General features: G+C 42.8%; 55 protein-coding genes (2 of these 55 only partly in view). 25 read left to right on the plus strand and 30 right to left on the minus strand.

Annotation, left to right across the window (positions count from 1 at the left end):
- The 5 genes from ACROAE_RS02720 to ACROAE_RS02740 form a co-directional block, all read left to right on the plus strand.
- Nucleotides 1–582: the 3' portion of an aspartate aminotransferase family protein gene (locus ACROAE_RS02720; protein ID WP_432399387.1), read on the plus strand. Its footprint begins 771 nt before the window's first position; the window shows 582 of its 1,353 coding nt (coding positions 772–1,353); the start codon falls outside the window, past its left edge; its stop codon occupies nt 580–582.
- A gap of 26 nt (nt 583–608) precedes the next feature.
- Nucleotides 609–2,108: a CoA-acylating methylmalonate-semialdehyde dehydrogenase gene (locus ACROAE_RS02725; RefSeq protein WP_432399388.1), complete on the plus strand. Its 1,500-nt coding sequence runs from the start codon at nt 609–611 to the stop codon at nt 2,106–2,108.
- Nucleotides 2,109–2,117: 9 nt separating this feature from the next.
- Complete coding sequence (locus ACROAE_RS02730; RefSeq protein WP_432399389.1) at nt 2,118–2,486, plus strand: cupin domain-containing protein; 369 nt, start codon at nt 2,118–2,120, stop codon at nt 2,484–2,486.
- A gap of 128 nt (nt 2,487–2,614) precedes the next feature.
- Complete coding sequence (locus ACROAE_RS02735) at nt 2,615–3,337, plus strand: TorF family putative porin (protein ID WP_432399390.1); 723 nt, start codon at nt 2,615–2,617, stop codon at nt 3,335–3,337.
- A 279-nt stretch (nt 3,338–3,616) separates the two neighbouring features.
- The gene (locus ACROAE_RS02740) at nt 3,617–3,961 is read left to right on the plus strand and encodes a DUF3634 family protein (RefSeq protein WP_432399391.1); all 345 of its coding nucleotides are present in this window, start codon (nt 3,617–3,619) and stop codon (nt 3,959–3,961) included.
- Between the two features lie 77 nt (nt 3,962–4,038).
- On the opposite strand, the gene ACROAE_RS02745 is transcribed toward ACROAE_RS02740, so the two are convergent.
- The 13 genes from ACROAE_RS02745 to ACROAE_RS02805 all read right to left on the minus strand — a co-directional run bounded on the left by ACROAE_RS02745 (nt 4,039) and on the right by ACROAE_RS02805 (nt 17,267).
- The gene (locus ACROAE_RS02745; protein WP_432399506.1) at nt 4,039–4,539 is read right to left on the minus strand and encodes a DUF3833 domain-containing protein; all 501 of its coding nucleotides are present in this window, start codon (nt 4,537–4,539) and stop codon (nt 4,039–4,041) included.
- 112 nt (nt 4,540–4,651) lie between these two features.
- Nucleotides 4,652–5,317 (minus strand): chalcone isomerase family protein, encoded by a 666-nt coding sequence (locus ACROAE_RS02750; RefSeq protein ID WP_432399392.1) that lies wholly within the window; start codon nt 5,315–5,317, stop codon nt 4,652–4,654.
- Nucleotides 5,314–5,832, minus strand: coding sequence for a DUF2878 domain-containing protein (locus ACROAE_RS02755; RefSeq protein WP_432399393.1), 519 nt, complete (start codon nt 5,830–5,832; stop codon nt 5,314–5,316). Before ACROAE_RS02755 ends, ACROAE_RS02750 begins: the two co-directional genes overlap by 4 nt.
- 61 nt (nt 5,833–5,893) lie before the next feature.
- Nucleotides 5,894–7,129 carry a class I SAM-dependent methyltransferase gene (locus ACROAE_RS02760; protein ID WP_432399394.1) on the minus strand — a complete coding sequence of 412 codons (1,236 nt, stop codon included), beginning with the start codon at nt 7,127–7,129 and terminating at the stop codon, nt 5,894–5,896.
- A gap of 98 nt (nt 7,130–7,227) precedes the next feature.
- Complete coding sequence (locus tag ACROAE_RS02765; RefSeq protein WP_432399395.1) at nt 7,228–8,052, minus strand: DUF1365 domain-containing protein; 825 nt, start codon at nt 8,050–8,052, stop codon at nt 7,228–7,230.
- Nucleotides 8,049–9,317: an NAD(P)/FAD-dependent oxidoreductase gene (locus tag ACROAE_RS02770; RefSeq protein WP_432399396.1), complete on the minus strand. Its 1,269-nt coding sequence runs from the start codon at nt 9,315–9,317 to the stop codon at nt 8,049–8,051. The genes ACROAE_RS02765 and ACROAE_RS02770 overlap by 4 nt, the downstream gene beginning before the upstream one ends.
- Before the next feature lie 55 nt (nt 9,318–9,372).
- Nucleotides 9,373–10,128, minus strand: a complete 756-nt coding sequence (locus tag ACROAE_RS02775) for an SDR family NAD(P)-dependent oxidoreductase (RefSeq protein WP_432399397.1) — start codon at nt 10,126–10,128, stop codon at nt 9,373–9,375.
- Nucleotides 10,128–10,526 carry a nuclear transport factor 2 family protein gene (locus ACROAE_RS02780; protein WP_432399507.1) on the minus strand — a complete coding sequence of 133 codons (399 nt, stop codon included), beginning with the start codon at nt 10,524–10,526 and terminating at the stop codon, nt 10,128–10,130. The genes ACROAE_RS02775 and ACROAE_RS02780 overlap by 1 nt, the downstream gene beginning before the upstream one ends.
- A 326-nt stretch (nt 10,527–10,852) precedes the next feature.
- Nucleotides 10,853–12,262 carry an ammonia-forming cytochrome c nitrite reductase subunit c552 gene (locus tag ACROAE_RS02785; protein ID WP_432399398.1) on the minus strand — a complete coding sequence of 470 codons (1,410 nt, stop codon included), beginning with the start codon at nt 12,260–12,262 and terminating at the stop codon, nt 10,853–10,855.
- A gap of 42 nt (nt 12,263–12,304) precedes the next feature.
- Nucleotides 12,305–13,516: an NnrS family protein gene (locus tag ACROAE_RS02790; RefSeq protein WP_432399399.1), complete on the minus strand. Its 1,212-nt coding sequence runs from the start codon at nt 13,514–13,516 to the stop codon at nt 12,305–12,307.
- A gap of 241 nt (nt 13,517–13,757) precedes the next feature.
- Entirely contained in the window at nt 13,758–15,191 is a 1,434-nt protein-coding gene (phrB, locus tag ACROAE_RS02795; protein WP_432399400.1) for a deoxyribodipyrimidine photo-lyase, read from the minus strand.
- An 11-nt stretch (nt 15,192–15,202) separates the two neighbouring features.
- On the minus strand, nt 15,203–16,165 hold the full coding sequence (locus tag ACROAE_RS02800) for a YbgA family protein (RefSeq protein WP_432399401.1): 963 nt from the start codon (nt 16,163–16,165) through the stop codon (nt 15,203–15,205).
- A gap of 202 nt (nt 16,166–16,367) precedes the next feature.
- Nucleotides 16,368–17,267: a DUF368 domain-containing protein gene (locus ACROAE_RS02805; RefSeq protein ID WP_432399508.1), complete on the minus strand. Its 900-nt coding sequence runs from the start codon at nt 17,265–17,267 to the stop codon at nt 16,368–16,370.
- Nucleotides 17,268–17,460: 193 nt separating this feature from the next.
- Between ACROAE_RS02805 and ACROAE_RS02810 the strand changes: the two genes are divergently transcribed.
- The 5 genes from ACROAE_RS02810 (at nt 17,461) to ACROAE_RS02830 (ending at nt 21,209) form a co-directional block, all read left to right on the plus strand.
- Nucleotides 17,461–17,937, plus strand: coding sequence for a hotdog fold domain-containing protein (locus tag ACROAE_RS02810; RefSeq protein ID WP_188954569.1), 477 nt, complete (start codon nt 17,461–17,463; stop codon nt 17,935–17,937).
- A gap of 63 nt (nt 17,938–18,000) precedes the next feature.
- Nucleotides 18,001–18,885, plus strand: a complete 885-nt coding sequence (locus tag ACROAE_RS02815) for an SPFH domain-containing protein (RefSeq protein ID WP_432399402.1) — start codon at nt 18,001–18,003, stop codon at nt 18,883–18,885.
- 160 nt (nt 18,886–19,045) lie between these two features.
- Complete coding sequence (locus ACROAE_RS02820) at nt 19,046–20,194, plus strand: DUF418 domain-containing protein (RefSeq protein ID WP_432399403.1); 1,149 nt, start codon at nt 19,046–19,048, stop codon at nt 20,192–20,194.
- A gap of 72 nt (nt 20,195–20,266) precedes the next feature.
- Nucleotides 20,267–20,617 carry a DUF1294 domain-containing protein gene (locus ACROAE_RS02825; protein ID WP_432399404.1) on the plus strand — a complete coding sequence of 117 codons (351 nt, stop codon included), beginning with the start codon at nt 20,267–20,269 and terminating at the stop codon, nt 20,615–20,617.
- A gap of 121 nt (nt 20,618–20,738) precedes the next feature.
- On the plus strand, nt 20,739–21,209 hold the full coding sequence (locus ACROAE_RS02830) for an FKBP-type peptidyl-prolyl cis-trans isomerase (RefSeq protein WP_432399405.1): 471 nt from the start codon (nt 20,739–20,741) through the stop codon (nt 21,207–21,209).
- 98 nt (nt 21,210–21,307) lie between these two features.
- Here ACROAE_RS02830 and ACROAE_RS02835 read toward each other — a convergent pair whose 3' ends face one another.
- On the minus strand, nt 21,308–22,522 hold the full coding sequence (locus ACROAE_RS02835; RefSeq protein WP_432399406.1) for a M24 family metallopeptidase: 1,215 nt from the start codon (nt 22,520–22,522) through the stop codon (nt 21,308–21,310).
- Between the two features lie 231 nt (nt 22,523–22,753).
- On the opposite strand from ACROAE_RS02835, the gene ACROAE_RS02840 reads away from it, so the two are divergent.
- Nucleotides 22,754–24,541 (plus strand): aminopeptidase P family protein, encoded by a 1,788-nt coding sequence (locus ACROAE_RS02840; RefSeq protein ID WP_432399407.1) that lies wholly within the window; start codon nt 22,754–22,756, stop codon nt 24,539–24,541.
- A 139-nt stretch (nt 24,542–24,680) separates the two neighbouring features.
- On the opposite strand, the gene ACROAE_RS02845 is transcribed toward ACROAE_RS02840, so the two are convergent.
- On the minus strand, nt 24,681–25,511 hold the full coding sequence (locus ACROAE_RS02845; RefSeq protein WP_432399408.1) for a hypothetical protein: 831 nt from the start codon (nt 25,509–25,511) through the stop codon (nt 24,681–24,683).
- Between the two features lie 407 nt (nt 25,512–25,918).
- The gene (focA, locus tag ACROAE_RS02850; protein WP_432399409.1) at nt 25,919–27,544 is read right to left on the minus strand and encodes a formate transporter FocA; all 1,626 of its coding nucleotides are present in this window, start codon (nt 27,542–27,544) and stop codon (nt 25,919–25,921) included.
- 863 nt (nt 27,545–28,407) lie between these two features.
- On the opposite strand from focA, the gene ACROAE_RS02855 reads away from it, so the two are divergent.
- The 3 genes from ACROAE_RS02855 to purT all read left to right on the plus strand — a co-directional run bounded on the left by ACROAE_RS02855 (nt 28,408) and on the right by purT (nt 31,967).
- Nucleotides 28,408–29,709 carry a DEAD/DEAH box helicase gene (locus ACROAE_RS02855; protein ID WP_432399410.1) on the plus strand — a complete coding sequence of 434 codons (1,302 nt, stop codon included), beginning with the start codon at nt 28,408–28,410 and terminating at the stop codon, nt 29,707–29,709.
- 177 nt (nt 29,710–29,886) lie between these two features.
- Nucleotides 29,887–30,519, plus strand: a complete 633-nt coding sequence (locus ACROAE_RS02860; protein ID WP_432399411.1) for a peroxiredoxin-like family protein — start codon at nt 29,887–29,889, stop codon at nt 30,517–30,519.
- A gap of 257 nt (nt 30,520–30,776) precedes the next feature.
- Entirely contained in the window at nt 30,777–31,967 is a 1,191-nt protein-coding gene (purT, locus tag ACROAE_RS02865) for a formate-dependent phosphoribosylglycinamide formyltransferase (RefSeq protein WP_432399412.1), read from the plus strand.
- A 178-nt stretch (nt 31,968–32,145) separates the two neighbouring features.
- Here purT and ACROAE_RS02870 read toward each other — a convergent pair whose 3' ends face one another.
- From ACROAE_RS02870 to ACROAE_RS02885, 4 genes are all read right to left on the minus strand, one after another.
- The gene (locus ACROAE_RS02870; protein ID WP_432399413.1) at nt 32,146–33,099 is read right to left on the minus strand and encodes a D-2-hydroxyacid dehydrogenase; all 954 of its coding nucleotides are present in this window, start codon (nt 33,097–33,099) and stop codon (nt 32,146–32,148) included.
- Between the two features lie 28 nt (nt 33,100–33,127).
- Nucleotides 33,128–33,901 carry a co-chaperone DjlA gene (djlA, locus tag ACROAE_RS02875; protein ID WP_432399414.1) on the minus strand — a complete coding sequence of 258 codons (774 nt, stop codon included), beginning with the start codon at nt 33,899–33,901 and terminating at the stop codon, nt 33,128–33,130.
- Between the two features lie 67 nt (nt 33,902–33,968).
- Nucleotides 33,969–34,649 carry an N-acetylmuramate alpha-1-phosphate uridylyltransferase MurU gene (murU, locus tag ACROAE_RS02880; RefSeq protein WP_432399415.1) on the minus strand — a complete coding sequence of 227 codons (681 nt, stop codon included), beginning with the start codon at nt 34,647–34,649 and terminating at the stop codon, nt 33,969–33,971.
- Nucleotides 34,646–35,686, minus strand: coding sequence for an aminoglycoside phosphotransferase family protein (locus ACROAE_RS02885; RefSeq protein ID WP_432399416.1), 1,041 nt, complete (start codon nt 35,684–35,686; stop codon nt 34,646–34,648). The genes murU and ACROAE_RS02885 overlap by 4 nt, the downstream gene beginning before the upstream one ends.
- Before the next feature lie 143 nt (nt 35,687–35,829).
- On the opposite strand from ACROAE_RS02885, the gene lptD reads away from it, so the two are divergent.
- The 7 genes from lptD (at nt 35,830) to ACROAE_RS02920 (ending at nt 44,952) form a co-directional block, all read left to right on the plus strand.
- On the plus strand, nt 35,830–38,130 hold the full coding sequence (gene lptD, locus ACROAE_RS02890) for an LPS assembly protein LptD (protein WP_432399417.1): 2,301 nt from the start codon (nt 35,830–35,832) through the stop codon (nt 38,128–38,130).
- A 143-nt stretch (nt 38,131–38,273) separates the two neighbouring features.
- Nucleotides 38,274–39,578 carry a peptidylprolyl isomerase SurA gene (surA, locus tag ACROAE_RS02895; RefSeq protein WP_432399419.1) on the plus strand — a complete coding sequence of 435 codons (1,305 nt, stop codon included), beginning with the start codon at nt 38,274–38,276 and terminating at the stop codon, nt 39,576–39,578.
- A gap of 9 nt (nt 39,579–39,587) precedes the next feature.
- Nucleotides 39,588–40,571 carry a 4-hydroxythreonine-4-phosphate dehydrogenase PdxA gene (gene pdxA / locus ACROAE_RS02900; protein ID WP_432399420.1) on the plus strand — a complete coding sequence of 328 codons (984 nt, stop codon included), beginning with the start codon at nt 39,588–39,590 and terminating at the stop codon, nt 40,569–40,571.
- A gap of 9 nt (nt 40,572–40,580) precedes the next feature.
- Nucleotides 40,581–41,387 carry a 16S rRNA (adenine(1518)-N(6)/adenine(1519)-N(6))-dimethyltransferase RsmA gene (gene rsmA / locus ACROAE_RS02905; protein ID WP_432399421.1) on the plus strand — a complete coding sequence of 269 codons (807 nt, stop codon included), beginning with the start codon at nt 40,581–40,583 and terminating at the stop codon, nt 41,385–41,387.
- A 55-nt stretch (nt 41,388–41,442) separates the two neighbouring features.
- Nucleotides 41,443–41,823 (plus strand): Co2+/Mg2+ efflux protein ApaG, encoded by a 381-nt coding sequence (gene apaG / locus ACROAE_RS02910; protein WP_432399422.1) that lies wholly within the window; start codon nt 41,443–41,445, stop codon nt 41,821–41,823.
- Nucleotides 41,824–41,826: 3 nt separating this feature from the next.
- On the plus strand, nt 41,827–42,645 hold the full coding sequence (locus ACROAE_RS02915; protein WP_432399423.1) for a symmetrical bis(5'-nucleosyl)-tetraphosphatase: 819 nt from the start codon (nt 41,827–41,829) through the stop codon (nt 42,643–42,645).
- Nucleotides 42,646–42,930: 285 nt separating this feature from the next.
- Nucleotides 42,931–44,952: a methyl-accepting chemotaxis protein gene (locus tag ACROAE_RS02920; RefSeq protein WP_432399424.1), complete on the plus strand. Its 2,022-nt coding sequence runs from the start codon at nt 42,931–42,933 to the stop codon at nt 44,950–44,952.
- A 367-nt stretch (nt 44,953–45,319) separates the two neighbouring features.
- Here the strand turns inward: ACROAE_RS02920 and ACROAE_RS02925 are convergent, their stop codons facing one another.
- The 7 genes from ACROAE_RS02925 to rplU all read right to left on the minus strand — a co-directional run bounded on the left by ACROAE_RS02925 (nt 45,320) and on the right by rplU (nt 49,683).
- Nucleotides 45,320–45,724, minus strand: a complete 405-nt coding sequence (locus tag ACROAE_RS02925; protein ID WP_432399425.1) for a DUF3718 domain-containing protein — start codon at nt 45,722–45,724, stop codon at nt 45,320–45,322.
- Nucleotides 45,725–45,821: 97 nt separating this feature from the next.
- Nucleotides 45,822–46,304: a type 3 dihydrofolate reductase gene (folA, locus tag ACROAE_RS02930; RefSeq protein ID WP_432399426.1), complete on the minus strand. Its 483-nt coding sequence runs from the start codon at nt 46,302–46,304 to the stop codon at nt 45,822–45,824.
- Between the two features lie 179 nt (nt 46,305–46,483).
- Nucleotides 46,484–46,954: a threonine/serine exporter family protein gene (locus ACROAE_RS02935; RefSeq protein ID WP_432399427.1), complete on the minus strand. Its 471-nt coding sequence runs from the start codon at nt 46,952–46,954 to the stop codon at nt 46,484–46,486.
- Nucleotides 46,954–47,712: a threonine/serine exporter family protein gene (locus ACROAE_RS02940; RefSeq protein WP_432399428.1), complete on the minus strand. Its 759-nt coding sequence runs from the start codon at nt 47,710–47,712 to the stop codon at nt 46,954–46,956. The genes ACROAE_RS02935 and ACROAE_RS02940 overlap by 1 nt, the downstream gene beginning before the upstream one ends.
- Nucleotides 47,713–47,732: 20 nt before the next feature.
- Nucleotides 47,733–48,899, minus strand: coding sequence for an Obg family GTPase CgtA (gene cgtA, locus ACROAE_RS02945; protein WP_432399429.1), 1,167 nt, complete (start codon nt 48,897–48,899; stop codon nt 47,733–47,735).
- Between the two features lie 201 nt (nt 48,900–49,100).
- Nucleotides 49,101–49,355 carry a 50S ribosomal protein L27 gene (rpmA, locus tag ACROAE_RS02950; RefSeq protein ID WP_160054094.1) on the minus strand — a complete coding sequence of 85 codons (255 nt, stop codon included), beginning with the start codon at nt 49,353–49,355 and terminating at the stop codon, nt 49,101–49,103.
- A gap of 16 nt (nt 49,356–49,371) precedes the next feature.
- The gene (gene rplU, locus ACROAE_RS02955) at nt 49,372–49,683 is read right to left on the minus strand and encodes a 50S ribosomal protein L21 (RefSeq protein WP_432399430.1); all 312 of its coding nucleotides are present in this window, start codon (nt 49,681–49,683) and stop codon (nt 49,372–49,374) included.
- Between the two features lie 450 nt (nt 49,684–50,133).
- On the opposite strand from rplU, the gene ispB reads away from it, so the two are divergent.
- Nucleotides 50,134–51,105 carry an octaprenyl diphosphate synthase gene (gene ispB, locus ACROAE_RS02960; protein ID WP_432399431.1) on the plus strand — a complete coding sequence of 324 codons (972 nt, stop codon included), beginning with the start codon at nt 50,134–50,136 and terminating at the stop codon, nt 51,103–51,105.
- A 101-nt stretch (nt 51,106–51,206) separates the two neighbouring features.
- Here ispB and ung read toward each other — a convergent pair whose 3' ends face one another.
- Nucleotides 51,207–51,866, minus strand: a complete 660-nt coding sequence (ung, locus tag ACROAE_RS02965; protein WP_432399509.1) for a uracil-DNA glycosylase — start codon at nt 51,864–51,866, stop codon at nt 51,207–51,209.
- 255 nt (nt 51,867–52,121) lie between these two features.
- Here ung and ACROAE_RS02970 point away from each other — a divergent pair, with 255 nt between their 5' ends.
- The gene (locus ACROAE_RS02970) at nt 52,122–52,439 is read left to right on the plus strand and encodes a DUF3144 domain-containing protein (RefSeq protein ID WP_432399432.1); all 318 of its coding nucleotides are present in this window, start codon (nt 52,122–52,124) and stop codon (nt 52,437–52,439) included.
- Nucleotides 52,440–52,481: 42 nt separating this feature from the next.
- Here the strand turns inward: ACROAE_RS02970 and ACROAE_RS02975 are convergent, their stop codons facing one another.
- Nucleotides 52,482–53,099: a LysE family translocator gene (locus ACROAE_RS02975; RefSeq protein WP_432399433.1), complete on the minus strand. Its 618-nt coding sequence runs from the start codon at nt 53,097–53,099 to the stop codon at nt 52,482–52,484.
- 109 nt (nt 53,100–53,208) lie between these two features.
- Here ACROAE_RS02975 and ACROAE_RS02980 point away from each other — a divergent pair, with 109 nt between their 5' ends.
- A complete protein-coding gene (locus ACROAE_RS02980) occupies nt 53,209–53,730 on the plus strand; it encodes a thioredoxin family protein (protein WP_432399434.1) in 522 nt (173 codons plus the stop codon).
- A 96-nt stretch (nt 53,731–53,826) separates the two neighbouring features.
- Here ACROAE_RS02980 and ACROAE_RS02985 read toward each other — a convergent pair whose 3' ends face one another.
- Nucleotides 53,827–56,394, minus strand: a complete 2,568-nt coding sequence (locus ACROAE_RS02985) for a TonB-dependent receptor plug domain-containing protein (RefSeq protein ID WP_432399435.1) — start codon at nt 56,392–56,394, stop codon at nt 53,827–53,829.
- A gap of 463 nt (nt 56,395–56,857) precedes the next feature.
- Between ACROAE_RS02985 and ACROAE_RS02990 the strand changes: the two genes are divergently transcribed.
- A protein-coding gene (locus ACROAE_RS02990; RefSeq protein WP_432399436.1) for an AMP-binding protein crosses the window boundary here: on the plus strand, nt 56,858–57,671 show its 5' portion. The gene runs 785 nt beyond the window's last position; only the first 814 of its 1,599 coding nucleotides appear in the window; the start codon lies at nt 56,858–56,860; its stop codon lies off the right edge, out of view.

The following is a 57,671-nucleotide window of genomic DNA, read 5'->3' on the forward strand; positions in this document are numbered from 1 at the left end:
ATTTTACTGATATTTGATGAAGTGATCACCGGTTTTGGCCGCCTAGGTGCCGCCTTTGCCAGTGAACGCTGGCAAGTCACCCCAGACATGATTACCACAGCGAAAGCCATTAACAATGGCGCGATCCCAATGGGCGCGGTATTTGTGAGTAATACCATTCACGACACCTGCATGGACGGCCCTGACGAATTAATAGAATTTTTCCATGGCTACACTTATTCGGGCCACCCTGTGGCTGCAGCGTCAGCGTTAGCAACCTTGTCGATTTATGAAAACGAACAGCTGTTTGAGCGCGCAAAAAATCTTGAAACTTACTTTGAGCAAGCTGTACACAGCCTCAAAGGTTTACCCAACGTGATTGATATTCGTAACACCGGACTCGTGGCAGGCATTCAATTTGCTCCGAGCGACAAAGGCGTGGGTAAACGCGGCTATGGCATATTTGACCATTGTTTTAGAAACGGCGCATTAGTTCGCGCAACGGCCGACATCATTGCGCTGTCGCCGCCATTGATTATCGAGAAATCGCAAATAGATGACATGGTAAATCACCTTGCCGATGCCATTCACGCCGTGGGATAACCAATTTAATAACAAGGACAGAGTTCATGCTTAATATCAGCCATTTTGTGAATGGGCAACACACCCAAGCAAGCCAACGTACACAAACAATTTACGACCCCGCCACAGGTGAAGCTCGTGGTCTCGTGTCATTAGCCAGTCAAGATGACGTAGCCAATGCCATCAGTGCTGCTAAAACCGCATTTGAAACCTGGTCACAAGTCACGCCACTGAATCGTGCTCGCGTGTTATTTAAATTTAAAGCGTTGGTGGAACAGCATGTCGATAAATTAGCCGAATTGATTACCCTAGAGCATGGCAAAGTGCTCGATGATGCCAAAGGCGAAATTACCAGAGGCTTAGAAGTGGTTGAATTTGCCTGCGGTATTCCGCACTTATTAAAAGGTGAGCACACTCAGCAAGTGGGTGGTGGTGTTGATGCATGGTCGGTCAATCAAGCATTAGGAGTCGTGGCGGGGATTGCGCCGTTTAACTTCCCAGTGATGGTGCCCATGTGGATGTTCCCGATTGCCATTGCCTGTGGTAACACCTTTATTATGAAACCCTCAGAAAAAGACCCCAGCTCAGTGATGTTTATGGCCGAATTGCTTAAACAAGCAGGCTTGCCTGATGGAGTCTTTAATGTGGTTAATGGTGATAAAGAAGCAGTAGACGCTTTGCTCACCCACCCTGATATTAAAGCGGTTAGCTTTGTTGGCTCAACCCCTATTGCAGAGTATATCTATGCCACGGCATCAGCCCACGGCAAGCGAGTGCAGGCGTTGGGCGGTGCTAAAAATCACATGTTATTAATGCCTGATGCTGATTTAGATCAAGCTGTTAATGCATTAATGGGTGCAGCATATGGTAGTGCCGGTGAACGTTGTATGGCCATTTCGGTGGTATTGGCGGTGGGTGATATCGGCGACAAACTGGTCGATAAAATATTACCGCAGATTAGTGCATTAAAGGTCGGCAGCGGTATCACCCCTGAGATGGACATGGGACCGCTGATCTCGGCGCAGCATTTAGCCAAAGTACGTGACTATGTTGAAGCAGGCATTAATGAGGGCGCTAAATTGGTTGTCGATGGCCGCAACATCAGCATCAGCGACCACCAGCAAGGTTACTTTTTAGGTGCATGTTTGTTTGACCATGTCACCCCACAAATGAGCATTTACCAACAAGAGATATTTGGCCCAGTGTTGGCCATTGTACGAGTAGACACCTATGGCGAAGCACTAGCACTCATTAACCAACATGAGTTTGGTAATGGCACTGCAATATTTACTCAAAGCGGCCAGGCGGCGCGGCATTTTTGCCACCATGTTGAAGTGGGCATGGTTGGGGTGAATGTGCCAATCCCGGTGCCAATGGCTTTTCATAGCTTTGGCGGTTGGAAACGATCACTATTTGGTCCACTGCATATGCATGGCCCAGATGGCGTGCGTTTTTATACTAAACGCAAAGCCATTACTGCTCGTTGGCCGCAAGCAAAAGCCGACTCCAACGAGCCTTCGGCGTTCATTATGCCCACCATGAAATAAGGTCACATTATGAGTAAACACATTGGCGACATTACCTTATTTAGCAGCCAAACTACCGAGGTTGAGTCGTATCACTTAGCAGATGAAAAAAGAATAACGGCTAACCCGCTGCAGTCGGTACAAAATCATTTTGAAAGCCCGTGCAAGCAATTCAACGTTGGCGTGTGGCAAAGTGAAGCTGGCCGCTGGAATGTGAGCTACAGCGAATATGAGTATTGCGATATTCTCGAAGGTTGCAGCATCATTACCGACAGTCAGGGCAACAGTTTAACGGTCCAGGTAGGCGATAAATTTGTTATTCCCGCAGGCTTTATCGGCACGTGGGAAGTGATTGAGCATTGTAAAAAAATCTACGTTATGTTTGAGCAACAGCTTTAATAACCATAACGTTTAACCGCCATGCGGTACAGACAGAACCTAACGGTTTTGCTTCTGATAAGTGGCATTAGTGGTCGCAGAGTGCCTAAACACCAGCGACTGCATTTTATGTAAATGGAGATAATATCGTGTCGAAAACATTTAAAAGAACGCGAATTGCACTGTTAAGCGGATTAACATTATCAGCTACCCTACTAGCTCCGCTAGCAACGGCAGAAGTCTCTGGCGCAGTGAGCGTAACCAATGATTACCGCTTCCGTGGTGTATCACAAACCGCTGGCGACCCTGCGCTACAAGGCAATATCGATTGGAGCCATGACAGTGGCTTCTTTGTTGGCGCTTGGGGCAGTAACGTCGATTTTGACGAACCTGGCTACAACGGCCCTGACGTCGAAATAGATTTGTATGCCGGTTACTATGGTGAGATTAACGATGACACCAGCTATGACTTAACCTTGTACCGTTATAATTACCCAGGAGACAGCGAACTCGACTATTTAGAAGTGAGCGCAGGCATCGACTTTAATGGTTTTAGAGCCGCTTACTGGTTTACCAATGACTATGGTGGAAGTGATCAAGATCTACATTACACCGAAATAAACTATGGCTGGGAGTTTGCCGAAAACTGGAGCCTAGATTTGCATTATGGCTACAACTTTGGCGACGCCATTGATGACGGCGAAGGCTTTGACAGCTACTCTGATTACTCTATTGGTGTATCAACTGAAGTACAGGGTTTCGGGCTGTCGGTTGCTTATTTAGACACTGACATTGACGGTGATAACGAAGTCAGTTCTGATCTGTATAAAAACACCGGCACATTATTAGCAAGCATTAGTTACTCGTTCTAATCGCAACGGTGAACCAGTCGAGTTTGTACTTATAAAAATAGACTCTGGTGAATACAAAAAAACCGCTTAAGTGCGGTTTTTTTATTTCCTAACCTTCTTAAACTGCCTATGTTCATAATCGATAATAATAGAAGCGTTAAAACAGTCCATTTTATAAATCGTTTTTGTAAGACTTAGACATCGCGCATAAATTTAAAAAAAATTGCATTGCATACCGCGCTTACGGGAGTATCTTACAATAATATAACACCTTAAATATGCGCTACAAAGGAGCGAACTATGGCTGATACCATCATTAAAATTTTGGTGATTGTTGGATTGATTTTTCTCGCGTATAAACTCATTTTTAGCAGCAGTAGTGGCTTAACCATTTTTGAAATGCATTTTAAAGACGGCAAGCTCAGCAACCATAAAGGCAAAATTCCAGAACGTTTTGAACGAGAAACCCGTGCCATTGCTAAATCAAACAAACTGACCTGCACCATTAGAGCGGAAAAATCAGGCCATGTGCGCCTGCACGTATCTGCCAACGTGGGTGATAATTTAACTCAGCAAATTCGTAATCAATTCCCGTTTGAGTATTACGATAAAAAACAGCAAGACTCATCAAAATTGAAAGGCTAGTCATGTTCAGCAGAAACTGCCGGCCGTTAACAAAAAATGGACTCAATTGAGTCCATTTTTTATTAACGCTGCGAAGATTAATCGGCTTGCTTTGAAATCACTAAGGTCACCTGTGCAACGGTAACACCAAACTTAATAATGTCGCTTTTGTTAATAATGGTATTTGGGTCAACTAAAAACATCCAATCGTCAAAATGGACTTCATATTCACTGCCATCGACGGGCAATAGCATGTCGTAGCGCCAACGCAATGCGCTGCCACGAGATTCACCTTGCGCAGTGCCTAAAATATCATTGGCGGTACCTTGATATGTGCCATCTCCTTTATCGATAATGGTCCACACTCTGGTTTGTTTTTCACCATCATCATAGACAAACCACTCATTGATAACGCCTTGCTTACCTTGTGGTGTATCTTTCCATTGGGCATCCATAATAATGGTAAACTTACGGGTCACTTTGCCAGAAAAATCTTGTACAACACCAGCAGCCGTTAATTTGCCATCAAAAAACTGAGCTAAATCCAGCTTAGGATTGGTGTCGGCATAGTCGTCAATTGATGCAGATGAACACGACATTGCACCCAAGGCAAAAAGTACAAATATGGCGCTATGACGCAATGACTTTTTCCAGGTTGTGACGTTCAATAAATGGGTCAATTTAGATAACATAATTCAGCCTTAATCGTATTTAATTCATGCCAATGAGTTGCTGGCGCAGTTTAGGGCGGCTGGTGTTTTCGGATAACCAAATCGCCAAAAAGTCAGCAGGGAACTGCACATTACTCACTTGAAAATAGGGTTTATCATTAAATAAAAACTCAGCTTGAGTGGCGGTATTGACCATAAAGGTTAATCGGTCACCCTCTTTCACATCGGGCCATGCTTTAGCTAATTGTTCGCGATACTCATTAATTTGTTGTTCAGGTATCCCTAAGTGTTGCCATTGGTCGACGGTGGCATCAATTAAATCTTCTGCTTCAATATTACGGTGATATTCAATCTCAAGTTTTAACGGCAATTGATTAGCCTGATATTTACCGTCTCTTGAGTACAGCTTGGCACTGTAGATGTCGAACCACATCATGCTCATACTCGCCGACCCGACCTGACGCATGGTTAAATTGGATGATGATTGCTCAGGTGTTGATAGCTCTGATGTTGATAGCTCTGATGTTGATAAAAGAAACGCTTGAGTATTATTGCTCGCTGTCGCATCTTGATTTGCCATCGCATCACCCATGCTCAGGGTCAAAATAACCATGACGACAGTGGCACCGACTACGCCAAACAGTAACTCCACCAGCCATTGATAAGCACTGCGGGTAACATTAACCGCCTCATTTACCGTTTTCATTGCCGACTCTCCTGAGTAAGATCCGCAGTGTATTCACCGCGACTTATTAACAACAATACGGGAAACAACACACTCCAGATCACTAGCAGCACAATGCCACTGACCCATTGCCCATGTGGTAATAACACTGCACCAAATTCTGCACCTGCGACATAACTTAAGGTACCGAAAACACCGCCAAACAAGGCTTGCCAAAACACAGGAACCTTTTGAAAAAACACTAGGCTGTATCTGAGGCTTAATGCAAATGCGAGCCAAAGCAGTGCTAACCAATACGGTGTCTGGGCAAACACAAATACGCCAAACAAGGTTAAGGCGGTGTCGACACTCATGCCAATCACTGCGCACAGACACATAAGCTGCAGATCTTGTCGTGGCGCTTGAGATAAAAGAAAATGGCCCAGTATGAGTAAAATAGACAACAAAACAAGCTGGTTACCGGCAAGCACTCCGGCCCACCACACCAATTGAAAAGATAACGCATTTAGGAAGATAAATAGCTTTGGATTAGGCATAACTACCTCGTCGCACAAGCAAGGTTGCTCGCAGGATGCGAGCAACGCATAAGGGACATTATTACAGGCGGTATTGTGGTCTTACTGCAACTAAATGCACCGTACTGGTTGTGCGCTCTAAAAAGCCACCTTCACAGTAACTTAAGTAGAACTTCCACATGCGAATAAAATCATCACCGTAGTTTAAGGCTTTAATCTTGTCGTAAGCCGCATCAAAATTTTCATGCCAGTGCTTTAATGTACGAGCATAGTCTTTGCCCATATCACTCACAGACCAGGTGACCATGTCGGTTTTTTTGGCAATGTGTTTGGTCATTTCGCTAACCGAAGGCAGACAACCACCGGGAAAAATATAACGCTGAATAAAATCGACACTTTTACGGTAGCTATTGTAGCGCTGGTCGGCAATGGTAATGGCCTGAATGAGCATACGCCCATTAGGTTTTAATAAGTGTTGTAGCTTTTCAAAAAAGCCACCCAAGTATTCATGCCCCACCGCTTCAATCATTTCAATCGATACTACACGGTCATATTCTCCGGTGAGCAGACGGTAATCTTGTTTAAGCAAAGTGATCTTGTCTTCTAGGCCTTCTTGCTTAACGCGTGCTACGGCATAGTCATATTGCGCATCTGAAATCGTTGTGGTTGTGACATTCACGCCAAAATGCTTGGCTGCATATATCGCGAGTGCGCCCCAACCTGTGCCAACTTCTAATAGTGTTTGCCCAGGCGTTAAATCCAAACGTTCGCAAATGGTGTGCAACTTATGGATTTGCGCCTCATCCAAAGTGCTGTCGTCAGCCGGGTATAACGCACTTGAGTACATCATTTCTGGGTCTAAAAACTGCTGATACATGTCATTACCTAAATCGTAATGCGCCAAAATATTGCGTTTAGAACCCGCTTCAGAATTTCGATTTAATACATGCTTTAAGCGGCTAACACCATTACTCAACCACGAAAAATAACGCTCAATGTTGTCGAGTAATGCTAGGTTACGCGCAAATACTTGCACGACTTTGGTTAAATCGGGGCTGCACCAGTGTCCTTGAATATAGGCTTCACCGGCACCAATTGAGCCACCAAACACCACCTGACGGTAAAAATTAGGGTGCATGACTTGCATCGTTGCATGGATATCACTTTTAATATCGCCAAACTCTGCCGTCTGGTTGCCGTCAACAATCGTTAAATGACCTTCTGCAAGATGTGCGAGTGCACGTAATAAAATTTTTCTTGCCAGACTGTCTGATAAACCAGCTTGAGCCATGCTACTTTCTGTGGCTGTATTTTCCATTTTTTGTCTCCAGTTCATCACTGCGTAGGCTATATCACCTTATTCACAGTCAATACGTTGCGTCAGTCCATTTGGTTTACAATTGTTTTGCTGACTTGTTAACCATGTTGATTAGATGGCTTTGTCGGCTGCTTACTCACAAAGGGAATACGTTTAACAAATAGCTTGAGTGCTTGCCAGTAAATACCCAACATAATGCTGGCTGTCATGAGCGGAAAATGCAGCATAAACTGCCGGACACTTTTCGCGCTTATGTCTTGGCGTTTAAGTACCACCCCTGCATCAAATAATTTATCGTTGTTGGCGTTGCGATTTTCAATAGTCACCTTTAAAAACTTAGCAGGCGCGGTAATTCGCCATAAATAGTGCATGTCTAAATTCATAAATGGTGACACATGGAACACCTTGTCGGTATGAGTGGTATTGGCGATGTCGACAAGATAACAATGGCGTTCATTCCAGGGTGTGTTGCTCACTTCTGCCAACATATAAACCATTTCGTCATGGTGATAACAAAAGTAAAAATTAACGGGACTAAAATAAAGACCACAATGGCGAATTTGTCCCGAAAAAATCACTCTGTCACATTGCTGGCTCGCGCCTAAATGCTTAATTGTGGCTAATACCCGTTGCTTTAACGCCCGAGCGTCATTGCCATGACAAGCAGTAGGTAAAACTAACGCGTCGGAAAATTGCTTATCCAATTCATTTAAATAATCGCTAGGCTTAAATTTTAATGGCGTAAATCGATCAGTCGAAAACAGTTTACTGGTCGCGCATATGGCATCCACTTCGTCTAAATCAATCGCCATCATCGCCAACTTGTAGCCAAAACTGTGTACTTTAGGCACATGGCGACGATGGCTGACAGTGCCAGTATAAATACCGCTATGTAAGCTCTGTGGCGATGAAGTTAATGTCATAAGGTGATCCCAAAAAGATTACATACGTCTACCGCGCTGCGCACGCCATCTTCATGAAAGCCATTGTGCCAATAGGCACCCGCATAATAAGTATGACGTTTACCATTAATTAGCGATTTTTTAGCTTGTGATTTCATGCTGGCATCATTAAACACCGGGTGCGCATAATTAAATTTACGCAAAATTTTTGATTCGTCAATCAAATCAGTTTGATTGAGTGTCACACAAAATGTAGGCGCGTCTTTGGGTAGGCATTGCAAGATATTCATGTTGTAGGTCACGCTTGCTGGACGCTGAGCGATATCTAACTCATTTTCACCATCGAGGCGATAGTTCCAACTGGCCCAGGCCGCTTTGCGTTTAGGCAATACATTAATGTCGGTGTGTAACACCACTTCATTATTTTGATAGGCCATCGGCGCTAATATTTCTGTTTCATCCTGGCTTGGGTCGGTCAGCATGGCGAGTGCTTGATCGCTATGGCACGTCAACACCACATCATCAAACTGTTGCCACTCACCATTTAAGACTTGAATTTGCACGCCATCGTCATTGCGCTTAATCCCTGTCACCGGCGAATTAAGGTGTATACGCTCTTTAAACGGCGCGGTTAATGCCGGAATATAACTGCGTGAGCCGCCTTCAAGCACATACCATTGTGGGCGGTCATTAATGTTGAGCAAACCGTGGTGTTGAAAAAATCGAATAAAAAATCGTAGTGAAAAGCCACGCATATCGTCAATGCTGGCCGACCAAATTGCAGCGCCCATTGGCAAGATGTAATGCTCACAAAAAAAGGCAGAAAAATCATTTTGATCAAGGTATTCACCCAGCGTGGTGCTTGGGTATTTGTCTGCTTCGTAAATCGCTTTACAACCATTGTTAAAACGCACTATTTCGCCAAGGAATTTGTAAAAACTGGGGCGGAATAAATTGCGACGCTGGGCAAACAAACTCCATAAATTATGGCCGTTATATTCAAGTCCAGTAATGGCATTATTTACGCTAAAGCTCATCTCGGTCGGCATAGACTTAACATTGATCTGCGCCATGAGTTTTTCAAAACGAGGGTAAGTGCGGTCATTAAACACAATAAAACCGGTATCAATCGCATATTGCTTACCAGCAACTTCAACATCTACAGTGGCGGTATGGCCACCAATATAATCGTTAGCCTCAAAAACAGTCACCTTATGTTGACGGCTCAATAAGTGTGCGCAAGTTAAGCCTGAAATGCCTGTACCAATCACGGCGATGTTTTTCATTTAATAATCCTTGGAGTACGCTATCAAATCATTTTCAGAGTAATTTATTAACTGATTAATTAGACTTTTTTGCCAGTAAAGACACTAATAATGACTCGGGTAATAGTGACGCTAATTTAAGTAACCAGGTAAATTTACCTGGAAAGTGAATTTCTTTTCGCTGATTGTTCATGCCATTAAAAATCGCCACTGCGGCTTGCTGGGCTGTAATTTGCATTGGCATCGCAAAATCGTTTTTATCGGTGAGTGGTGTTTTAACAAATCCTGGGCAAATCACGCTAACGCCAATATCGTGCTCGGCTAAGTCAACCCGTAAACTGCGGCCTAAATAACTAATTGCGGCTTTTGATGCGCCATACGCTTCAGCGCGAGGAAACGGTAAATAGGTTGCGCTTGAACTCATTAATCCAAGCTGTGCGCCACTGCTGAGTAACGGTAAAAAATGCTCCAGACAATAGCCCATCGCAACCACGTTGGTGTTTATTACCCGCGCAAACAATGCTGAGTCAAAATGCAATGCATCGTCGATGTACTCACAACTGCCGGCATTGAGTATCACGTGCTGTAGCTGCCAGTGATTATCAAGCAGCAACTGCTTAAGCTCAGTCGCTGCAGCTTGTACTTGGGCGCTGTCGGTAATATCAAACTCAAGCGCGGTAGCACCGTTGATTTTTTGCAGTGCATCGCGGTTACGACCACAGGCAATAACCGCCATGCCTTTGCTGATATAGTGTTCAGCTAACGCCAAACCAATGCCGGAGCTGGCGCCAGTAATTAATACAGCAGGTGATTTTGCGATTGTCATGACCATTATTTTGCTGCTCTGTTTTTTAGCAAGCCGATTAAACCGCCTAAAAAAGGCACTTGCTCATAAAGCATTTGACCTAAATCAAAGTAGTCTCGGTGAGCGTAAATTTTGTCATCAAATTTAAGCTGCGACATGCCTTCAACGTGGATTGTTTGACCTTTATTAAGCTTGGGATGCGAATAAGCCATAGTCCAATACAATGCTGCCTGGCTGTTGTTATGGCTCACAACTACCTCGTTAATGTCGAACTCAATGTGAGTGACATTAAGGTACATATTGGCAAAATATTGAGTGAGATCGTTAATACCACTGACTTGATGCATGGGGTCGCGAAACATAATGTCGTCTCGATACACTTGGCGCAGTAAAAACAAATTATCTTTATTAAGCTGCTGATACATATCAATAAAGGCATCAACAATAGCAGGATGACCATTACTAGGGTTGGTATTTTCGCCCTTTAACGGTTTTGATGAAATATCAACTATCGACTGTGCGCTTTGCATTAACAGACTCCTATTACGCCATTACGGTACCTTAAGCAAACACATATACAACAATGCCTTATATCACAATAAGATAAAAGTGTTTCATGCAGCTAAAGCAATACTAATTCAATTACATGTTGATACGAAATAAGGCAAAATGCAGATCACTATGGTAGGTAAAAAGCAAAACGCCCAAGCTAAGCTTGGGCGTTTGTCATTCAATGGCTCAACAAAACAAATTAATAGCCGGTTTTGGCTACCGGTTGCCAATGTTTATCGACCTCTTCTTTAATAAAGGCTTGTTTCGCTTTAATGGCGTCAGCTTCAATAAATCCGATGGCAGCGTGGGCTTTTTCTTTGGTGCTGTAATCTGGATACTCCACTTTTTCAACCGAAAGTTGATTCAACACTCTTGCTAATGCTTCACGGCCATACGTAATCTGCTCGGTTGCCATGTCAAGTAATGCAACACCTTCTTTAGGGTTATGAGCATATAAACCGTGCGATGCCATAGCAAAGTCCCAGCGCCACTGTGCATGACGAATCGCCATGATCGAATCGTTCATTTGTGGCCATGTTGCCCCGGCATCCCATGCCGCTTTCGCTTCATAATGTGCCTGAACTAATAAAGACTCTACGTTACGTGCTTTGGCTTCAATATTGGCTTTGGTTTTATCGAGCTTTTTCACCATGGCTGCTTTACTGCTGTGGCAACTGGCACAGGTTTGCTCAAAGTTATCCATGGCACCAGCAACTTTATGATCGGTAAACGTATTACCCTGGGCATCTTTTGTTGCTGGCATATGGCAAGTAATACACGTTACGCCTTTTTTAGCATGAGTAGAACGGCTCCAATGCTCAAATTCAGGATGACGAGCTTTTAAAATTGGTGTTTTTGAAATCGGGTGGATCCATTCATAAAAACGACGAGTGTCGTAATATTTTTCAATGTCATCAGCGGTGCTGCCGAAAATCCAAGGGATATTAACCTTGTTACTTTTCTCGGGTTGGAAGTAATACGTCACATGACATTGACCGCATACCTGTGCACCTTGCATGGTGGTGTCTTGTTTATCAAATGGCAGTTTAATTTTTGCCATCGCATCTTGTGCATGTGGGCGCGGTAATGCCAGTTTTTCACTGCCGTCAACATGACAGTCACTGCAATACACCACAGATTTTATCTCGCGGCCTAAATCAACAAAGTTAGCCCCTGAATACCCTTCGATACCCATTTCTTTCATTAATCTGGGTGCATCTGGGGTTTTACAGGTCCAGCAACTGGCCGATAAGCCTTTATCACCTTCAGCAATTGCCACACCAGTTCGTAAAGTATGAGTGACGTCGGCAACCGCAAACTGGTGGCCACGCGGGCTATGATACTCTTTAGCAAAAGATGAACCGGCCCATAGAATAATGCTGGCAGGGTATTGCGCCAACATGTCTTCACGCTCTTCTTGCTCAACCGTTGCCTGCCAAGAGTCAAACTGATTAGGAAACTTAATTTGGTTTGGATCGACCTCTGCGCTTTGCAAAGACCAAGATGTCAGGGTTAATAATGCCAACCCAGCAGCAAGCACTATCAGCCCAAGCTTACTGCGTAGTGGACGAGAAGCTTTCATCATTACTTCTACTAGTAAATTAATCATACAGTTTGCCTTTCACCAGAAATCATCGATATAAATTGAACATTACCCAGGACGACCATCGAGTCGAGGACGCATTAAAATAGGCGCATAAAACCACACAAACATCCCAAAGCCGATAAACCAAAACATCCCAGCAATCCATAACCACATTTGGGTGTGCTCTGGCATGAATAACGGCATTATTGCCCTAAACACGGCGGCTAACGCGATGCTCAAAAAGGCTAATGTCATATTAGGGCCTTGATAAATATTACGGCTAGTGTGGCCCAGTGATACGCGCGAGATCATCGATAAACACAATGCTGCAATACCGCCCACTGCAAAAAGATGTAATAGCGTGCGATAGGCATATTCGTTATTAATATTGATTGCCATCAAAATAAGCGTGATAGGCAAAGATAAATACGCTAAATGCAAAGACCAGAGCATGGGTTCTTTTAGCGTTTTATGCGCTTGCCAACGAGCAAAACGAATAAGGTGTAATCCACCAGCAACTGCCAGTAATATCTGCTCAATCCCCTTCGGAAGCCAGTGACTTACAGCTTGTATAAACAATATTCCCATCGTCAATAATAACGTGTTTTCTAATATACTAATGGGATCTGGCTTCGGTTGTTGAATACGCATTGCAGTAAAAAATGGAATGACTCGACCACCCACAATGGTGATGATCATGGCGACCCACCAAATCATTCCCTGCCATAGTTGAGTTGAAAGTGAAAAATCGCGTTGATACAGCGCATAATAACTGACGAGATTAACCACGAGAGCCACCACTAGCAGCAATGGAAAACCGATATTACGCCATTGTTTTACCGGGTAAATACATCGCCACAATGCCAACGCACTCAAGCCTAAAAATAAGCTGTCGAATAAGGCTGGAAGCACTAATGGAATATTCATTGGCAGAAGCAGCATTAATCGAGCAATGAGCCAGCATGCAAATGTCAGCATCAAACTGCGGCCTTTAATCGTCGGTTGATTAGTCCATGCCTGCACTGCGGTCAGTAAAAAACCACACACAATGGCCATGGCAAAACCAAACAGCATTTCATGCGGGTGCCACCATAACGGCACCACATTGGCCCAAAACTCACGGTTAAATAAACTGTATTGCGGCGTAAACCAGCCCATTAACCATAGCGGAATGTACAACGCAGCCAAAACAGCACCGCCAAGAAAAAATGGCCTAAAGCCTAAACGCCAGATCGCAGGGGTGTTATCAATTTCAGCAGGGTCATCAATATTTAGCATAAGCAGCACACTCGTTTTATGAGTTAAAAGCATAAGATTTAAACATGCATAAGATTTAAACATGTATAACATATAAATCTTTAATTAAGGCCATTGTATGCTGCCCAATACATTACTTCAATCATTCCCCTTAGCTAATGCAAACTAAGCTGGCCATACTGTGATCTAACGCAAAAAAGCCAACACCGATTTCGGTGTTGGCTTTTATTTATCGTGCTAAAAAAATTAAAGAAAACGCTAGTTAACCTCGCTTGAGTGCACTCAATACTTCAATGGCTCTTAAGCGTGCCATTTTGTGTTCAACAATTGGCTTGGGATAACCCTGGTTGTCCGTTTGAGCAAATAAATCATTCACGTTAACCGATTTAGGCTCATGGATATCTTTAATAGACCACCGGGCAATTTCAGGAATATAACGCTTAATAAAGCTGGTGTCTGGGTCAAACTTACTACTTTGCATCATAGGGTTAAACACCCTAAAGTAGGGCTGAGCATCGCAACCTGTTCCGGCAGACCATTGCCAACCACCATTATTAGACGCTAAATCACCGTCAATCAGTTGTTGTCTAAAGTAGCGTTCGCCCCAACGCCAATCGACCAATAAATGCTTGGTTAAAAAGCTCGCTACCACCATGCGTAAACGATTGTGCATCCAACCCGTTTGATTTAATTGACGCATCGCGGCGTCCACTATCGGGTAACCTGTTTGGCCATCACACCAGGCCTTAAACTCTTGTGGATCATTGCGCCACACAATGCCATCACCCAACTCGTTAAAGTTATGCTCCATCGACAACCGTGGAAAAGCCACCAGCAAATGACGATAAAACTCACGCCATATCAATTCGTTTAGCCAGGTTTTAGCAGGGCTGGTATCGTCAACTAACGCCTCTGGATAACGCGCTAGAATTGCCGCGACACACTGGCGTGAGCTAATAATACCAAGCGCTAAAAAAGGCGACAAACGACTGGTGCCGTCAAGTGCAGGGAAGTCTCTTTCTGCCTGATAGTCAGCCACTTGGCTTACTAAAAACTGATCTAATATTCGTTTGGCTGCGCCCTCGCCTGCAGTCCATTGTTCGCTGCTACGTTTAGCACAATCAAATTCAATATTGGCAGGCAATGCTAATGACGCTGCGACGGGAGCAGGTGCTGCAACAGGTAATATGGCTTTTTGGCTGGCGATACTTTTCCACTTTTTGGCAAATGGCGTAAACACCTTGTACATGTCGCCAGACAAGTTAAGCACCTCTCCGGCAGCAAATACACAATCTTGATTGATTAATGTCAGCGGCACACCATGTTCAATTAATTGCGCATCACGGCGACGCTCATTAATTTCAGGTTCGCTGCCAGCAAACACAGCATCAATTTTGTGCTGTTGTAAATAGTCATTTAACGCGGCGTGAATATCACTAAACAATTGCAAATGAATGACATCTAAAGCAATACCTAAAGCGGCAAGCGACTGTGCTAACAAATTAACATGACGCTCTATAAAATCAATTTGTATTGGCGCAACATCATGCTGCGCCCATTGCGACGGCGTCACAATGTATAACGCTCTCACCTGACCTTGATGTTGTTTGGCAAACTCACAAGCAGCCACTAACGCAGGGTTATCTACAACTCGCAAATCTTGCCTAAACCACATCAGGCTATTCATATTACTCATTAATACTCGACCTAGTAGGCATAACGAAGCTTAAGCGCTTCAGGATGCGGATTTAAATACACTTGCTCTTGAATATACGGTGTATGAAATTCACGTACATAGTGGTTAATTAAGGTAATAGGTACTAATAAAGGTAATAATCCCTGGCGGTATTTTAAAATCGATTCGCTCAATTCTTCTTTTTGATCTGCACTTAATTGCTTCTTAAAATAACCTTGAATATGTTGCAATGTGCTGGTGTGATTTTTACGCGTCGCAATAATTTTTAACGCCGTCATAAAGCCTTCGAAATACTGCTGCGCCGTTTGTTCTAGATCTTGGATGTCGGCTAATATTGGACCTAACTCGCGATACCATTTAGGGCTATGAGCCATGAGTAAGTATTTATAACGCGAATGAAACTGCATTAGTTTGTGTTTAGTTAGCCCAGACTGGTTCATTTTCTTCCAATCGTTGTAAGCAAATACGCGAGTGAAAAAGTTTTCTCGGATTGGTAGATCGTGTAAACGCCCTTCTTCTTCTACTGGCAAAAACGGGTAACGTTCCATTAATATTTTTGCAAAAACACCAACGCCTGTCTTACTGCCGTTATTAGTGCCAATTTTATATTCGGTTACGCGCTCCATTCCGCAGGTTGGCGACTTTGCACATAAAATATACCCGCCTAGATAGTCGAGCTCTTCTACTTTGCTTCGAGAATATTCATTAAGCTTATCAGTCACGTCTAACGAGCCATCAGCACTTCTAATGTGCACAATGTCGCCGTCGCGAATTTGACGAATACTTTTGCGTGGTGCACCCATGCCAATCGCCATTTCAGGGCAAACAGTGGTGTATTCAAAAAACGGTTCAATTTCTTGTTTACAGTAATAAGAGTTTTTATGGCCGCCATCAAAACGAACTTGATTGCCCAATAAGCAGCTGCTGATCCCAATTTGGATTTTTTCTGGCACAAATGTGGCTGTATCTGGCATTTATAATACTCCTGAGACCGAATTGATTTTGCCTGTTTTCAAGCAAATCATACCCACTTATTGTGGGTTTAATGTTTCATAATACGAAATGAAAATGAATTAAGTTCATTATTTATAGAACGTTTTCAGCTAAATTTGAAGCATAAAAAAGCAGAACCGAGATTCTGCTTGTCTATTTAGTTAAATAGTGAGGTCGTTGTACTTAACCAACCTGCGCCTTCGCTTTATGACCTACGTATTCAAGGCCCCACACCAAGGCAATACCGACCAGCGCACACACTATGGCCATGACAATTTGTGATGACTCACCAGTAACTTGTTCAAACTGAAACGGCGATAAGTTTTGCTCCAGTAAAGGCACTTGTTCACCTTTACTGTTTTCGCGCCAGCTAATCACTTCTTTCCACGGCCAAATTTTACCTAATGTACCAAGCATCAACCCGGTTAAAAACAGCACAGTGGCATCGTGAAACTTACGCAGCAAGGCCGATAGCACATGGCTAAAACTGAGTAAACCAATGGCAGCGCCTGCAGCAAAACACGCTAGATAAATAATATCAAACCCTTTAGCTGCGGCGAGTACCGCAGGATACATGCCTAATAACAGCAAAATAAAGCTGCCAGAAATCCCCGGTAAAATCATCGCGCATATTGCAATGGCGCCGCAAAAGAAAAAGTTAAGATAAGTAATCTGCAATTCAATGGGGTGCAATACCGTAATGGCCCACGCAAAGGCCACCCCAAGGGCAAACATGACAATACGCAGCGCCGTGTACCTTTCTACCTGCTTTACCATGTGCACAACAGAGTAAATAATTAACCCAAAAAAGAACGACCATACTGGAATGGGATGGGTGGCCAATAGCCACGAAATCAACTTAGCTAAGGTAAAAATACTGGTTAAGATACCGCCAAACACACACAGCAAAAATGGCCCGTTAATGTGCATAAAGGCCGCTTTAATCCCCTGCTGCTTAATAATGCCAAACAAAGATAAATTGATTTTGCGTATACCGTCTAACAATGGATCTAATATCCCGGTAATAAATGCAATGGTTCCACCAGAAACGCCCGGCACCACATCGGCAGCCCCCATGGCCATACCTTTGATATAATTCAACAACAAGTTCGATTTCAAAATTTATCCTTAACTATTCAGCACTGGCAAAATTATACCTGTCGCCAAGCAAATGAGCGATGAAAAAGAGTGCCTAACGCTTCACCCAAGGTTACAACAATGTTAATCTCATCCGACCAGACAACGTATTTATTCAATAATCCGAGTTTTTATTAATATGACACCAACTAAACCTAATAAAGTCATGTCACTGTACAAAAAAGTGACCTCATACCCTTTTGGCAAACATATTTTTTCTAAAATGGTCGCACGCATGGCGCCCTATTTTGGCACGGTTCATCCGTACATTAACGAGCTAAAGGTTAATCGTTGCGAATGTTTAATTAAAAAACGTAAAAAAGTGCAAAACCATATTGGTACCGTACATGTTATTGCGATTTGTAATGGCTTAGAAATGGCAATGGGCACCATGGCCGAAGCTTCTATTCCTGCGCATTTACGTTGGATACCTAAAGGAATGTCGGTTGACTATACCGCTAAAGCAGGGACTGATATTCTGTGTGTCGCAGAGGTAACACCAGAGCAGTGGCAAGTGGGTGATATGTTAGTGGACGTAAAAGCCTATGACACTAATGGTGTGGTCGTCGTACAAGGCCACATTAAGCTGTGGATTTCTGAAAAACCGAAAAAATAGTTATAAAATCATAAACAATCATAAGATAATCAAATTTATTATATTTTTTGCTAGGGAAGCATAATGTTAAAAAACGATCTCGCAAGTGTAAGTAATAATCACCTGGGTAAAATTATTCCAGTATCGATATTGTTAATCATGCTTATCAGCTTATATGGCAGCTGGTATACGATTGACCAAGGCGAACGCGGCGTATTATTGCGTAACGGTAAAATTATCGATACCGCAGAACCTGGGCTTGGGTTTAAAATTCCATTAATGGACACTGTGGTAAAAATCTCAACTCAAACTCACACCGCAAGTTATCAAGCGCTACAGGCCTATAGCCGCGATCAGCAACCTGCTACCTTACGTGCGTCAGTGACGTTTAGTGTGCCACCCGATCGCGTTGAAGAAGTGTATGCCAAGTTTAAAGGCATCGACTCAATGGTTTCACGCTTGCTCGACCGCCAGGTGCCAACTCAAGTTGAGAACATTTTTGGTAAGTACACCGCCATCTCTGCGGTTCAGGAACGTATTAAGTTTGGTATTGACGTGACAGATGCCATTACCAAGTCAATCAAAGGCCCGGTAACGATTACCTCGGTACAGATAGAAAACATCGATTTTTCTAATGCTTATGAGAAATCGGTAGAAGACAGAATGCGCGCCGAAGTCGAAGTACAAACCCAATTGCAAAATCTTGAAAAAGAACGTGTTAGCGCGCAAATTGCCGTGACTCAAGCACAAGCAGAAGCTGACTCTCAGTTAGCGCGTGCCATTGCAGAAGCCGAAAGTATTCGGATTAAAGGTAATGCTGAAGCGTCAGCAATTAAAATCCGTGCCGAAGCTTTAGCACAAAACCAAAACCTGGTTGAGCTAACCAAAGCTGAGCGTTGGGACGGTAAGCTGCCTACCACCATGTTACCGACTGGCACGATCCCGTTTTTAGAAGTACAGAAAAAGTAATCCATAACGTTAAGTCAGCGTTGTGGATGCGTTTAATCCTCAATAACGATTAACATCTTAAAAAACCAAGCACAATGCTTGGTTTTTTATTGCCTCACGCGTAAATTAGCTACAGTTTTAATCATCCAAAAGGACTTCTGCGATTAACAGTGTAACTCACATGGACGAGCAATCTGCTTCGACTCAACCACAACGCCTAGCCAACCTTGATGCCATTCGTGGTGTCGGCGTACTGGGTATTTTCTTTTTAAATATCTACTTTATGGGCAATAGCTTTTTTGGCTATGCGCCGCATGCTGTGCAGCCGGTTAGCGACATTACGATTGAGTTGTTGAGTAACTTTTTCCTGGAAGGCCGTTTCTTTAGCTTATTCGCAATGTTGTTTGGCGCGGGTATGTTAATTCAATTTCAAAAATACCAATCTGAGTTAACACCTGGTTCATCACAAACCTTTCTCAAGCAACAAAAGTGGCGCTTATATTGGCTGATTATATTTGGGATTATTCACGGGATTTTTATTTTCCCAGGCGATATTTTATTGTCGTATGGCATTAGTGGCTTATTGGCTTTTAAGTATCGCTACCTCGATGCAGATGCATTAATCAGGCAGGCAAAATGGTTTATTTTTATGTCGCTGATCCCAATCACTTTGATATCGTTCACGCCAGACGACCAGGTATACCTGCGTGACTCCTCACTCTTTATTGAACAATTATCAGCATGGACGGGCAGCTATTCAGAGCAATTAGTGTTGCACCTAATGATGTTTGGTTACATGGTGATGGTCATCCCACTGACACTGATGTGGTTTATTGCTGGGCTGATGTTAATCGGCATGGCACTGTATAAACGCGAAGTATTTAGCAAGGGATTAGACGCCAAGACACTCAAACAAAGTCTCTTTTGGGCTGTGACGTTATCATTAGTCGATTCAGTATTGAGCTTTAGCGGTAATACACTATTAGTGGCACTCTCGGACGTGATTTTACTGTTAAGCGCCATCGCCTGTGCTTTGGTGTATATCCATATCATTTGTTTGTTGTGTAAAAACAGCTCACAGCGTTTAAGCGCGCTGCAAAACGTCGGTAAACTGGCATTCAGTTTGTATATTCTACAGTCCATTGTTGGGATTATACTGCTCCGCTACCTTGCCCCTGAATGGCAGCAACAGCTAGATAGAACGGGCTATATGTCTATCGCAGTCATTTACACCATGGTGCAACTATTGCTCGCGCATTGGTATTTACGTTATTTCAAACAAGGTCCACTGGAAAAACTGTGGCGCTATTTAGTGCTAAGACGTGGCTAATCGCTGTAGGCATTGAGAGCAACAACACCTTGTCACCTGTAATCACATCATCTGAAAGTGAAAAACGCCCATATGAACAAATTTGCTTGGCTAATGTTAACCGTGCTCACCATGGTGAGCGCATTGATTCAACCCTGGCTAACCGCCGTTTTTTTATCGCTTAACTTACTGACCATCAGTTTGTATTACCTCGATAAACGCGCAGCGATTAAAAGCTCGCGCCGCATCAGTGAAAAAACACTTCACCTTTGTGCGTTATTTGGCGGTTGGCCCGCAGCGCTGTTAGGTCAATTTCATTTTCGCCATAAGACCCAAAAGAAACCTTTTATTAGGATATTGTGGTGCTGCATAGTGGTTAATATTGCCGTGATTAGCGCGGCGGGTTATGTCTATTTAGATTGGACCACAGTGCAAATGTCATAAGGCATTAAAAACATCTACCGCGAAACAATAACCCGCTGACTAAATAGATTTTGTTCATTTGATAGCGCCAATCGTTTTGCGGTAAACTCATGCTACTAAACCTATTTTATTGAGAACTATTATGCGTATGATTTTGGCCGTGGTGGTCATTGCTGGAGTGATATTTTACTTTTTCAGCCAAATGAATAACTCAAAAGAAGCAAAAGAAAATATCGAAAAAGGTAAGTTGTTTTTAGCTGAAAACGTCAAGCGCGAAGGCGTAGTGCAAACCTTATCTGGGCTGCAATATGAAATCCTCACCAAAGGCGACAACACCGAACATCCTAAAGCCAACAGCAAAGTGACCGTGCATTACCATGGCACACTCGTGGATGGCAGCGTATTTGACAGCTCGGTTGAACGTGGCGAAACCATCAGCTTTGGCTTAAATCAAGTCATTAAAGGCTGGACTGAAGGCGTGCAATTAATGACTGTAGGCGATAAATTCCGTTTTTATATCCCAAGCCAACTTGCTTACGGTAACCGCTCAACCGGTAAAATCGTCGGTGGTTCGGTATTGATTTTTGATGTTGAGTTGTTTGAGATTAACTAGCCTCAACTCAAGGCCACTGAAACTATTTAAGATCAAAATAAAGCCTCCAATCGCGGAGGCTTTGTTTTTTAACGCATGCGCGTTTCAAGTAATCAGCTTTAACCTAAGTAAAACGGATCATCAATCGATTTGGCTGGTTGGGTAAACCATTTAGGCCCTTGAGCCGTCATGTAGAAATGATCTTCATGACGAATACCAAACTCACCCGGAACGCATAACATAGGCTCATTACTAAAACACATACCACTGGCAAGTAACGTTGAGTCATTACCGACTAAATACGGCCATTCATGGATGTCTAACCCTATACCATGACCTGTGCGATGCGGTAAGCCTGGTACCTGGTAACCTGGGCCAAAGCCTGCTGCTTCTAATACCTTGCGCGCTGCAACATCAACATCACAGCATGGCGTGCCTATTTGCGCGGCATCAAATGCCGCTATTTGTGCATTTTGCTCTAGTTGCCATAACTGGCGTTGACGCTCATTAGGTTCACCAAATACATAGGTACGGGTAATATCTGAGTTATAACCGTGTAACTGACAGCCAGTATCAATCAGCACAGTGTCGTTAAGTGTTAATGATTTTGGCGACTTAACCCCATGCGGATAGGCGGTATCTTCGCCAAACAGTACAATACAAAAATACGAGCCTTTAGCTGCGCCAACAGCGTAATGAGCCTGATCGATAAAATCTTCAACCTCTGCTGTAGTGATGCCTTCACGTAATATACTCGCTGCCGCTTTATGCACCTCAAGCGTCATGTCTTTAGCACGTTGCATTAAGGCGATTTCGGCAGTGGATTTAATCATACGACAACCCGCGGTAACGGTTGTTGCACTCACAAACCGATGTTGAGGTGCAGCTTGAGTGATGCCGTCGCTAATAAAAAAGGGCGTCGATTCATCAATGCCGATTTTGGCTTGGGTTAACCCCATATTGTTGAGCACATCGGCAAATAATTGATAAGGGCTTTGGTCTTCGTGCCAGGTGTTTACTTGGCCATTGATGGCCATATACCCTTGCAAGGTATCAAGTTCAAATGCTGGGGCAATATACTCAATATGACCCACGGCAGGAATAATCGCGCCCACCATGCGCTCACTTGAAAACCAACGCGTGCCACTAAAATAGTACAAGTTCGTGCCCGCATTAACATAAATGGCATCTAAACCATGTTGCGCCATTAACTGTTGTGCGCGCGAAATACGCAGCATAAATTCATCATCACTTATTGCTGCCACGCCGTCAGCCATGTGGGTTAATTTAGCTAACGCTTGCAGTGGGCTTACGCCACCAACACCGATTGTCATAACATTTCCTTTATTATTGTTATTATTACGTTTAAATAAAGCATTTACTCTGGGCTAGAATACCGTCTGTTTGTCATTGTTACCATGCATACAATATCTGTTTACAATATAAGTTTACAATTTTAGCTTGCCTAATCTTAGCGACTTCGCTTGCAAGGCTTGTGCTGCCCTTGCGATAATTGCACTTCATTTATAGAGCTGAGTCCATCAGTCGCCTCCAACGGAGAAACCATGTCCAATATTATTGCTACGCGCCTCAATGCCATTCGCCAACAACTTGAAGTGAACCACATCGATGCCTTTATCATTCCCCGCGCCGATGAATACTTAGGTGAATACGTGCCTGCGCGTAATGAGCGTTTACATTGGGCCACCGGCTTTACCGGTTCAGCAGGTATGGCGATTGTACTCAAAGATCGCGCGGCTATTTTTACCGACGGGCGTTACACGGTGCAGGTTCGCCAACAAGTCGATGGCAGTTTATTTGAATATTTAAGCCTGTATGACGACCCGCAAATTGACTGGCTAATTGATACATTGCCGACTGGCGCTAGCGTCGGTATCGACAGCCGCTTGCACACTCTTGCATGGTATCAACAGGCTAAAGCGCAGTTTGATAAAGCCCAAATTAATCTGGTTGAAGTAAATGACAATCCGATTGATGTGAGTTGGTTAGACCGCCCTGCACTGTCGGCATCCACGATGACCTTATTTAGCCATGAGGGTGCTGGGCGTAATAGCATTGAGAAACGCCAACAAATTGGGGCCTTAGTTGAAAAGCAAGGTGCTGACGTGGCACTTATCGCGGCATTAGATTCGTGTTGCTGGTTATTGAACATCCGCGGAAACGATGTGCCACGCTTCCCCGTCATACTGGGCTGCGGTTTATTATCGGCCAATGGCGACATGACTTTTTTTACCGATTTAGCCAAAGTACCGCAAAACGTAACAGAACATGTAGGCGCTGGTGTGAGCTTTAAAGATGAAGCTGAATTAGCCACTATGTTAACCCAAATGGAAGGCGTTAAGTTATTAGCCGACCCGCATTCAGCCAATGCATTCTCACAATTACTGGCACAAAAAAGTGGTGCTAAGCTGATTGTTGGTACCGACCCAGTTGCCTTACCTAAGGCGCAAAAAAATAGCGCAGAACTCGCGGGTATGCGCGCCTGTCATATTCGTGATGGTGTTGCAGTTAGCCGCTTTTTAGCCTGGTTAGACAGTCAGGTTGAGCAGAAAATCATGCACGATGAAGCGCAACTGGCAGACAAATTAGAGAGTTTTAGACTGCAAGACCCACTGTATCGCGAGCCAAGTTTTGACACTATCTCAGCCACAGGTGCCAACGCTGCCATGTGTCATTACAATCACAATAATGGCACCCCAAGCACCATGACCATGGACAGTATTTATTTGGTTGACTCTGGCGCACAGTATATCGATGGTACGACCGATGTGACCCGCACTATCGCCATTGGCAAAGTGACTGACGAGCAGAGAAAAATGGTGACGCTAGTATTAAAAGGTCATATTGCGTTAGATACGGCGCGCTTCCCTAAAGGCACTTCGGGTGTGCAGCTCGATGCATTTGCTCGTCAATATTTATGGCAACACGGTTTTGATTATGACCACGGAACCGGTCATGGCGTTGGCCACTTTTTGAGTGTACATGAAGGCCCGCAGCGTATTGGTAAAAACGTCAATGGCGTCGCCTTATTGCCTGGTATGGTGTTGTCGAATGAGCCAGGTTATTACCGCGCCGACGGTTTTGGTATTCGTATCGAAAACTTAGTCACTGTGCAGCATTGCCAGGCACTGCAAGGCGCTGAACGTGAAATGTATGAGTTTGATGTGTTAACTCATATCCCAATGGATGCCCGCTTAATCGACAAATCATTATTAACTGATTTTGAAGTGAATTGGTTTAATCAATACCAACAAAAAGTGCGTCAAACCCTTGCACCATTAATACAAGGCGATGAATTGGCATGGTTAAACAAAGTGACAGTGGCCATTTAAGCGCTAGCACTCAATAGACGTAAAAAAGGCTTAGTGAGAAGATCACACTAAGCCTTTTTTTGTAAACTCTATTGTTTAATTTTTATTTGAGCACAAATCAGTTTACAGAGGGAAATGGGCTACCGATTACAAATCGGATTTAACGATATTGTTGGCACAAGGTATCAAAATCATCTTTGGGGTTAAGTAAAAAGTGTTTACCTACTAAAGAGATGATTTCAGTTTCTGCAATATAGGGATTATCGATTTTAAAAATCACCCTGTTATTCAATTTGGCCTTAAGTAAAAACTCACAATGACGTTGATAAAAGAATTGATCAAATTGACCATTTTCGATGATTCGTTGCAAGCCAACTTCAATTCGTTTCGCGAGTCGTGGTTGATTGGGTGAAACGTAGTAGTAAGTCACTAATGGGATATGCAGCATAAGGTGTTCATCGACAATCAACTCGGGATACTGTTGGCTAAACAGTGAAACTTCCTGAAAAACCTCATTAACGCCACGTCCAAATGTGACAAAACGTCCTTTAGATAGCATGTTAAACAAATTTTCGTAAAGCGTACTTTCAACAACCTCAAAGCCTGCTTGTTGCATAGCCACTTTAGTAGACCATTGACTGCCAGAGCCTGTTTTAAGAGAAGTTAGCTGAGCTAAGGTGGTGATATTAGCCAACTGAGAGGCATTTTCTTGCTTAATAATAAACACCCTGAAACCTTGAATACCTTTCCGAATAGGGATTTTTATCGGAATAAGTTCTTCATTCCAGTTCTCTTTGGATGCTTCAGCAATCACATTAATGCCGTCACCTTCTTTCAATGACCTAAAAATACGATTTCGGCTCATGTGCATATCGGTCACCAGCAAGCTGCCCTCACCAAAATCGGCAGTAGTGGCTTGTATTACCAGGGCTAGCAGTTCATAAGTGTACTGATATCGACTATCCAATTCGGATTCAGAACGATTGATCATAAATCGATCATTAGATTGGCAGGTTGGACTCACCATGATGCCCGCTAATAATAGCAAGCTTAATACTATGTTAAATCGCAAAACAGCATTCATAGATTAACTCGTGGAAGATGAAAAATCGAAAGGATGTCAATTCATTGAAGCTGAAAGAGTCAAAATAAGTTAATAAAAATCAGACACCTTGTGCTTATACCTTTAATCATAGGTTGGCGCTGTATAAATATCAATCAATGATGACGGAAGCTGTAAAGGAATACACAGACAATGCACGCTTAATCTTATAGTGCACCTATTAATGTAAAGCAATGCCCAGTAACAGATCATATTTGTCGTGCGATAACAATAAACCTCAACTTAGAAAAATCCGAGTTGAGGTTTATTAAGCTCAGCGTATGTTCAATAGCACATTACGCGACAGCTTGCTGCTCTACAGGATGACTTTTACCGTCATGCTTTGGACAATAATATTTAGCAAACATGATTAACAGCGCTTCACGACGAATGACGCCACATAATCGGCCATTTTCAACCACGGGATACACACTTGGCACTGCCGCTGAAGCATCACGTAAACGCTCTTCATAACTCTGATACCCACCACTGATGTACATACCAGAATCGGTTACTGGGAATAATTTCTTCTTGTCTACCACCATAAACTCTAATAATTGCGCGACATTTTCAGTAGGCGAAACCGTCAGCATCTTGGTTTGCATAATGTCTTTGACTGAAATAGGTAATGTTGCAGAAAACTCTTCAGACCACAGTGAGCGCATAAGATCTTGCTCAGACACAAAGCCTAATAGTTGCTGCTCACTGTCTACTACTGGAGCACTACGCACATTATCATTCGCGAGTAATATAAGCGCCTGATAAAGAGTCATATCGATTGAAAGCGTAGTGGGTTTGCTGTCCATTAGTTCACTCACGATAAGTTTTTGGATTTTATTTTTCATGGCTACATACTCTTTATTAGGTTGATGTTGAATGTGTGCAGAAACGTCGTTTTGTTGAATCGATTCTGACACCGACAAATTTTGCTGGAGTTCGGATGTGTGAATATGTTGATGAGTGTCAACATGAGTGTCGCTAAAAGGGCTAATGTGTAACGATGGCGCATTGTTAAGGGCTTTAACGCCTTTATTATCTATCCAGTAATAACCCAGGCCGACGAATACCGCGCCACCCAAAATGTTGCCTAATGTCACAGGGATCAGGTTATGAAGCACAAAGTTACTGATGGTTAAGTCTGCAAATAATTGTGGCGCAACACCTAAAGCGATGAAATATTCATTGCCAGCAAAGTGTTGAATGGCAATACCCAGTGGCACCATAAACAAGTTGGCAATACTGTGCTCAAAGCCACTAGAGACAAACATCGCCACCGGCAATATCAGCAATAACGATTTAGCCAGCGCATCTTTGCTGCTAAAGGTCATCCAAACACCCAAGCAAACAAGTAAGTTACACAAGGTACCTAAAGCAAAAGCCTGGCTCCAATCATGATGAATTTTATGTTGAGCAACATGCAGTGCATTTAGGCCCCACTCATTACCATCTAAGCCGTACATTTTCGACATCATCACCAATAGCAGTATCAACATGGCACCACATAAATTGCCGAGATAAACCCGCATCCAGCAATTGAGCAACTGCTTAGTCGTCACTCGTTTTTGCGCCCAGGCTATGGCGCTTAATACTGTACTGGTAAAGAGCTCGCCGCCAAGCACCACCACAAGAATTAACCCTAAACTAAACGCGACTCCGCCACTGAATCGAATTAAGCCCCACGAACTTTGAGCCGAACCAGTAGTGACAGTGAGATAAAACACAAATGCGAGTGCGATGAATGCCCCTGCAAATACCGACAAACCAAATGATTGTGCAACGTCTTTAATCACTTTAGCGTGTCCGTAATCTGCCGCTTTTTCAAAAGGGCTCATTGCTGCAGGCTTTTCAACTACAGCAAGATGATTTATCTGCCGACCATGACGTTGCTGATGAGCAACCTCTTGGGAATGAAGCCCTCTCATAATGTCTTCCGCAAGGTAATACGGATTCCATTGAGAGATGAATTAACATAGGCAATATACATGGGTAACTCCTTGAATTTGTTTTAAGTACACATCAAGAATACCTCAGAAAATTTAAAATAATATTGAGTCTTTTTTAGGTTAGCTATCAATAATATTGATACTCATAAATATTAGAAAAAGGGCATTTACACCTGATGTGATGAGGGTTTGGTGGGTGTTGTTAACGACCAAGCAGCCAATATAAGCTGAGCTCGATTGAACAAAGTCGGTCAATATTGATGCCGTAAACTGCGCAAGTTTGAAATCAAAGCACCATAGAAACTCAGGCTGCACGCCAAAAAGTAAACTTGATACCGAGTATCAATTTTTCAGGTAAAAAATATCAACAAAGTTAACCCGATAAGTTTTCATGGGTATCGTTAAAACGAGATGGGGCTAACAAACGCAGTTGGCTAGTAAAAACGATTTCATCAGCACGTGATACCACACAAAAAATGGCAGAAGGTGCGAGTAAATAACCTGAATAAATGCGCGCTGCACAATAGGAACACAACCAAATACTTGAGCCGTTTGTTTAGCACGATAACAAACAAAAAATCTTAAGCTTAAACACAGATAAAGTTCAGGATTTAAACAAAAGTTTGTTATACTCCGCGGCCGCTTATCGATGGCGCCCAAATTGGGTATCCCACTCAAGCTTAACGTTTTTCAACTATCCTAAGAAGTTAACAACACTGTTAAGCATGAATTTAGCCATTTAATAAGGCTAACGGCCCAAATTATCTAGATTGAACTTGTGTAGCAGATACGCTTAATACAACTAAATCGCTTTGTTTTGATGTACATACAGGAACCGCACCATGAAATTCGAATCTTTTAGCTTCGCCCCAGAAATATTACGCGCGATCGCTGAGTGCGGTTATCAATCTATGACGCCAGTTCAACAACAAGCGATCCCGGCTATTCGTCGTGGTGAAGATGTATTAGCCAGCGCGCAAACAGGTACCGGTAAAACCGCAGCATTTGCATTACCCATATTGCAAAGAATGTGCGAAAACCCAAGAGAGACAATGCCGTCGAATACGCGTACGTTAATTCTGACGCCGACTCGCGAGCTTGCCGCTCAGGTAGCTGACAATATTAGCGCCTACAGTAAACACCTAAATTTAACCGTATTGACTATTTATGGTGGCGTTAAAGTCGACACGCAAGCACAAAAGCTTAAACGTGGCGCTGACGTGATTGTTGCGACACCAGGCCGATTACTTGAGCACATCACAGCCTGTAACTTAAGTCTGTCGAATGTTGACTTTTTAGTGCTTGATGAAGCAGACCGTATGTTAGATATGGGCTTTAGCGCCGATATTAAAAAAATTCTGCAAGCGGTAAACAAAAAACGCCAAAATATGTTGTTCTCGGCCACCTTCTCAACTGAAGTGAAAAAGCTTGCAAACGACATGCTAGATAAACCTAAAGTGATTACCGTTGATAAACAAAACACCACAGCAGCGACGGTTAGCCAGGTAATTTATCCGGTTGAGCAGCGTCGTAAGCGTGAATTATTGTCTGAGCTTATTGGCACTAAAAACTGGCGCCAAGTGTTAGTCTTTACTGCCACGCGTGACGCCGCAGACAAGTTAGTAAAAGAATTAAACCTAGACGGTATTCCGTCTGGTGTAGTGCACGGCGAAAAAGCCCAAGGTAGCCGTCGCCGTGCATTACGTGAGTTTGTTGAAGGTAAAATTCGTGTATTGGTTGCCACTGAAGTTGCTGCTCGTGGTCTTGATATTCAAAACCTTGAATACGTGGTTAACTATGACTTACCTTTCTTGGCCGAAGATTATGTTCACCGTATTGGCCGTACTGGCCGTGCAGGTAAAACCGGTGTGGCTATCTCGTTTGTCAGCCGTGAAGAAGAACGCACGTTAGCTGATATTGAAAAATTAATCGGTCAATCTATTCGCCGCGTAACCGTGCCAGGATATGAAGTGGGCAGCCGTGAAATGTTGCTTAAGCAAATTGAAAAGCGTCGTAGCTTTGCCAAAAAGCAACAACGTAGCGATAACGTTGGCGCACAGATGATTGCTGAGAAAAACATGGACGGTCGTCGTGTTAAAGTGGGCAAAACCAGTAGCGCAGTAAAATACAAAAAGATTAAGTAACCTCGACTCAATATATTTGACTAACCCGCTGTTAAGGGTCGACAAACAAAAAGACGCTTCGGCGTCTTTTTTGCTTTTGAATGAAATTAATACTGTTATTTGCAGGTCTGCTTTTGTAACTTATATGTACTGCTGTGATTTTGAGTACTTCAGGACAACAACACACAAGGACTTATCATGTTAAAAACCCTGCTAATTACTTCAACGTTAGTGTTAACCAGTTTTGCCAGTATCGCGAAACCGATTGCCAGTGACGAAAACAATGTGATGCCACTTCTTAATGGCCACCAGATACCCGCCATAACGCTACAAGATGTTGATGGTAAAGCGGTTGAACTCGATAAGCTGGTGGCACAAAAACCGACAATATTCTTCTTTTATCGTGGTGGTTGGTGCCCATTTTGTAATTCACAAATGGGCCAATTAAAAGCCATTGAACCTAAACTGATTGAGATGGGATTTCAGTTAGTGGGGATTTCGCCCGACACCCCTGAAAAAATGCGCGCGTCATTAACCGATCAAAAACTCGATTACTTATTGTTATCAGATACATCGATGGCGGCATCACAAGCCTTTGGATTAGCCTATTACACCAGTGCCGATATCACCAAAAAGTATACTGCGAGCCTTGCGGTGACCAACGATTTATTCACCACACCTGAGGGTGAAAAACGCCTGGTGCTTCCTGTACCTGCAGTTTATCTGGCGGATAAGAATGGCTTAATTCATTTTCAATATGTTAACCCAAACTACAAAGTGCGCCCTGCTCCTGAGCTTATTTTGGCCGCTGCGGGTCTTTTGGCTAAATAAGCTGCACGCAATAATTTAGTCTCAATAATAAGCCAGCACTAGCATTGCTGGCTTATTATTATCTCCCCTTGTTAACTCACTCGCACCGAGTTTTTTCAAGCCACTTATCCCTATAAAACACAATCTTCCATCACATAATGTGACCAAAAGAGCAATAAAATAGCGTTTTTTTGATTTTTGTATTGGATTTTTAATCGCGCATCTCGTTACACTGTTCGCCATATAAAAATATCACTCTACAAAGGCTGTAAATCATCATGTCCATTCCTACTACATTCGGTACAGCAAACACCCCAGGTACCATTAAAGCCATGCTGTTAGGTTGCGGTGAGCTTGGCAAAGAAGTCGCGATTGAATTGCAACGTTACGGTATTGAAGTAATTGGTGTCGATCGCTATCCAAACGCCCCAGCAATGCAAATTGCACATCGTTTTCATGTCATAAATATGCTTGATTCTCAGGCACTCAAAGCCATTATCGATTTAGAAAAGCCAGATTTGGTTATTCCTGAGATTGAAGCTATCGCAACCCAAACACTGGTTGAGCTAGAACAACAAGGCTTGCATGTGGTGCCAACAGCAAATGCAGCCAAATTAACCATGGACCGTGAAGGTATTCGCCGGTTAGCCGCTGAAACCTTAGCACTGCCTACATCAGAGTATTTCTTTTGCGATACCCAGGCTGAGTTTGAACAAGCGGTAGCAAAGATAGGCATTCCCTGTGTTGTAAAGCCGGTCATGAGCTCATCGGGCAAAGGCCAAAGTGTGATTAAGTCGAGCGACACTATCGCCAAAGCCTGGGCTTATGCACAAGAAGGTGGCCGAGCAGGTCAAGGACGAGTGATTGTAGAAGCCTTTATTCCCTTTGATTATGAAATCACCTTACTCACTATTAGCGCAGTCAATGGCATTCATTTTTGCGACCCGATTGGTCACAGACAAGAAGATGGTGACTACCGTGAATCATGGCAGCCGCAGGTGATGGCGGATGTTGTTTTGCAAAAAGCTCAAGCCGTCAGTAAAAAAGTGGTTGAAGCATTAGGCGGCTATGGTTTATTTGGCGTTGAGTTGTTTGTAAAAGGTGATGAGGTGTATTTTTCAGAAGTATCACCAAGACCTCATGATACCGGTTTAGTGACACTCATTAGCCAAGACTTATCTGAATTTGCTTTGCACGTCCGCGCCATATTAGGCCTGCCTATCAGCAATATCTCTCAGCATGGTCCTAGCGCCTCGGCGGTGATTTTAGCAGAAGGAACCTCGACCAATATTCGCTATCAAGGCATGGCACAAGCGTTAGCGCCTGCCGATACTCAATTACGTTTATTTGGTAAACCAGATATCGATGGCCGTCGCCGTCTAGGCGTTGCATTAGCGCGTGACACCTCGGTAGAAAGCGCCATAGAGAAAGCCAAAACAGTCGCCAGCCACATCAAGGTATTGTTTTAATTTGCACAGCGTTGACCGAATGAAAAGCCTTGAGCTGTAGTGGGTCGCCTTGAGCTATAGGTAGCCACCTTGAGTATAAAAACATGAAAGCCGCAAATCATTGCGGCTTTCTTTTGTATCGTTCAACCATGGTAAACCGTAAATGATTTTCGCCATCCAACAACGATCGAATACAACGTTAGCTGTTAACGCAGTTAACGGTTTTACCTAGCTGAAACTGCTTCACATTATTAACCGCAATATTGAGTAGGTTTTGCCTTGCTTGCAAGGTTGCCCAGGCGATGTGCGGCGTAATGGTAATATTGGCAGCACTAAACAACGGATTCTCTGGGCTTGGCGGCTCAGTGGATAACACATCAACCGCGGCAAAGCCGTTATTTTGATTAAGCCAATGCGCTAAATCGGTTTCATTAATTAAATCGCCGCGGGCGGTATTGATTAACAAGCACCCCGGCTTAAGTAGCCCTAAACTATCTCTGTTTATCATGTATTGGGTGGCAGCACTTAGCGGGCAATGAAGCGAAATAATGTCAGCTTGTGCAAGTAAGGTATCGCGTTCACACCATTGAATCGTCTCAGCTAGGCCAGTTTTAGGCTTAGCACTGGTGATCAACACCTTCATTCCAAAAGCGACACCTAAGTTAGCCACTTGTTGGCCAATGTCGCCATAACCGACCACGCCTAACGTTAACCCTTTCAATGAGGTTAATGGACTTAAGGTAAAACAAAAATCTCGACTGGCACTCCACTTCCCCGCTTTTACAGCTTGGTAATGTAATGCCACTTGTTGGTGATGATGCAGAATATGGGCAAACACCATTTGTGCTACGGCATCAGGGCCGTAGGCGGGAATATTGGTTACGGTAATTTGATGCTGACTTGCACTATGAATATCAACAACATTCGTGCCTGTTGCCAATACACCAATATAACGCAGTTGCCCTAATTGGCTGAGCGTTTGCGCATTAAGTAAGGTTTTGTTGGTTAATACAATCTGTGCACCCTGACAGCGATTAACAACCTCATCAGCTAGGGTATGATCGTAAATAACACACTCACCCAAAGTGTGTAATGCTTGCCAATCTAGATCACCAGGGTTAAGCGTATAACCGTCTAGTACCACTATTTTCATGAACAACCTCAATCCTTTAGGTAAAATATTAACGCATTGAACGCGATGTTTTAATGCGCTCATAAGCAGCTTGAATATCTTGCGCTTTGGTTTTGGCTAAGGCCATCATTTCTTCAGGTAAGCCTTTGGCCACAAGCTTATCTGGGTGATGCTCGTTCATTAATTTACGATAAGAGCGTTTAATCTCTTGGTCGCTTGCCGACTCAGATATACCTAACATGACATAAGCGTCGGTCAGTGGCATTTTATTGCCCTGTGGCGATTGATGATGGCTAAACTCAGCTTGCCAACGAGCCAGCATTGCATCTAGTTGCGATGCCATCCCCAACTTATTAGCGATAACCGATAGAATTTGTTTCTCGTTTGTGTGCAATTCACCGTCAGACAATGCCGTTTGGATTTGGATCTCCAAAAACATTTGCGCTAATTCGGCGCGCCCCTGAATCACATGACGAAATTGTTCTAATTGCTTAGGTAAATCAAAGTCAGCTTGTCGCCCTTGCCTAAACGCTTCTTGGGCATCAATACGTGATTGACCAGATAATTTTAGCTGGTCCATAAGCATGGTCGCAATACGAATATCATTTTCGGTCACGCGACCAGACGCTTTGGCCACATGCCCCATTACCGCAAATGTCGCATTAAAAAACATCGCCTGACGTTCGCTGCCTTTGCGCATTAATGACGACAAACCTTGGCGTTTATCGTATGCATGCCCAAGCCACAGTCCTAGAAATGCACCAAAAAAACGGCCGAACATAAAGCCGATAATAAACCCAAAAACTTTACCCCAAATGCGCATTTTACCTTCCGCTGTATTTAATGGTTAAATCTACACGCCATGTATTTTGACGTTATCAGTCACTCTTCTATTGAGTCTGTAATCTGTTTTGCAGCTGCTCAAGCCTAGCTAACGTGCCGACATCGCACCAATAGCTATTAAAATATTCACCTGCAATCGTTTGCTGAGCTATCGCCTGTTTAAGCAATGGACCTAATGCCTGTTTACCTGCAGGTAAAGCCTCAAAAAACTGCGGATGATAAATGCCTAATCCTGAAAAAGTCAGTTTGTCTGTTTCAGTTAAGCTGAGCTTGGCATTCGCTTCAATCGCAAAATCGCCTTGTGGATGATGTTCCGGGTTATCAACTAGCCACAAAAATGCTGCCACATGTCCTTGCGAGACTTGCTCATATGCCGCACTAAAATCCGGTAAGCAATCAATAAACACATCACCATTAATCACTAAAAATGGATCATTTCCGAGCAAGGTAAGCGCCTGTTTAATCCCGCCTGCTGTTTCTAATGCTTCGGTTTCAGCACTATATCTAATCTCTAAACCCCAGCGCTGGCCATCACCAAGCATTTCTGGCAACTTATGGCCTAACCAGGCATGGTTTATCACCACCTGCTTCACACCTAACAGTGCAAGCTTTTCAAGGTGATACTCAATTAAGGGCTTGCCGGCCACACTCACCAAGGGTTTTGGCAATGTATCTGTTAATGGGCGTAATCGTTCGCCTCGCCCCGCAGCCAAAATCATCGCTTTCATGCGTTATGCTCAACTTGATTTTCAAGGTTAATCGCTGAACACTGCGACAATCTTGGCACGATAACATTATTCACCCAGGTACTAAATTCTGCAATTTTCGGGTATTGCGAACCAATATCGACAATATATTGCAAGGTTAACGGAATATCAGCCAAGTAACCGGGTTTGCCATCACGATGATACAAGCGTGCAAAAATGCCGGCCGCTTTGATGTGACGTTGTATTCCCATTAAATCAAACCATTGCTGATAAGTTGCAAAGTCGACTGTATCGTCGATAAGTTGATGCGACTTAATCAACTGAAAATGGTACTGCATTAATTCATCCACTTGTTTTGCAGGCCAACGTACATAGCAATCACGCAATAATGACACCGCATCGTAAGTAATAGGTCCAAGTACCGCATCTTGAAAATCAATCACCGCAAGTGCATTTTCATTGAGCAATAAATTACGGCTGTGATAGTCGCGATGCATGCCCACCTTAGGTTGTGACATCGCACTTTGTGTCAATGCTTCAAAGGTATTGGCAATCATTTGCTGTTCATTGTCTGTTAATGTGTAATCTATGTGCGTATTAACTAACCAATCAACAAATATCATCAACTCGCGTTGAACAAACTCTGCATTATAATCCGTTAAGGGGCCAAGCTCTGTGTGAGTCACACTGGCAATGGTCGGCAACAAATTGAGCGCTTGCTGGTAATAGTCGGTCACATTGTGTTGATTAAGCACAGATAACAACTGCTGTTCACCAACGTCAGTTTGTAACACAAACCCTTGCTCATTGCAGGTTGCCAACACTTGGGGCACCAATAACCCTGCTGTTTGATACGCTTTTGCCATCGCGACGAAGGGGGCTATGGGCACTAAATCGATTGGTGAATCCGCGACAATATAATGTTTGCCTAAATGCTCAATGCGAAAATAACGACGAAAACTGGCATCACCGCAAATTAAGCTAGCAGTAACTTGGTCGGCAAAATATTGGTTTAACCAGTGGCTTAAGGCGACAAATCTTGGGTCAGTTAAACTCATCTCAATGGCTCTTCACGAAAAATTGCTTTATTATAGCCAGCATAACATTTGGAAACAGCTAAAGAATGGAATGTTTTATTTAGCTGAGTATCTTTTTCTCTCCAAAACTTTCCGACATTAGAATTCATAAATTATTGACAACAATGCAGATCCGTTACTTTCTGGCACTATGCCTACTCCCCAATATTGTTTTAGCTGAAGAAGTTGAAACGACTGAAGAGCCGATAACGCAATGCTTTGTTGCGCCTCCGGTTTCTCGTTCATTTGAAGACAGAGCGGCGTTAACCGGTATTGATGACGATCAAATCGTTATTATCAGCGACTATTCTACTGCAGCATTTAATAACCAAGCGCAATTTACTGGCGATGTGAGTTTCAGCCAGGGGCAACGTCATATTGCCGCCGACAGTGCTATTTTGGACCAAAAAAATCAACGCTTAAACGCCAACGGTAACTTAATCTTTAAAGATGAATTATTTACCGTTACCGCGGATTCGTTAGAAGCCCAAATGAGCACGAACAGCGCAACGCTGCAAAAAGCACAATACTGGCTTCATGGTCAGCAAGTGCACGGCGAGGCAAGTAAGTTACAAATTACTTCAGATAACAATTTATTATTGACCAAAACTAACTTTACCACTTGCCCACCTGGCGATGAATCGTGGCTACTTGAAGCAGACATGATCAAAATTGACAGTAAAGAAGAATGGGGCGAGATTTGGAATGCCAAGTTAAGAATTGCCGATGTGCCGGTACTGTATATCCCTTATATGACTGTGCCTGTATCTGATAAACGTAAAACCGGCTTTTTATTTCCAAGCTTTAGCACCAGTACCACTAACGGTGTCGAAATTAGCACACCTTATTACTGGAACATTGCACCAGAATACGACTTAACGTTTACCCCAGACTTGATGTCATCACGTGGATTGTTCACCAAAACTGAATTTCGTTATCTTGCCGGTGAGCAACAAAACGGACAATTTAATGTTGAGTATTTAGGCAGCGATGACAAATTAGCCTCAAATGAAGATCGTTATTTGTATCATTGGAGTCATCAAGGCGCGATAAACAAAAATTGGCGCGTCAGATCAGACTATACCGATGTATCAGATAACAATTACTTTAACGATTTAAACTCAGATGTTAATCAGTCAACCGACAACCAAATATCGCGTATTGGCGAAGCCAGTTATTTTGAACGCAATTGGGATTTCAACATGCGAGTACAAGACATTAAAGTGCTTGGCGAAGATGAAAAACCTTATCAAGTGATGCCACAGCTCAACTTTAACTATCGTACTGCCGACATTTTTGATGCTATCGATTTTAAGTTTAATTCCGAACTCACCAACTTTAGCCATCAGCAAAGCGAATATAATACCGCCACGCGTTTGCACCTAGTACCGAGTTTAATTTGGCCAATTCAGGGGCCTGCGGGTTCATTTACCAGCGAAGTAAAAATGCTGCAAACCCAATATTGGCAGCAAAACCTCGACCAGGATTCAACCTTAGATGATTCGGTAAGCCGCACCATTCCACAGGCACGCTTGCATGGCCAGGTTAATTTTGAACGTGCCACGCAATGGTTTGATGAGCAATACCGTCAAACGCTGGAACCGCAAATCCAATATCTTTATGTGGGTTATGAAGATCAATCAAATATTGGTATTTACGACACCGCAGAACTACAAGAAGATTACTATGGTTTGTTCCGTGATCGTCAATACTCAGGTTTAGACCGCGTTGCCGACGCTAACCAATTCACACTTGGTTTTACCACACGCTTGTTTGACCAAAGTAACCGCGAAAAATTGAAGTTCAGTGTAGGCCAGATTATGTATTTGGAATCATCTAAAGTCAGTCTGGATAATACTTATGAAGAAACCTCGCCCTCAACATCTGTTTTAGCCGCTGAATTAGATGCGCAACTGTATAATGATTGGTTTATTAGCGGTTCAGTGCAGCATGATACTGAAACAGGCGATAACAAAAAGAATGAGGTCACCTTAGATTATCGACCAAGTGAAGATAAACTATTGCAGTTAAGCTACCGCTTTGTGCCAGACCTATTAAATACCAACACCAATGACCAGGTGGATATTTCACAGGCGGGTGTTCGTACTTCTTGGCCATTAACAGACAGCTTATATTTTGTGGGTAACTACTATTACGACCTCAACGAATCTCGTAATATTGAAACCTACACTGGTGTACAATACGAATCATGTTGCTGGGCTGTTCGCTTAAGTTACCATTATCGTATCAACACTAATTACGATGATGACTTATCAGAAACCATTGACGGACGTGAAGAGTTTGAAAGTGGCGTATACCTAAACTTTGTCATTAAAGGCTTGGGGGGGGCTGGTCCGTTAGGCGTCGCAGACATGCTAAACGAAGGCTTATTTAACTACCGTAAGCCACTTTACTTGAGGAATTAGTAATCTTTTGTGATAGATTGCTGAACCTAGCGATAAACTCATAGTCCAATAACAACAAACATGCTGTTGAGTATGAAGTAGTAACCTTATTTTGGCGATGTATTGCCAGTTTTATTGAATCGAATGTGCCAAGGATTTTGTGGATGAAACACAGTAAAAAAATGATTTTTGCATTACTCGCACTGGCAATGAGCCAAACCAGTGTTGCAGCACCAGTACCATTAGACCGCGTATCAGTTCAAATTAATGATGGTATTGTTCTCGAAAGTGAAATCAAGAATATGATTACCACTGTTCGAGCTAACGCAAAAGCAGCGAATCAAACCCTGCCATCAGATGAAGCATTGCGTACTCAGGTTATTGAACGTCTCATTTTAACCCACTTGCAAATGCAAATGGCTGAGCGTATTGGTTTACAAATTGGTGATCTCCAATTAGACCAAACCATCGAAAATATCGCCAAAGAACAAAAAATGTCTGTGGCGCAGATGCAACAATCCATTGAAAGCGAAGGCACTAGCTTTAGCCAATATCGTGAACAGTTGCGTCAAGAAGTCACTTTAGGTGAAATTCAACGTATTCAAGTGCAACGTCGTATTCAAGTATCGCCTCAAGAAATCAGTGGCCTAGTCAAACTCATTGAAGAACAAGGCTTAAAGGATGTTGAATTTCAAATCGGTCACATCTTAATTGAAGTACCAAGTAACCCAAGCAGTGAGCAACTAGAAAGTTCAAGTCGCCGTGCTGAAATCGTCCTAAAACGCCTAAATGAAGGTGATGATTTCCGCAGCACTGCTATTGCAGCATCTTCAGGCCCTAAAGCCCTTGAAGGCGGTATTTGGGATTTCATGAACATCAATGAAATGCCAACCTTGTTTGCTGAAGTGGTCAATAGCGCTAAGAAAGGCGATATTATTGGTCCAATCAAATCGGGTTCTGGTTTCCACATTATTAAAGTCATCGACACCCGCGGACTGCAAACTCAAGAAGTCTCTGAAGTTAAATCACGCCACATTCTACTAAAGCCATCACCGATTTTATCGGAAGACCGTGCTAAAGCGATGCTAGACAACTTTTTAGTGCAAGTGCGTAGTGGTGAAGCCGACTTTGCTAAGTTAGCTAAACAGTATTCTGAAGATCCAGGTTCAGGGGCAAAAGGCGGTGAATTAGGTTGGGCAGATCCAGGTATGTACGTGCCTGAATTCTCTCAAACATTAGCCAGTTTAAGCGAAGGTCAAATCAGTGAGCCATTCCGTACTACACACGGCTGGCATATTGTGCAACTTGAATCTCGTCGCACAACTGATGCAACGGATCAATTTAACAGTAACCGAGCACATCAGTTAATTTTCCGTCGTAAATTTAACGAAGAATTACAAAACTGGTTAGATGAAATGCGCTCTGAAGCTTATATTGAAATTATTGAGCCTGAAACAAAACGAGGTTAAGCAAGATCAATGACTAAACGTATTGCTATTACTCCCGGTGAACCAGCAAGCATTGGCCCCGACTTAGTCATCAAACTCGCTCAGCAGGCTTGGCCTGCTGAGTTAGTTGTTTGTGCCGATCCAGATTTATTGATGAGCAGAGCCAAATTACTTGGACTCCCTTTGCAACTCATACCTTATCAACCGTCACAACCGCCAAAACCTCAAGCAGCAGGCACCTTAACCATAGTGCCTTTTGCATTAGCTGAGCCTTGTGAATGTGGGGTATTAAACGAAGCCAACAGCGCTTATGTTGTTGATACCTTGCGTTATGCTGGCGAAAAAAACATGTCTAATGAATTTGATGCTGTCGTTACGGGTCCCGTGCACAAAGGCATTATCAATCAAGCCGGCATCCCATTTAGTGGTCATACCGAGTTTTTTGCGTTGCAAGCCAACTGTGCAGATGTGGTTATGATGTTAGCCACGCCGGGGTTACAAGTTGCCTTAATGACTACACACATCCCATTAGCGTATGTGGCTAAAGCGATAACACGTGACAGATTGCACCACATCATTAGCATTTTGCACCGCGAACTGGTGAGTAAATTTGGTTTAGGCTCACCCAAAATTTATGTCTGTGGTTTAAACCCGCATGCAGGAGAAGACGGCCATTTAGGTCGTGAAGAAATTGATACCATGATCCCCGCGCTAAACGAGTTACGGGCGCAAGGTATGGATATTGTTGGCCCATTGCCAGCAGATACTCTATTCCAGCCAAAGTATCTTGAACAAGCTGACGTGGTACTCGCCATGTATCATGACCAAGGATTACCTGTGCTTAAATCTTTAGGATTTGGCAAGTCGGTCAATATCACTCTAGGTTTACCTTATATTCGCACCTCAGTCGACCATGGTACAGCGCTTGAACTAGCGGGTACCGGAAAAGCGGATAGCGGCAGTTTTACCTGTGCATTAAACAAAGCCATCGAATTGGCCTCAAAAAGTAAGTAACCCATTTTAATGAGCAATAAAGTACATTTAGGCCACACGGCCAGAAAACGTTTTGGACAAAACTTTCTTACCGATCAAGGTGTGATCAGCAGTATCGTTGGTGCTATTGCACCTGACAACGATCATGTGATGATTGAAATTGGTCCTGGTCTTGGTGCATTAACCGAACCGGTTGCAGACACCATCGATAACCTAACCGTTGTTGAACTAGACCGTGATTTAGTAGAACGTTTACAAAAACATCCCATACTTAAAGACAAGCTAACCATTCATCAAGGTGACGCGCTGCAGTTTGATTTTTCGAAATTACAACAGCCTGGCAAAAAGATGAAAGTATTTGGTAATTTGCCTTATAACATTTCAACGCCATTGATGTTTCATTTGTTTGAGTTTGCGGAACAAATTGAAACGATGCACTTCATGCTACAAAAAGAAGTGGTGTTGCGTTTATCAGCCAGCCCAGGCACTAAAGCCTACGGTCGTTTAACCGTTATGGCACAGTACTTCTGTCAGGTAGTTCCGGTACTTGAAGTGCCACCACACTGCTTTACACCGGCACCTAAAGTTGACTCAGCAGTAGTGCGTTTATTGCCATACGAAGTTAAACCTTGGCCATGTAAAGATGTGAATGTACTACGTCACTTATGTTCTACAGCGTTTAGTATGCGCCGTAAAACATTGCGCAATAATCTAAAAGCCCTGTTGTCTGATGATGACTTTGCGTCATTAAACATCGACTCCAGTATGCGGCCAGAACAAATCAGTGTTCCGCAGTATGTCGAGATGGCTAATTTACTGTGTGACAACAAAAAGTAATAATAAGGGCATGCCAATACGAGCATGCCCTTTTGTTTTAAAGACAGGATGTAGAATGAGCCAAGGCGAATCACCGATAAAAATAAAAGTCGACACCCAATATCTAGAACAACAATCTGATGTTGCCGACAACAAATTCCTTTTTAGTTATACCATTACCATCATCAATTTAGGTGATAGCAAGGTCACACTCAAAGATCGTCATTGGATTATTACCGACGCTAATGGCAAAGAAAGTGAAGTGAAAGGCCCTGGCGTGGTGGGTGAAACCCCAACGATTTCACCTAATACCGCATATCAGTATTCGAGTGGCACAGTCATGGAGACACCTGTAGGCTTTATGCATGGGTCTTATGGCATGGAAGATGCTCAAGGCAAACGTTTTTTAGCGGCTATTCCCGCGTTTAGATTAGCCGTTCCAGGCATTTTGCAGTAAATCATGGCACACTATTTTGTTGGTGATATTCAAGGGTGCTTTGCAGAGCTAACCTTACTGTTACAAAAAGTAGACTTTACCCCATCTAAAGATGAGTTGTGGGCGGTCGGTGATTTAGTCGCACGAGGAACTGAATCCTTGGCAACATTAAGGTTTTTTAAGTCACTGCAAAATTCCGCAAAAGTGGTACTCGGCAATCATGATCTGCATTTACTGGCACTTCATGGCAAATTAAAACGCCCTCACCCGCAAGATCATCTTAGTGAGTTGCTTAACGCACCCGATATTAATCAACTAACCGATTGGCTAAGACAACAACCGTTGGTTCGCACATTGCCCGAACACAATATCATCATGACGCATGCAGGCGTCCCACCACAATGGGATATCGACACCCTGATACAAGAAGCAAAGCAAGTCAGCGTTGCGCTACAACAAGATGATTATTTAACGGCGTTAATCGCACAAATGTACACTGAAGATTCAGAACAGTGGTCAAGTGAGTTACACGGTATTGATCGTTTACGTTATTGTATCAATGCATTGACCCGAATGCGTTTTTTGCATTCTGATGGCCGCCTTGAGTTTAAGTGTAAAACACCACCACAACAGCAAACATCAGCTGAGCTCGCACCCTGGTTTGAATTTCCATCACGCTGTGCCCCGCAAAATACTATCGTGTTTGGTCATTGGGCCGCCTTGATGGGTCAAACTCCTCAGCCACATTTTATGGCATTAGACACAGGCTGTTGCTGGGGCGAACACCTCACGTTATGGCATCTTGAAAAGAATGAAAAAATTACCCAAAACAGGTTAATTTAACGTTAAACTAAAGTAGCAATTTGCCGATAACAATAACAATCGTATTGATTATCTGCGCATGCTGTAAAAGCTCAAACTACCCTATAACTAAAAGTGAAGTTTTAATACATACCATTCGTGTAAATCAACAAAGTCTCTTAAAAGACTGTTACACAGAAAAGTGACCGATATTAAATTTGAGCATTGACAAAATTTGCCTGAGAAACATGTGTTTGTTAATCCACTCAATATCAAAATCACTTAATAATAAAAACCAGGATCAAATAATAATAGTCGGAGTATTGTATGAAAATTAATGTAGCAACCAGGGTTATTGGCGGTTTTACCGTTGTAACACTGTTACTTGTGGTCCTAGGGGTTGTGACTCTACTCAGTAACAACAGTATCAAAGACGGCACAACAATCCTTAAAACGGTCAGCCTACCTGCGTTAGAAGCGACCAGTATTTTAAGTGAAAACCTTAGCACTCAACAGATTGAAGCAGTGCTGGCTTACTACAGTAATCACTCATCTAAAATTCCGGATATCGAGAAAAAGCTTACCGACCTCGACAACCGCTTTAAAAGCGATATGACTCGTTTAGGTAATTTAGTCAGCCAACAATCTCAACTTGCACAGCCATTAAACGAATTGAATAAAAGCTATAACCTGTACGAAGCTAGCGCAAACACCATGCTTAACGAAAGGGAAAGCGCACTTAGCTTGCAAGAAAAGTTATTAACAATGCGCAGTGCTTTAGAGAATGCCGCCGATGACTCATCGTCCATTCTACTCGACGTGATTGATTTAGAAACCAGTGAAGATGAAACTGAGCGCAGTTTAGCTGCGTCAGCAAGTTTAGTTGATGGCACATTAATTAATATTATTACGACTATTTATGATTTAGTTGCCACAACTGAGCAAAGCAAATATGACCTTATCATTAAAGAACTTGATTATATGGTCAGTGAAGCAACAACTAAAATCGACTACATTAACCGCCAAGGTACTGGTGTTATCAGCAGCTCAATTTTAGAAGACTTGTCTGTCGAAAGCGCAAAAGTCTTTAAATTGCTTAATGGTAATGACTCAATCATTGCACTAAAGCAGCAACAGCTCAATCACGAGTTTGCCGCGACAAAGCAGTTAAATGACACACAAATCGCCGCCAAAAATGTCAATGCGATGATGACTGTATTAGCTAAATCGATTGATAACTTTGCCAGTGATATCAGTAATGATGCACTGAGTATTATTGATTCAGCTTTTTATAAAACGCTTGGTGTAGTGCTGTTTGCAATTGTAGTGGCCATTGTGGTCAGTATTGCCGTTATTACCCCATTAACCAAGTCTTTAGAAAAAGTTAACCAGGCCTTAAACGTATTAGCGTCTGGCGACTTAACTCACAAGTTAGATGATTCAGGCCATGATGAGTTTGCCGAACTGGCTAAAAACTGTAACCGCTTAGTCGACAGCTTAAGAAGCTTAATTGTAGGTATTGTTGACCGCGCTAATCAGCTTGCGGCAGCAGCAGAGCAAACTTCAGCCATTACCTCGCAAACCACGATTGGTATTCAAGAGCAAAAAAGTCAGGTTGTTCAAGTTGCGACCGCTACCACAGAGCTAAGCTCTAGCGCACAACAGGTTTCGATGAGTGCCGATCAAGCTTTAAATGAAATCAAGCAAGCAGATCAAGAAACCCAGCACATGCGCTCGCTTGCCGAAGAAAGCAAAAACACCATCCTCGCATTGGCTGAAGAAGTGGCTAAAGCAGGCATCGTGATTAACAAAGTTCACTCAGACAGTGCCTCAATTGGTTCAATTTTAGATGTCATCAGAGGCATTGCAGATCAAACTAACCTACTGGCTTTAAACGCGGCCATCGAAGCCGCCAGAGCGGGTGAACAAGGTCGCGGTTTTGCTGTGGTGGCTGACGAGGTTCGTAATCTTGCGTCTCGCACCCAACATTCTACCAGTGAAATTCAGCAGATGATTGAAGTCCTTCAAGTCGGCACTCAAGAAGCCGTTGCGGTGATGGAGCTTGGACGCGCACAAGCAAACAGCTGTGTAGAGAAAAATGAACAAGCTAACATTGCCCTGGAAACCATCAGTAAATCGGTTCATAGAGCTTATGATTCGGGTAACCATATTGCCCATGCTGCACAAGAGCAAAATATTGTTAGCCAGCAAGTATCAGAAAAACTAGAACACATTGCATCTATATCTGAAGAAACGGCCACTGGTGCAGATCAAACAGCGCAATCAAGTCATCAGGTGGCAATGCTTGCAGAAGAGTTACAAGCCTCTGTACGAGAGTTTAAAGTATAACGACTAGCATATTGTCACATATGGATAAAAGGCCCCCAGGGGCCTTTTTTGTGCCTAATTTTATTTCGTTCTCGCCCGCAAAAACATAAAAAAAATACCGATAATTTCTTATCGGTATTTTTTATTGGAACGTATTACGTTACGTGTTTAACCTGAACTCGGTATAAGGGATGAACTTATGCTATTTAAAATCAACACGTTAACCCATTTCACTTTCAAGCTTGTCATTTGTTCTGCAAACAAGGCGAATGGAAGCGTCAATAGCTAGCCTATTGTAAGTCGATTCAACACAGTTAGCGGGGCAAAGGACTGTTTGAAAGGCATTTATTATCCCGAGTTGAGGTTATTTAACCTGATATCAGGTTATTTAGTCTTCATCACCCGCACCACCACCAACACGATCTTTAATCGCTGCAGTGATAGGGCCACCATCATGACCATTAGCCGAAGCCCAATCTAAGATGGTTTTGCCATCTGCTTCAGGGGCTGCTAGATCAGACGATGGCATACGTTTTGCGATAAACTCACCGACATCATTCGCATTTGAACTGTAGGCAGTACGCAATAAACTGCTGCCATCACAAGAAATGCTTGAATACACGTTACGTAATTTGACACGAGTTTCTTTCATTTTTTTACGTAAACGATTTTTGTCGTCTGATTTAACATAATCACAAATGTTTGCAACTAATTGTTCCGTATTGGCAACAGCAGGGGTTGACGCAAAAGATGCTGCAATCAGGGCTGCAATAGCCACAGGCAATAGACGCATCCGACACTCCTTTATCATTATAGTTATATAGCTATACATACAGTCGACAGTAAAGCTCGCTGATGTATCTTAATTTCAGGGTATAAACGTGATTAATTTAACACTTTTTCACTAAAGTGTTAAAGCTATATTGCAATCCTTTGTCGTTTGTTAAAGTTTCTGAGTTTTCAATATGCCACGAACCATCATCCCAAGCAGGAAAATACGTGTCACCCTCGACGTCTAAATCAATCATAGTCAGATATAATACGTCAGCTTGGGGTATTAATTGTTCGTAAAGTTGACCACCACCAATAACCACCACTTCTTCACAATCACCTGCGGCAGCCAAGGCTTGCTCAAAATTTACCACGCAAGTGACACCGTCTATAACGAGCTGACTATTACGACTAATCACAATGTTATGACGCCCTGGTAATGGGCGGCCAATAGATTCATATGTTTTACGGCCCATAATGATAGGCTTTGATAATGTCATCGCTTTAAAATGGCGTAAATCTTCAGGTAAATGCCAAGGCATTTTATTGTCTTTACCAATCACTCTATTATTTGCCATAGCGGCAATCATTGCGATACGCATTGTAAAAGAATCCTTTTCTATAATGGCTTAGACTTATTTTAGCCAGATGCTCAGTTGAAAAACCACGATATTGAATCGTACTTAGCAGAAATTCAGACATCAACTCTACACCTAAATTTGAGTCTCGATTTCAATGTTTGATTTAGTATGATTAGAAGCTGTTTATAACATCAATAACTTTAAATAATGGGTCGAGTGCGATAATACAACAAACTTGGTAACGCTAATCCAACGGCTAACGCACCTAGGATAAAGACGGTTTTTAAACCATTTAGGATGACTTGGGCAGTTAACTCTGGGCTAACTTGGCTTTGTGCGGTTAACTGAATGAGCGCGATTACCGTATTAAAAGCATAGGTTCCTGGCACCATAGGAATAATGGCCGCAACAGCGTACATCAACGGTGGTGCTAAATGGCGTTTAGCAAACTGGATGGTGATAACCCCAACAACAGCTGCGGCAACAAACGTTGCCCATTCTATCGGCATAGAGAACTGCAATAATAGCGTTCTAAAACTATGACCTATGGCGCCAGCAATCGCACAGTAAATCAAGTAACGTTTAGGTACATTAAACACCATCGCGAAACCCACAGCAGGTATTGCAGAGAAAAAAGCGTCATGTAACAAGATGCTTAACAAAGATAGCATTAGAAAATCCCACCCATCTGCATCGCAATAGTAATGCCAATCACCGACGCGAGAGTGAGTAAGGTAGCATGACCCCAACGAGAAATGCCCACATTCATGTGGCCTTTCACCATATCGGAAATCGCATTTATCAATGGAAAACCGGGCACTAACATCAATACGCTGGCAGCCATCGTCGCTTGCGGAGTGGTTGTAATCGGCCAAAGATAACCAATTTGGGCAATGCCAGTAATCACAAAAGCTGTAATTGAAAAGTTAACTAAAAGATTGAAGTGCTTAGATGCAAAAAATAACCGCACCATCATGCCGATAGAAGAGGCAAAAAAAGTAATGATGCACGCGATCAGGTCACCATCAAACAAATGACAAAAACTGGCACAAGATAAACCAATCATGGGGACAACAGCTATTGCGGGGTAAGACTTAGGTTTGATGTGTGCTAAACGACGTCTAACTTCGTTTGCACCATAAATGCCTTTTTCAGCTAAGATGCATATGCGCTGAAGCTCGCAAATGACCATCATATTAATGCCGTGGGCTCGAATGCGCCGAGTTGTAGTAATACAACGCCCATGCACTAGGCTCGTGAGCACTAATGCATTAGACGAAATAGACAGCTCAATACTGGCAAGCCCAAGTGCTTTACCAAGGCGCTGACTGATCTCTTCAACAAGATCAGACTCAGCACCGTAGGCCAACAGCAATTGCGCGCAGCGCACTACAAGACGGGTTATATCATTTTGGCTATCTGCGTACACGATATCCTCAAATGAGCAAATTAACGTTGGTAAATAACTTCGACATCATAATCATCATCATCGAAATCATCATCAAAATCATCATCATAATCTTCGTTGACGGATTCTTCAGTACCCTGATGATAGTTATCCCACTTGAACTCAACATCAGCATCAGCAGTAATTTCTTCTTTAACCACTGGGATACTTCGAATGTAATCAAGCATCTTGATGCTCAATGCTTCAGTACCGGTACGATTATAAGCAGACATAGTGTATACATCGCCTTGCCAATCTAACTCTTTGACAATCGCATCCATTTTCTCTTGTAACTCTTCTTCAAGTAACAAGTCAGTTTTGTTAAAGACTAACCAACGTGGCTTCGCCGCTAATTTTGGCGAGTATTTTTCAAGTTCGCCAACAATTGCACGTGCTGAGTGCACAGGATCGCTACCATCAATAGGTTTAATATCGATGATGTGTAACAACATACGACAGCGTTCAAGATGCTTTAAGAAACGAATACCTAAACCAGCACCTTCTGCAGCACCTTCAATAAGACCAGGAATATCGGCAATCACGAAGCTTTGACCAGGGCGTGGATTAACAACACCCAAATTTGGCACTAACGTGGTAAAGGGATAATCGGCAACTTTAGGTGTAGCACGAGAAACTGAGCGAATAAAAGTAGACTTGCCGGCATTTGGCATACCTAACAAACCCACATCCGCAAGCAATAATAATTCAAGTTTGATTGAACGTACTTCACCAGGCGTACCCAATGTCTTTTGACGTGGCGCACGGTTGGTACTGCTTTTAAAGCGAGCATTGCCTAAACCGTGGAAACCACCTTTAGCAACAAGTAGCTTTTGTCCATGTGCAGTTAAATCACCCAGTGATTCTTCAGTTTCTTGATCGATAGCGCGTGTACCAACAGGTACTTGAAGAACCAAATCAGTGCCGCCATGACCAGTACAATCACGACCACGACCATTAGTTCCTCGTTCAGCCATATGGAAACGAGTAAAACGGTAATCGATTAGCGTGTTTAGGTTTTCGTTAGCTTGTAGGAATACACTACCGCCATCACCACCGTCACCGCCATCTGGACCACCATCTGGAACATACTTTTCGCGTCTAAAACTGACGCAACCGCTTCCGCCGTCACCCGCTTCTACGCGAATATTCGCTTCATCAACAAACTTCATACTGACTCCTGACGCCACTTAATCTGTAATTATAACCCCAAATCATTGGGATTTGCAGGAAAGCGCTGAAGATAGCATTCATCACGATATCGCCTACTGCATATAAACAAAATCATTAAACTATCAAACGAAGTTTAATGATATAAAAAACACAAAAGCCCCACCATAGGCAGGGCTTTCGAGATCTAGCTTAGTAGAGAATTAAGCTTCGATGCTAATAAACTTACGGTTATTAGGACCTTTAACTTCAAACTTTACTTTACCGTCTGTTAATGCAAATAGTGTGTGGTCACGACCAACACCTACATTAATACCAGCGTGGAATTTAGTACCACGTTGACGAACGATAATGTTACCAGCTAGAACTGATTCACCGCCAAAGCGCTTAACACCAAGACGTTTACTTTCTGAATCGCGGCCGTTACGAGTAGAACCGCCAGCTTTTTTATGTGCCATGAGTTAGACTCCTAAATTATGCGTTAATCGCAGTGATTTTAACTTCAGTGAACCACTGACGGTGGCCCATCTTCTTGTCGTGATGCTTACGACGACGGAACTTAACGATAGTTACCTTTTCGCCGCGACCGTGGCCAACTACTTCAGCTACGACTTTACCGCCAGCAACTAAAGGAGCACCAACATGCACTGTTTCGCCATCAGCGATCAATAAAACTTGATCGAATTCAATGGTTTCACCAGTAGCAACTTCTAATTTCTCTAAACGAACTGTATGACCTTCAGCAACACGGTGTTGCTTTCCGCCACTTTGAAAAACAGCGTACATAGCTATTTCACTCCAAATGACTAACACACTAACTCATATAATTGACGAGACTAGGTGCTAAAAAACTTTTAATGACAATGGGCGCGGATTCTACGCGAAGAATTATCATCAGGCAAGCCCTAATTCACATTCAAATAAAAAAGGGCACATAACTGCACACTATTCATCATTAGCTAATGTGCGAGTGATAAAAATTAGCTAACATATTATCCGTCGAGAACAACGTTCTCTTTAAGCGATAAAACACTGACATACTGTCATTAAATAGCGTTTTTTTGAACTAAATGAGCAGTAAACAAGTAAAGTTATACTAGAACAGCATTATGTAACACATATTTGATACAATACTTACTTTGAAAAACAGCGTTGATATCCTGTAAGATATGCGCTCAAATTCGATATGACTAATTAAAGGGTGCGAACCCTGTCGCCCAACAACCAGAGACTATTATGGATTTAAACGCCATTCGTCAACTGGCTGACACTGATATGCAAGCAGTCAATCAGCTGATATACAAACAACTTGAATCTGATGTAGCCCTAATTAACCAGCTTGGTTATTACATTATCAATGGCGGTGGTAAGCGTTTACGTCCGTTATTATCAATATTAGCGGCTAAAGCGGTTGATTATAAAGGTGAGCAACACCTCAAGCTGGCTGCCATTATCGAGTTTATCCACACCGCATCGTTACTGCACGACGACGTTGTTGATGAGTCAACACTGCGTCGTGGTCGTGAAACGGCAAATGCACTGTTTGGCAATAGTGCTAGCGTACTCGTTGGCGACTTTCTCTACACCCGCTCATTTCAAATGATGACTGAACTAGACAGCATGAAAGTGCTGAAAGTCTTAGCGCATACAACAAATGTGCTTGCTGAAGGCGAAGTATTACAGTTAATGAACTGTAACGACGCCAATACCAGCGAAGAAAACTACATGCGGGTGATTTATTGCAAAACGGCAAAGTTATTCGAAGCCGCAACCCAATTAGCCGGTGTATTAGCCAATGTGAGCCCAGAGCAAGAACAAGCCCTAGGTGATTACGGTAAATTTTTAGGCACCGCATTCCAGCTAACCGATGACCTACTCGATTACACCGCCAGTGCCGATGAGTTAGGTAAAAACATTGGTGATGACTTGGCTGAAGGTAAACCAACGCTTCCGCTAATCTATGCCATGGAAAATGGTTCAGATGCAGCTAAAAAGCTCATTCGTGAAGCCATTGAACAAAGCGATGGCACTAAAGCCATTGATGAGATTTTAACTGCGCTGCATGAGTCTGGCGCATTATTGTATACCCAGGAGAAAGCTCAGGTTGAAGCTCAAAAAGCAATTGATGCCTTAAGTATTTTACCTGAAAGTGACTATAAGCAAGCTTTAATTTCACTGGCTCACCTCTCTGTGAACCGCAACAATTAATCACAGTCATTAACCACTGTTATTAACCACAGCGAGTATCTAAAATAGTTTTCTACAATGGCGCATTTATCATTAACTAAATGCGCCCTGCTTTTCAACATTTACACTTGCCAATCGATTGGTTTATCACCTTGCGCGACCAACATTTGATTAATCTTCGAAAAGTGCTGACATCCAAAAAATCCACGATAAGCAGACAAGGGCGATGGGTGTGGGCCGGTTAACACCTTATGTTGTGATGCTGTAATCAAGCGACCTTTCTTAATGGCATGGTTTCCCCAAAAAACAAATATTATGGGAGCATTCTGTTGGTTCAGCTCAATTAATACATTATCTGTAAATATTTCCCATCCTGATTTTGCATGAGAATGAGCAGCACCTTGCTCTACAGTGAGCACAGTATTTAATAATAATACGCCCTGCTTAGCCCACGCAGACAACTCACCATGCACAGGGATATTAAAGCCCTCAATATCATTTTTCAGTTCCTTGTACATATTGGCTAACGAAGGTGGCGTCTTAACCCCCTTTTTAACTGAAAAAGACAGCCCATGCGCTTGATTAGGGCCATGATAAGGATCTTGCCCTAATACCACTACTCTAACCTGATTTAGAGGCGTTAAATCAAATGCTGTAAACACTTCGTCGTCTGGCGGGTATATCACTTTTCCTTGCGATCGCTGCTTAGCAATAAATTGTTGCAGTTGCTGATAATATAATTGAGACGATTGCTGCGCTAAAAATGTTTCCCAGCTGGCCATCATGATGTTTCCTTTTATAAAATACGTACCTAAAAATATGATGGCATGACAAACTATTAATCACGAGCCAACACCTAAATATCAATCATTATCATGAATAACAGTTGCACTGAAAAACGTTCTCAGGCAAACATTACTGCTGAATAACAACAATAAAATCGTAGATAAAGATCTCAATAGACAATTTTTTACCTGATATTTTATATAGAAATCGTTACACTCGATTGAAACTAACTCACCGACAAAGTGGATCTGATGTCTGAACAAAAAACTGAACTCACCATGTACCAAATTGCCGATCAATTTATCGCGCTAGCCAATCAATTAAGCCAACAAGAAAATGATATTGGCAAAGTTGGAACCGCAATGAGATTTGCTTCTGCACGCTTTAACGCTTTCGAAGCCGCCATTAAATCTACTAATTTAGCTGCTGAAAAAGACAATGCTTTAGAGTGGTTTTCAAACGAATTCAAGGCTATGTTAAACGAAAACCTAGACGACCATATTGCTAACCCACCAGTTCCTGCACAGCAACCGGCTGATGATGCAGTCAAAATGTTTAAAGCAGATTAAACGTTAATATGATTAAGCCATCATACTCGATGGCTTAGTCAGTTAAACAAGTGAGTAAATCACTCTAATTGCCAATAAAATTAATACCACACCAGACAACCTATCAATCAATTGCGACTTTTCACGCAACTTCGGTAATACGGCAGAATGCGATAATACAAACGCGATAATGGTATACCACAGCCCATCAATGACTAGCGGAGTCAGCACAATCAAGCCTTGACCAACGGATGTTTGAGCCGCAAGAACAAACTGACTGAACAATGCCAAAAAAAATAATAAAATCTTAGGGTTGAACAATGAAATGGCTAAACCATCGCGTGCAGCTTCCCATAAGCTACTCGGTTTTCCAGCCGCTAACTTTTGTTGCATACCGCCCTTTGACTGCAATGATTGTATGCCTATCCAGGCTAAATAAAGCGCCCCTATTATGGCTATCGCGTTAAAAATCATTGGCGAAGCCTTAAGCACTACAGCTAATCCCATCAACGTCACTAACGCATAAATACCGATTCCAATCGAATGAGCCCATGCGCAAACTACGCCATGTAAACGACCACCGCTTAATGTGTGCCGAACAACCATGGCTAAACTCGGTCCTGGCGACATCGCCCCTAAACAACAAATGGCTAACAACCCCAGCCAAGTACTAAACGTCATAACACCTCTATTTTCTATTCACTATTTTAACTACCAGTTAAGCGTGCGCTGCTAATGTTACCTTACTTTACATTTACATAAACAAATAACAGGCCCTATGACGATTTTAATGATGATATTACTGGCAGTCATTTTTACTGCCGTGGCGGGGCTCATTTGGGCTAAAATCAATGGTAAAGCAATCCCAACACTTGTGATTATGATGTTGGTATTTATGGGAATATGTTTTGCAGGGGTCATTGCATTTGTCAATAAAGGTGAAGATTATTTAGCTTACCAGGCTTTGCGTTGGCAACCGCTAGAACCAGATAAAATCGCAGAGTACGTGTCTCAAGGTAACACTGTGTTTGTTGATATTACTGCTGATTGGTGCGTCCCCTGCCAAACAAACAAAGCAAATGTGTTACATCGAGAACAAGTGGTTAATCAATTAAACCAACCACACATTGTGCTTATGCAAGGTAACTGGACAGAAGCTGATGCGGTTATCGAGCAATACATGGGGCAACAAGGTGTTGCGGGTACACCATTTAATAAAATATATGGCGCTGCCTATCCGGACGGTATTGAGCTACCTAAAGTGTTAATTATCGACGATATAGCTAAAGTTTTATCTTTAGTCGCACATTAAATGCCCACTCAACACCAATAAAAAAGACTGCCGAAGCAATCTTTTTTATTCATAACGTTCACGATTGTGAGTGTTATTAGTGTGTTCTATTAGTGCTTAGAAGCGATAGTTTACACGGCCGTAGTAGTAGCCACCGTTGTAATCAAATGGACCACTTTCGTAGTACACTGCACCTAACGCACCTAACGTACCATCTTTAAGCTTTTGCGCTTCCTGGTCGAATATGTTGTTAGCGCCGACTGAAACAGTCAGGTTATCCATAACTGCATAACTCACTTCAACATCAATTGTCACAGCGGCATCAGCGGTTTCAGACCCCCAATCAGACGTATCATCAGCATGTGTCGCGTAGTACTCACCAAAGTAGTTCGCACGAACAGACGTACTGAGATCATCCCAGCTTTGGCCCCACGTTAACGTAGCACGGTGCGCTGGAATACCATCTTCTAAACGGCGCACTTTACCTAAATCCGTTGTCGCTTCGTCAAACTTATCAACTGAGGTGTCTGTCCAGCCATACGCTAGGCTAAACTTAGCATCGCCAGAGAACAAGTCCATACTATATGAACCTACAACATCAACACCTTGAGTGGTGGTATCAAAGTCATTGGAATAGTAGGTTACTGCTGAAATTAGCTCAGGGAACTCAACCCCAGCCGCTCTTAACGCATCGTAATCACTTGCTTCCACATCAATCTGACTAGATTGTGCAATACGACCTGTCACTTCAATATTGTAGTAATCAACGGTTAAGAATAAATTTTCATATTCATACACAAAACCCGCTGCATAACTGACAGACTCTTCCGGATTTAATGTTTTACCACCATAAAATGCGGCTAGTGGATTTGTAGGTGGTGCAATAAAGGTCTGAATTAATTCGCCATTAACAATTGATGTTTGGGTATTTACTACGTTTTCTTGCCCAACCGTTGGTGCACGGAAACCAGTACTGTGCGACGCACGGAAAGACAGTTCATCAGTGGCAATATACTGAGCAGTTAACTTGTAGTTTAATGTGTCGCCAAAGGTAGAGAAGTTCTCATAACGTAGTGCAAGACCAAGCAAGAAGTCATCTGTTAGGTACGCTTCAACGTCGGTATAAACACCGATGTTGTTACGCTTGTTCTTACCTGCCGATTCTGGTCCAAAACCTTTAAAACCGTGCGAACCGATGTTAAAGCCTTGGTCTGCATAAGGGCCGGCAATCCACGATGCCTCTTCACCTTGACCAATCTCAAATGACTCTTCACGCCATTCAAAACCGGTAGCAAAGCTAATATCTTCTAAGCCTCCAATGGTCACAAAACGATTCATATCAGCGTTGAACGTAGTTTCAACTTGCTCATAAGAGCCGGTATCAAAGTCAGTTGGAGTTGCTAAGCCTAAAGATGGGTTTAACGAATTTTTCAAACCAAAAGTGGATTTATTACTACCGGTGCCAGCACTGACATCATAATTCCATTCGCCAGACGTCCCTTTAATCCCCGCAAAGAAAGACATATCTTCAATTTTACCGGTAAATTGAGGGGTATACCCGCCTGGACGGATTTGGTTCATTGAGAAACAGTTAGGATCGGCAACCATTGCTAAATATTCAGGTGTATTTAGCACGTTTGGAACGTTAGCGGGTACAGCACTACAAGTTGACTGATCACCATTTATAGCACCAACCAACAATTCCTTTTCACCTGTATCAGGATTCACTTTTGAATAAACTAAATCACGATCTTGCGGGTTACGATAATAGAAACCACCTGTTGCTTCACGTGATGACACGTTACCAAATGCATACAAGTGAGTGTTATCATTGATATCAAAACCAGAGTTTACAAATACGGTAAAATCATCATTGATCTCTGGGTTACCCCAGGTTTGCGCTGGATTAAGAATTGAAGTGTTGCCCGCATCAGCAATTGCAGCAGCATCTGGACGCTGCACACTGCGACTAGTGGCATCAGCAGTTTTATATTGTGCACTGATGTTAACAAAACCATCGTCGGTTAAAGGTAAACCGATGTTACCGTCAATGGTCGTTGCAGCGCCGTCACCTTCGTAATACTCGCCCTGGCTAACAGTGATTGAACCACCTTCAGAGGCATCTTTTAAAACAAAGTTCATCACACCGGCAATCGCATCAGAACCATACTGAGCGGCTGCGCCATCACGCAGCACTTCTACTTGCTTTAGCGCAACACCAGGGATAACTGAAATATCAGGACCTTGAGCACCATCGTTAATGCCACCACCTTGGAATGCAATAACTGAAGCACGGTGACGACGTTTGCCATTAACTAAAATAAGTGTGCTGTCTGATGGCAGGCCACGAAGGTTAACAGGACGAACAAGCGTTGCAGCATCACTAATGGGTTGCGCACGTGAGTTAAATGAAGGTACAGAGGTTACCAACATATCAATCATGTCAGTTGAACCATTTTTCTTGAGATCATCACTGCTAATAATATCAACAGGGACAGGCGAGTCGCCAATTGAGCGAGGTGCTGCGCGAGAACCCACGACAGCAATTTTTTCAACGTTTTCTTTTTTTGCCACTTCTTCGTCTGCAGCGAAAGCTTGTGAGCTGACAACTGTTCCGGCAAGAGCAAAAGAGATGGCCAAGCTTAACGAGCTGAAGCCAAATTTAGTTTTTTTTGATTGCATCATTATTATCTTCCCAACTGCTTATTATTGTTGTGTTTCAACTAAGTCGTAGGTGATTCATGCCTAAAACCAGTTTGTCTAAAATGCGAAATACTCCCTATTTCAGCTACATTTTTATAACAACTAAAACACAATTGCTAACACTTTCTGAGATTAATAAGCAGAATCTAAATAATAAATCGGCTTTTAAAACAGTAAACATATGATTTTAAGTGACATATATCACATTATGATTTTTCTCAATAATATGCACATTGCAGACAAAACAACCACAAAACACGATTGTATACAAAAATTTACACAGGTATAAACGCTTTTTTTGACAGCGTTCGAAGGGAGATAACAAAAAATGGCAATCCTGATACAACCTTTGCCAATTAAACGCGACCCGTGTAGCTTAGAGGAATAATCTAAACGGACGTTTGATTTAAAAACAATAACAACTCAAAATTTACTGGGGGTAAGCATGGCTTATGATGCTGATTCAACACTCGATTTACAGCAATACACATCTATCGTCGATCTCATTGAGAAATCTTGTCACAAGTTTGCTGATAACACGGCATATGCCTGTTTAGGAAAAGACACCACATTCAGTGAAATAGAACGTGATTCACGCCATTTTGCAGCTTACCTACAACATTGCACCAATTTACAACCAGGCGATAGGGTTGCACTTCAACTGCCTAATATTACTCAATTTGTTATAGCCGCATATGGCATAATTCGCGCAGGTATGGTGTTAGTCAATACCAACCCTATGTATACCGAACGGGAACTAACCCACCAGTTTAATGACTCTGGAGCCAAAGCCTTAGTCGTGCTATCCGATTTATTACCCACATTAACCAATGTGGTCAATAACACTCCGGTTGAGTTGGTCATATCAACTCACGCAATGGACTTGATTGAGGCACAGCCGCAACCAGAAGCGCCGTTTGCGACAATGACGTTTTTAGACGTGCTAGCAGAAGGGGCAAAACAGCAATATCAAGCAGTAACGCCCAATCATGATGACTTAATTGCCTTGCAATATACTGGTGGAACAACGGGTTTATCAAAGGGTGCGATGCTCAATCATGGCAACCTTTTAGCCAACTCTGCTCAAGTAAAATCACGTGTCGCAAGCACTATGAATCAAGGTCATGATGTATTTGTTGCGCCGCTACCGATTTATCATATTTATGCGTTTATGGTGAATTTAGTGTTGTATTTTGAATCGGGTAGTTGCTCGGTGTTGATCCCTAACCCACGCGATATCGCAGGGTTAATCAATACAA

Source organism: Shewanella sp. MF05960, assembly GCF_050849305.1.
Lineage (GTDB): Bacteria > Pseudomonadota > Gammaproteobacteria > Enterobacterales > Shewanellaceae > Shewanella.

Excerpts from the sequence above, each read along its gene's own strand:
- ACROAE_RS02785 (WP_432399398.1), bottom strand. The coding sequence starts at position 12,262 with ATGATTAATTTACTAGTAGAAGTAATGATGAAAGCTTCTCGTCCACTA.
- ACROAE_RS02740 (WP_432399391.1), top strand. The coding sequence starts at position 3,617 with ATGGCTGATACCATCATTAAAATTTTGGTGATTGTTGGATTGATTTTT.
- ACROAE_RS02830 (WP_432399405.1), top strand. The coding sequence starts at position 20,739 with ATGCGTATGATTTTGGCCGTGGTGGTCATTGCTGGAGTGATATTTTAC.
- djlA (WP_432399414.1), bottom strand. The coding sequence starts at position 33,901 with ATGCGCATTTGGGGTAAAGTTTTTGGGTTTATTATCGGCTTTATGTTC.
- ACROAE_RS02980 (WP_432399434.1), top strand. The coding sequence starts at position 53,209 with ATGATGATATTACTGGCAGTCATTTTTACTGCCGTGGCGGGGCTCATT.
- ACROAE_RS02860 (WP_432399411.1), top strand. The coding sequence starts at position 29,887 with ATGTTAAAAACCCTGCTAATTACTTCAACGTTAGTGTTAACCAGTTTT.
- ACROAE_RS02790 (WP_432399399.1), bottom strand. The coding sequence starts at position 13,516 with ATGCTAAATATTGATGACCCTGCTGAAATTGATAACACCCCTGCGATC.
- ung (WP_432399509.1), bottom strand. The coding sequence starts at position 51,866 with ATGGCCAGCTGGGAAACATTTTTAGCGCAGCAATCGTCTCAATTATAT.
- ACROAE_RS02840 (WP_432399407.1), top strand. The coding sequence starts at position 22,754 with ATGTCCAATATTATTGCTACGCGCCTCAATGCCATTCGCCAACAACTT.
- ACROAE_RS02975 (WP_432399433.1), bottom strand. The coding sequence starts at position 53,099 with ATGACGTTTAGTACTTGGCTGGGGTTGTTAGCCATTTGTTGTTTAGGG.
- phrB (WP_432399400.1), bottom strand. The coding sequence starts at position 15,191 with ATGAGTAATATGAATAGCCTGATGTGGTTTAGGCAAGATTTGCGAGTT.
- rplU (WP_432399430.1), bottom strand. The coding sequence starts at position 49,683 with ATGTACGCTGTTTTTCAAAGTGGCGGAAAGCAACACCGTGTTGCTGAA.
- rpmA (WP_160054094.1), bottom strand. The coding sequence starts at position 49,355 with ATGGCACATAAAAAAGCTGGCGGTTCTACTCGTAACGGCCGCGATTCA.
- ACROAE_RS02825 (WP_432399404.1), top strand. The coding sequence starts at position 20,267 with ATGAACAAATTTGCTTGGCTAATGTTAACCGTGCTCACCATGGTGAGC.
- ACROAE_RS02725 (WP_432399388.1), top strand. The coding sequence starts at position 609 with ATGCTTAATATCAGCCATTTTGTGAATGGGCAACACACCCAAGCAAGC.
- ACROAE_RS02805 (WP_432399508.1), bottom strand. The coding sequence starts at position 17,267 with ATGGCCATGGGGGCTGCCGATGTGGTGCCGGGCGTTTCTGGTGGAACC.
- ACROAE_RS02780 (WP_432399507.1), bottom strand. The coding sequence starts at position 10,526 with ATGTATCAGCAGCTTAATAAAGATAATTTGTTTTTACTGCGCCAAGTG.
- ACROAE_RS02770 (WP_432399396.1), bottom strand. The coding sequence starts at position 9,317 with ATGAAAAACATCGCCGTGATTGGTACAGGCATTTCAGGCTTAACTTGC.
- ACROAE_RS02845 (WP_432399408.1), bottom strand. The coding sequence starts at position 25,511 with ATGATCAATCGTTCTGAATCCGAATTGGATAGTCGATATCAGTACACT.
- ACROAE_RS02800 (WP_432399401.1), bottom strand. The coding sequence starts at position 16,165 with ATGCCAGATACAGCCACATTTGTGCCAGAAAAAATCCAAATTGGGATC.
- ACROAE_RS02775 (WP_432399397.1), bottom strand. The coding sequence starts at position 10,128 with ATGGTCATGACAATCGCAAAATCACCTGCTGTATTAATTACTGGCGCC.
- surA (WP_432399419.1), top strand. The coding sequence starts at position 38,274 with ATGAAACACAGTAAAAAAATGATTTTTGCATTACTCGCACTGGCAATG.
- ACROAE_RS02760 (WP_432399394.1), bottom strand. The coding sequence starts at position 7,129 with ATGGAAAATACAGCCACAGAAAGTAGCATGGCTCAAGCTGGTTTATCA.
- purT (WP_432399412.1), top strand. The coding sequence starts at position 30,777 with ATGTCCATTCCTACTACATTCGGTACAGCAAACACCCCAGGTACCATT.
- ACROAE_RS02745 (WP_432399506.1), bottom strand. The coding sequence starts at position 4,539 with ATGTCGTGTTCATCTGCATCAATTGACGACTATGCCGACACCAATCCT.
- folA (WP_432399426.1), bottom strand. The coding sequence starts at position 46,304 with ATGCGTATCGCAATGATTGCCGCTATGGCAAATAATAGAGTGATTGGT.
- ACROAE_RS02755 (WP_432399393.1), bottom strand. The coding sequence starts at position 5,832 with ATGCCTAATCCAAAGCTATTTATCTTCCTAAATGCGTTATCTTTTCAA.
- ispB (WP_432399431.1), top strand. The coding sequence starts at position 50,134 with ATGGATTTAAACGCCATTCGTCAACTGGCTGACACTGATATGCAAGCA.
- pdxA (WP_432399420.1), top strand. The coding sequence starts at position 39,588 with ATGACTAAACGTATTGCTATTACTCCCGGTGAACCAGCAAGCATTGGC.
- ACROAE_RS02985 (WP_432399435.1), bottom strand. The coding sequence starts at position 56,394 with ATGATGCAATCAAAAAAAACTAAATTTGGCTTCAGCTCGTTAAGCTTG.
- ACROAE_RS02810 (WP_188954569.1), top strand. The coding sequence starts at position 17,461 with ATGACACCAACTAAACCTAATAAAGTCATGTCACTGTACAAAAAAGTG.
- murU (WP_432399415.1), bottom strand. The coding sequence starts at position 34,649 with ATGAAAGCGATGATTTTGGCTGCGGGGCGAGGCGAACGATTACGCCCA.
- ACROAE_RS02750 (WP_432399392.1), bottom strand. The coding sequence starts at position 5,317 with ATGAAAACGGTAAATGAGGCGGTTAATGTTACCCGCAGTGCTTATCAA.
- ACROAE_RS02970 (WP_432399432.1), top strand. The coding sequence starts at position 52,122 with ATGTCTGAACAAAAAACTGAACTCACCATGTACCAAATTGCCGATCAA.
- ACROAE_RS02820 (WP_432399403.1), top strand. The coding sequence starts at position 19,046 with ATGGACGAGCAATCTGCTTCGACTCAACCACAACGCCTAGCCAACCTT.
- ACROAE_RS02925 (WP_432399425.1), bottom strand. The coding sequence starts at position 45,724 with ATGCGTCTATTGCCTGTGGCTATTGCAGCCCTGATTGCAGCATCTTTT.
- cgtA (WP_432399429.1), bottom strand. The coding sequence starts at position 48,899 with ATGAAGTTTGTTGATGAAGCGAATATTCGCGTAGAAGCGGGTGACGGC.
- ACROAE_RS02835 (WP_432399406.1), bottom strand. The coding sequence starts at position 22,522 with ATGACAATCGGTGTTGGTGGCGTAAGCCCACTGCAAGCGTTAGCTAAA.
- ACROAE_RS02920 (WP_432399424.1), top strand. The coding sequence starts at position 42,931 with ATGAAAATTAATGTAGCAACCAGGGTTATTGGCGGTTTTACCGTTGTA.
- ACROAE_RS02765 (WP_432399395.1), bottom strand. The coding sequence starts at position 8,052 with ATGACATTAACTTCATCGCCACAGAGCTTACATAGCGGTATTTATACT.
- ACROAE_RS02815 (WP_432399402.1), top strand. The coding sequence starts at position 18,001 with ATGTTAAAAAACGATCTCGCAAGTGTAAGTAATAATCACCTGGGTAAA.
- lptD (WP_432399417.1), top strand. The coding sequence starts at position 35,830 with ATGCAGATCCGTTACTTTCTGGCACTATGCCTACTCCCCAATATTGTT.
- ACROAE_RS02855 (WP_432399410.1), top strand. The coding sequence starts at position 28,408 with ATGAAATTCGAATCTTTTAGCTTCGCCCCAGAAATATTACGCGCGATC.
- apaG (WP_432399422.1), top strand. The coding sequence starts at position 41,443 with ATGAGCCAAGGCGAATCACCGATAAAAATAAAAGTCGACACCCAATAT.
- ACROAE_RS02885 (WP_432399416.1), bottom strand. The coding sequence starts at position 35,686 with ATGAGTTTAACTGACCCAAGATTTGTCGCCTTAAGCCACTGGTTAAAC.
- ACROAE_RS02935 (WP_432399427.1), bottom strand. The coding sequence starts at position 46,954 with ATGCTATCTTTGTTAAGCATCTTGTTACATGACGCTTTTTTCTCTGCA.
- focA (WP_432399409.1), bottom strand. The coding sequence starts at position 27,544 with ATGAGAGGGCTTCATTCCCAAGAGGTTGCTCATCAGCAACGTCATGGT.
- ACROAE_RS02730 (WP_432399389.1), top strand. The coding sequence starts at position 2,118 with ATGAGTAAACACATTGGCGACATTACCTTATTTAGCAGCCAAACTACC.
- rsmA (WP_432399421.1), top strand. The coding sequence starts at position 40,581 with ATGAGCAATAAAGTACATTTAGGCCACACGGCCAGAAAACGTTTTGGA.
- ACROAE_RS02915 (WP_432399423.1), top strand. The coding sequence starts at position 41,827 with ATGGCACACTATTTTGTTGGTGATATTCAAGGGTGCTTTGCAGAGCTA.
- ACROAE_RS02870 (WP_432399413.1), bottom strand. The coding sequence starts at position 33,099 with ATGAAAATAGTGGTACTAGACGGTTATACGCTTAACCCTGGTGATCTA.